Genomic DNA, 57,671 nt, shown 5'->3' on the forward strand with positions numbered 1-57,671 from the left:
CGGGACCGCGACCCGATGGCCTACCGGTCCCAGCGACGAATCACTTGGCCTTCTCGAGGATCTCCACCAGTCGCCAACGCTTGGTGGCGCTCAGCGGCCGGGTCTCCATGATCAGCACGAGGTCGCCGGGGTGGGCGTCGTTGTGCTCGTCGTGGACCTTGAACTTCTTCGAGCGGCGCAGAACCTTGCCGTACAGGGAGTGCTTGTAACGCTCCTCCACCTCGACGACGATGGTCTTCTGCATCTTGTCGGACACGACGTAGCCACGGCGCACCTTGCGGTGGTTGCGCTGGGGGGCGTCGGTGCCGGCCTGCTCGCCGGCGGTCACGTTGTCAGTGGTCTGTTCGCTCACTTGGCGTCCTCCTCCTGAGTGCTCGGAGCGGTGCGGATGCCGAGCTCGCGCTCGCGCACAATGGTGTAGATGCGGGCGATGTCGCGACGCACGGCCTTCATGCGGCCGTGGTCCTCCAGCTGCCCGGTCGCGGACGCGAACCGGAGGTTGAACAGCTCCGTCTTGGCCTTGGACAGCTCCTCGGCGAGGCGCTCGTCGTCCATGGCGTCGAGGTCTGCGGGGGTGAGCCCCTTGGAACCGATAGCCATCAGATGTCACCACCCTCACGGGTCACGAAACGGGTCTTCATCGGCAGCTTCGCCTGAGCACGACGCATGGCCTCGCGGGCCAGGTCGACGTCGACGCCGCCGAGCTCGAACATGATGCGTCCGGGCTTGACGTTGGCGATCCACCACTCAGGGGCGCCCTTACCGGAACCCATACGGGTCTCGGCGGGCTTCTTGGTCAGCGGGCGGTCCGGGAAGATGTTGATCCACACCTTGCCGCCGCGCTTGATATGGCGGGTCATGGCGATACGGGCCGCCTCGATCTGCCGGTTGGTGACGTAGGCGGGCTCGAGGGCCTGGATGCCGTAGTCGCCGAAGGCGATCTGGTTGCCGCCCTTGGACATGCCCGAACGGTGCGGGCGGTGCTGCTTGCGGTACTTGGTCCGGCGGGGGATGAGCACGGCTCAGGCCTCCGTTCCCTGATCGGGGGCAGCGTTCTCGGTGGCCGGCGCCTGCTCGGCCTGCTGCTCGTTCTGGCGCGGGGCGCGCTCACCGCGGCGGCCGCCGCGGCGCTCACCACGGCCGCGGCCGCGCGGGGCGGACTCGGCCTGCTGGCGGGCGAACTCGCGCTCGGTCATGTCGCCCTTGTAGATCCACACCTTCACGCCGATGCGGCCGAAGGTGGTCTTGGCCTCGTAGAAGCCGTAATCGATGTTGGCCCGCAGGGTGTGCAGCGGCACGCGCCCCTCGCGGTAGAACTCGCTGCGGCTCATCTCCGCGCCGCCGAGGCGGCCGGAACACTGCACGCGCACACCCTTGGCGCCGGCGCGCATGGCCGACTGCAGTCCGCGGCGCATGGCGCGGCGGAAGGAGACGCGGCTGGCGAGCTGCTCGGCGATGCCCTGGGCGACCAGCTGCGCGTCCAGGTCGGGGTTGCGGACCTCGAGGATGTTGAGCTGAACCTGCTTGCCGGTCAGCTTCTCCAGCTGGCCGCGCAGGCGCTCGGCCTCCACGCCGCGACGCCCGATGACGATGCCGGGGCGGGCGGTGTGCAGGTCGACGCGGACCCGGTCGCGGGTGCGCTCAATGTCGACCTTGGAGATACCGGCGCGCTCCATGCCGTTCTCCATGAGGCGCCGGATCTTGACGTCCTCGTCCACGAAGTCGCGGTAGCGCTGACCGGGCTTGGTGGAGTCGGCGAACCAGCGGGAGCGGTGGTCCGTGGTGATGCCCAGGCGGAAACCGGTCGGGTTGACCTTCTGCCCCATTACCGGGCTCCTTCCTGCTTGGCGGTGTCGGCGCGGTCGCCGACGACAACGGTGATGTGACTGGTGCGCTTGAGGATCCGGGCCGCGCGTCCCTGGGCGCGCGGGCGGAACCGCTTGAGGGTCGGGCCCTCGTCGGCGTACACCTCGGTGATGAACAGGTCGTTCTCGTCGAAGCGCTCGCCGTCGCGCTCGGCCTTGTACCGGGCGTTGGCGATAGCGGACTCGATGACCTTGCGGACGGGCACTGCAGCGGACTGCGGTGCGAAACGCAGCACGCCCACGGCGTCGACGGCGCGCTTGCCGCGGACCTGGTCCACGATCCGGCGTGCCTTCATCGGCGTGCAGCGCACGTACTTGGCCTGCGCCTTGGCTTCCATGATTCTTAGCCTCTCAAACTCTCCGGCGCCCGTCAGCGACGCGCCTTGCGGTCGTCCTTGACGTGCCCACGGAAGGTACGGGTGGGAGCGAACTCACCGAGCTTGTGGCCCACCATGGACTCGGTAACGAACACCGGGACGTGCTTGCGGCCGTCGTGGACGGCGAAGGTGTGCCCGATGAAGTCCGGCGTGATCATCGAACGCCGGGACCAGGTCTTGATGACGTTCTTGGTGCCCTGCTCGTTCTGGGCGTCCACCTTCTTCTGCAGGTGGTCGTCGACGAAGGGGCCCTTCTTAAGGCTTCGCGACATGACTGGCTCCTATCAGCGCTTCTTGCCGGTCCGGCGACGGCGCACGATGAGCCGGTCACTGGACTTGTTGGGACGACGGGTACGGCCCTCAGGCTTGCCCCAGGGCGAGACGGGGTGGCGGCCACCGGAGGTGCGGCCCTCACCACCACCGTGGGGGTGGTCCACCGGGTTCATGACCACACCGCGCACGGTCGGGCGGACGCCCTTCCAGCGCATGCGGCCGGCCTTGCCCCAGTTGATGTTGGACTGCTCGGCGTTGCCGACCTCGCCGATGGTCGCCCGGCAGGCGGCCTCGACGTTGCGGATCTCGCCGGAGGGCATGCGCAGCTGCGCGTACTTGCCCTCCTTGGCGACCAGCTGCACCGAGGTGCCGGCGCTGCGGGCGATCTTGGCGCCACCGCCGGGGCGCAGCTCGACGGCGTGCACCACGGTACCGGTGGGGATGTTGCGCAGCGGCAGGCAGTTGCCCGGCTTGATGTCGGCCTCGGGGCCGGCCTCGATCCGGTCGCCCTGGCGCAGGCCGTTGGGGGCCAGGATGTAGCGCTTCTCGCCGTCGGCGTAGTGCAGCAGGGCGATGCGGGCGGTGCGGTTCGGGTCGTACTCGATGTGCGCGACCTTGGCGGGCACGCCGTCCTTGTCGTGCCGGCGGAAGTCGATCAGCCGGTAGGCGCGCTTGTGACCGCCACCCTTGTGACGGGTGGTGATGCGCCCGGAGGAGTTGCGGCCGCCGGTCTTGCTCAGCGGCCGGACCAGCGACTTCTCGGGGCGGTTGCGGGTCAGCTCGCTGAAGTCGGCGACCGACGAGCCGCGGCGACCGGGGGTCGTCGGCTTGTACTTACGGATTGCCATCTCGATCTTCTACCTTCCGTGTCAGTCCGTCACGTCGCCGAAGATGTCGATGGTGCCCTCGCGCAGAGTCACGATCGCGCGCTTGGTGTCCTTCGACTTGCCGATGCCCGTGCGGGTGCGGCGGGTCTTGCCGCGGCGGTTGAGCGTGTTCACCGAGGCGACCTTGACATCGAAGATGGACTCGATGGCGATCTTGATCTCGGTCTTGTTGGCGTCGGGGGCCACGACGAAGGTGTACTGCCCGCGATCCATGCAGGTGTACGACTTCTCGGAGACGACCGGCGCAATAATCACGTCGCGGGGGTTCTTGCTCTTTACGAAGCTCACTTGGACTCCTCCTCACCCTTGCCGAGGAAGTCGTCCAGGGCGGCGGCGGTGAAGACGACGTCGTCGGAGTTGAGGACGTCGTAGGTGTTCAGCTGGTCGGCCTTGAGCACGTGCGCCTCGGGGGCGTTGCGCAGGCTGAGTCGGGTGAGTTCGTCGGTGCCGGTGGCGACCACCAGGGACTTGGGGCGGTCCGTGAGGTTGCGCAGGGCGGCGAGGGCCGACTTGGTGGACGGCTTCTCGGAAGTGACGAACTCGGTGATGACGTGGATGCGGCCGTTACGGGCCCGGTCGGACAGGGCCGAGCGCAGGGCGGCGGCCTTCATCTTCTTCGGGGTGCGCTGGGAGTAGTCGCGCGGCTGCGGGCCGTGCACGGTGCCGCCGCCGGTGAACTGGGGGGCGCGGATGGAGCCCTGGCGGGCGCGGCCGGTGCCCTTCTGTCGGTAGGGCTTGCGGCCACCGCCGCGGACCATGCCGCGGGTCTTGGTGGCGTGGGTGCCCTGGCGGGCCGCGGCCAGCTGGGCCACGACGACCTGGTGCATCAGCGGGATGTTGAGCTCGACGTCGAAGATCTCGCCGGGCAGCTCCACGGTGCCGGTCTTGGCTCCGGTGGAGTCGACGACGTCGACGGTGATGGTGTCTGCCATGGTGTCAGGCTCCCTTCACGGCGGTGCGGATGACGACCACGGAGCCCTTGGGGCCGGGGATGGCGCCGCCCATGAGCAGCACGCCCTTTTCGGTGTCGACGCCGCGGACCTTGAGGTTCTGGACGGTCGTGGTCGCGTGGCCCATGCGGCCGGCCATGCGCAGGCCCTTGAAGATGCGGCCCGGGGTGGCGCAGGCGCCGACGGAGCCGGGCTTGCGGTGGTTGCGGTGGGCACCGTGGGAAGCGCCGACGCCGGAGAAGCCGTGGCGCTTCATGGTGCCGGCGAAGCCCTTACCCTTCGAGGTGCCGGTGACGTCGACCAGCTGGCCGACTTCGAAGGTGTCGGCCGCGAGCTCCTGGCCGGGCGCGAACTCGCCGGCGAGCGAGGTGCGCACCTCGGCGACGTGGCGGCGGGGGGTGACGCCGGCCTTGGCGAAGTGGCCGGCGAGCGGCTTGGTTACCTTGCGCTCATCGATCTCGCCGAAGGCGAGCTGGACGGCCTCGTAGCCGTCGTTCTCGACGGTGCGGATCTGGGTGACGACGTTGGGGTCCACGCGCACGACCGTGACCGGACGCAGGGCGCCGTTCTCGTCCCAGACCTGAGTCATGCCGAGCTTGGTGCCGAGCAGCGCCTTGATGGGCGCGGCGGACCGCTGGTTGGTAGTCATGGCTTCAGTCCTCAGAGCTTGATCTCAATGTTGACGTCGGCCGGCAGGTCGAGACGCATGAGCGAGTCGACGGCCTTCGGCGTCGGGTCGACGATGTCGATCAGCCGCTTGTGCGTACGCATCTCGAAGTGCTCGCGGCTGTCCTTGTACTTGTGGGGCGACCGGATGACGCAGAACACGTTCTTCTCGGTCGGCAGCGGCACTGGGCCCACGACCGTCGCGCCCGCGCGGGTCACGACGTCGACGATCTTGCGCGCCGAGGAGTCGATGACCTCGTGGTCGTAGGACTTGAGCCGGATGCGGATCTTCTGTCCCGCCATGGCGCCTAACCTCTCTTGCTTTCGGTGACCGGTCCACGCGCTCGGGCGTGTCGCAGTGCGACGCGCACCTCGGCCCGGTCAAGGGCTGGTGAGCCGGTCTGGACACACGGAATCCCGATGGCGATCGGGTCCGTCAGACTGGATTCCGGGGTGGGCCCCGGTGCGGCCGGAGCGGGCGTTGGCCCGCCGGCTGGCCTACGTTATCAGCGCCGCGCCCGCATGCGAAAGCCGAGCGGGCCCGCAGGGCCTGTGAGACCGCGCACGGGTCCACGCGCTCGGGCGTGTCGCAGTCCGCGGCGCTCACCCGCAACGACGGGAGGCCCGCCACCCGGTGTGGGTGGCGGGCCTCCCGCGAAGCCTCACCGCGAGCCAGTGCCCGCAGCTGCGTCAGCGCATGGAGCGCCGTGGCTCGTCACTTGATGATCTTGGTGACGCGGCCGGAGCCGACGGTGCGGCCACCCTCACGGATGGCGAAGCCGAGGCCCTCCTCCATGGCGATGGGCTGGATCAGCTCGACGGACATCTCGGTGGTGTCGCCGGGCATGACCATCTCGGTGCCCTCGGGCAGCGTGATGACGCCGGTGACGTCCGTGGTGCGGAAGTAGAACTGCGGACGGTAGTTCGAGTAGAAGGGGTTGTGGCGGCCGCCCTCATCCTTGGTCAGGATGTAGACGTGGCCCTCGAACTGGGTGTGCGGGGTGATGGAGCCGGGCTTGCAGACGACCTGACCGCGCTCGACGTCCTCACGACGGGTGCCGCGCAGCAGCAGACCGCAGTTCTCACCGGCCCACGCCTCGTCCATGGACTTGTGGAACATCTCGATGCCGGTGACGGTGGTCTTCTGCGCCTCGCGGATACCGAGGATCTCGACCTCGGAGTTGATCGGCAGCTTGCCGCGCTCGACGCGACCGGTGACGACGGTGCCGCGACCGGTGATGGTGAAGACGTCCTCGATGGGCATGAGGAACGGCTTGTCCATGTCACGCTCGGGGGTCGGGATGTACTCGTCGACCGCGTCCATGAGCTCCTTGATCTTGGCGGTCCACTCGGGGTCGCCCTCGAGGGCCTTGAGCGCGGACACGCGGATCACGGGGGCGTTGTCGCCGTCGTAGTCCTGGGAGGACAGCAGCTCGCGGACCTCCATCTCGACCAGCTCGAGGAGCTCCTCGTCGTCGACCATGTCGGCCTTGTTCAGGGCGACCAGCAGGGCGGGGACGCCGACCTGACGGGCGAGCAGAACGTGCTCGCGGGTCTGGGCCATGGGGCCGTCGGTGGCGGCGACCACCAGGATGGCGCCGTCCATCTGCGCGGCACCGGTGATCATGTTCTTGATGTAGTCGGCGTGACCGGGGGCGTCGACGTGAGCGTAGTGACGCTTGGCGGTCTCGTACTCGACGTGCGCGATGTTGATGGTGATACCGCGCTGGCGCTCCTCGGGAGCCTTGTCGATCTCGTCGAAGGGAGTGAAGGGGTTCAGGTCCGGGTACTCGTCGTGCAGGACCTTGGAGATCGCTGCGGTCAGCGTCGTCTTGCCGTGGTCGACGTGACCGATCGTTCCGATGTTGACGTGCGGCTTGGTCCGCTCGAACTTGGCCTTGGCCACTGGTGTCCTCCTGGGACTCGGGTAGTTCTCTTCGTCGGGGATCGACTAGCACATGGTAGCCGTACCGACTGCGAGAGTGTCTACTGATGAATTGTTGGAAATCTTACTTGGATGAGTTGCCCCGGAGGCAATTCCGGGGCCGGGTGGGGCCGGGGCGGACGGCTCGCGCCGCCGCGCCCCGGCACCGGTGCGGTCTGGGTCACTCGCCCTTGGCCTTGGCGATGACCTCGTCCGCGACGTTCTTGGGAACCTCGGCGTAGGAGTCGAACTCCATGGAGTACACGGCGCGCCCCTGGGTCTTGGAACGCAGGTCGCCCACGTACCCGAACATCTCCGACAGCGGGACGTTGGCCTTGATGACCTTCACGCCCTGCGCGTCCTCCATCGACTGGACCATGCCGCGCCGGGAGTTCAGGTCGCCGATGACGTCGCCCATGTACTCCTCGGGGGTGCGCACCTCGACGGCCATGACCGGCTCCAGCAGAACCGGCTTGGCGCGCTTGGCGCCCTCCTTGAAGGCCATGGAGCCGGCGATCTTGAAGGCCATCTCGGAGGAGTCGACCTCGTGGTAGCCGCCGTCGACCAGAGTCGCCTTGACGTCCACCATCGGGTAACCGGCCAGCACACCCGTGGTCATGGCCTCCTGCACGCCGGCGTCGACGCTGGGGATGAACTCACGGGGCACGCGGCCACCGGTGACGGCGTTGACGAACTCGTAGTGCTTGTTCTCGCCCTCCTCGTCCGCGTCGTCGTGAGTCAGCGGCTCGAAGGACATGAGCACCTTCGCGAACTGGCCGGAGCCACCGGTCTGCTTCTTGTGCGTGTACTCGACCTTGTCGACCTTCTTGCGGATGGTCTCGCGGTAGGCGACCATCGGGTTACCGACGTTCGCCTCCACCTTGAACTCGCGCCGCATGCGGTCCACGAAGACGTCCAGGTGCAGCTCGCCCATACCGCCGATGACGGTCTGGCCGGTCTCCTCGTCGAGCTCGACCGTGAAGGTCGGGTCCTCCTCGGAGAGCTTCTGAATGGCGACGCCGAGCTTCTCCTGGTCGCCCTTGGTCTTGGGCTCGATGGCCACGTGGATCACCGGGTCCGGGAAGGTCATCGACTCCAGGATGATCGGGTCGCCCTGGGCGGACAGGGTGTCACCGGTGGTGACGTCCTTCAGCCCGATGAACGCGTAGATGTGGCCGGCGTGGGCCTGCTCCACCGGGTTCTCCTTGTTGGAGTGCATCTGGAAGAGCTTGCCGACGCGCTCCTTGCGTCCCTTGGTGGCGTTCAGGATCGTGTCGCCCTGGGAGACCTTGCCGGAGTACACGCGCACGTACACGAGCTTGCCGTAGAACGGGTGCGTGGCGACCTTGAAGGCCAGCGCGGAGAAGGGCTCGTGCTCATCGGCCTTGCGGGTGATGACCTTGGACTCGTCTCCGGGGACGTGCCCCTCAACGTCGGGCACGTCCAGCGGGGAGGGCAGGTAGTCGAGCACGCCGTCGAGCACGGGCTGAATGCCCTTGTTCTTGAAGGCGGACCCGGCGAAGACCGGGAAGGCCTCGCCGGCGATGGTGAGCTTGCGGATGCCGCGCTTGAGCTCGGCGACCGACAGCTCCTCGCCCTCCAGGTACTTCTCCATCAGCTCGTCGTCGGCCTCGGCGACCGTCTCGATGAGCTCGTTGCGCAGCTCCTCGGCGCGGGAGACCAGCTCGGCCGGGATGTCCTCGTAAACGACGACGCTGCCGCGGGTGTCCTTGCCGTCGGCGTCCTTCTCGGGGAAGCGGATGGCCCGCATCTCCAGCACGTCGACGACGCCGGAGAACTCGTTCTCGGCACCGATGGGGAAGTTGACGACAATCGGGGTGGCCTGAAGCCGGTCGCGAATCGTCTGTACGGAGAAGTCGAAGTTCGCACCCAGCTTGTCCATCTTGTTGATGTAGCAGATGCGGGGCACGTTGTACTTGTCCGCCTGGCGCCACACCGTCTCGGACTGGGGCTCGACGCCCTCCTTGCCGTCGAAGACGGCGACCGCGCCGTCGAGCACACGCAGGGAGCGCTCGACCTCGACCGTGAAGTCGACGTGGCCGGGGGTGTCGATGATGTTGATCTGGTTGTCCTTCCAGAAGCAGGTGGTGGCCGCGGAGGTAATGGTGATACCGCGCTCCTGCTCCTGTTCCATCCAGTCCATCGTCGAGGCGCCGTCGTGCGTCTCGCCGATCTTGTAGTTGATGCCCGTGTAGAACAGGATGCGCTCCGTCACGGTCGTCTTGCCGGCATCGATGTGAGCCATGATGCCGATGTTGCGGACCTTGGTGAGGTCAGTCAGCACGTCTAGTGCCACTAGTGATGTCCTTCGTTCTTGTGGTGCGGGAGTTGGGCGCCGCCCGGGCCCTGGAGCCCGGGGGCGTGCGGTTGATTACCAGCGGTAGTGAGCGAAGGCCTTGTTGGACTCGGCCATTCGGTGCATGTCCTCGCGCCGCTTGACGGCGGCGCCGAGACCGTTGGAGGCGTCCAGGATCTCGTTCATGAGCCGCTCGGTCATGGTGTTCTCGCGCCGCTGGCGGGAGAAGTCCACGAGCCAGCGCAGGGCGAGGGTGGTGGCGCGGTTGGGGCGAACCTCGACCGGGACCTGGTAGGTCGCACCACCGACGCGGCGGGAGCGGACCTCCAGGGACGGGCGAATGTTGTCCAGGGCGCGCTTGAGCACCGAGACCGGATCCTGGTCGGTCTTGGAACGCACGCCCTCGAGGGCGCCGTAGACGATGCGCTCGGCGGTCGCCTTCTTGCCGTCAAGCAGGACGCGGTTGACGAGCTGGGTGACGACGGGCGAGCCGTAGACCGGGTCGACGGCCAGCGGGCGCCGGGGTGCGGGACCCTTACGAGGCATTAGTTCTTCTCCTTCTTGGCGCCGTACTTGGAACGTGCCTGCTGGCGGCCCTTGACACCCTGGGTGTCGAGGGAGCCGCGCACGATGTGGTAGCGGACACCGGGAAGGTCCTTCACACGACCACCGCGGACGAGCACGATCGAGTGCTCCTGGAGGTTGTGCCCCTCACCGGGGATGTAGGCCGTAACCTCGATACCGGTGGAAAGGCGCACACGGGCGACCTTACGCAGGGCGGAGTTCGGCTTCTTCGGGGTTGTGGTGTACACACGGGTGCATACGCCACGGCGCTGCGGACTGGACTTGAGCGCCGGCGTCTTGGACGCCGCGCGCTTGGTCGAGCGGCCCTTGCGGACCAGCTGCTGAATCGTGGGCACTACTGATTCTCCATCTTGAAGTGCTTGCGGGCTGTCGCTGCCCACGTGCCGACCCGCTCCCCCGCGACGGCGCACTGCGCCACGGTGAGGGCCGGCCCGCTCGGCGTCGGCCCGGCCGACGGCGATGCGTCCGGAGCCCCGTGACGGGGCCCGTCGGTTCCCGCCGCGGCAGACCCGCGTCACCGACCGGAGCCTGAGCTCCGAGTGGCTGGGAACGGAATGGAGAACGGTGGCCCGCACGCGGGCACCAGTGGGGCACATTACCCGGGCATGACACTGCACGCCAGACGGCGTCGGGGTGTTCCTGGCCACGTGCTGCCCCACCGAGCCCGGTCACTATGACCGGCTCTTCAAGTATGGGGACGTGGCGGGCCGACAGGTGGCGGTTCGCCGGGTGAAGGGCGATGCGTGCGGGTTCCGGTGATGCGGCTCGTGCCTCGCCCGACGGTTCGCGCGCTGGCCTGACGGTTCGTACGCTCGGGTCGACGATTCGGCACATCCGACGACGGTTCGTGAGGTAGGTGTACGAACCGTCGTCGTTCATGCCGAACCGTCGCTGCTACCTGACGAACCGTCACCGGAACGCACGAACCGTCCGCACGCGCAACGGCGCCGACGACGTCCTGATCCGCCCGAACACGTCCTCGCTTACCCGAGAACGACCCCGCCAACCCGACGTCGTCCTCCCGCACCCAAACACGACCACCACACAACAACCCGCGGGCCCGAACCACCACCCCCACACACACAAAGAACCCGTTTACTACGCCAGTTCACCGTCTACAACGCACCTTAACGGTCTGCTGAACGCATCAAAAGCCTTCAGCAAACCCCTAAGGTGCGTACCCAACGCCGAAACGCAGTAGTGGACTCCCCCGACGTCGGCGCAGCCAGACACTTGCCGGAGCGCCGCCTGCCCCGCACACACATACCGGCCGGCTGGGTTATATGCCAGTTGGCCTGGCTATACCAGCGCAGCGATGGCGGCGTCGTAGTCGGGCTCCTGCCGGATCTCCGGTACCTGCTCGGTGTACAGGACGGTGCCGTCGGTGTCGAGCACCACGACGGCACGGAACATCAGCCCGGCCGTAGGGCCATCTACCAGCACGACCCCGTAGTCATCGCCGAAGCTGGAGCGGAAGGTGGAACCCGTCACGACCTGGTCCAGGCCCTCGGCGCCGCCGAAGCGTGCGGCCGCAAAGGGCAGGTCAGCCGAGACGCACACGACAGTGGTGTTCTCCAGGCCGGCGGCGAGCCGTTAATAATGACATCTTTTCATTTTGAGAGACAAGGCCTCACACAACCTATTTCCGCATCCGCGATCCCCGCCCAGCCTGAGCCGCTCCCGCTACTCTCCCTTGACGGAACGGAGGATGTCCAGCACCTCGTCCTTGCCGGGGATGTCCACTCCCAGGGACTCGACCCGATCGATGATGGCGTCGATCTGCTCGCTGTCGATCGCATCCACGTCGATCGAACCGGCGTATGCCACCGCCTGTGCCACGGTTCGCTCCTCGAGAGCGCTCGCCCCGTAATGCGCGGCGCCCACCGTCGCCGCGGTCGGCAGGACCAGGGAGGCCACCAGCAGCAGCGCCGCGGCCGTCTTCGGCCGCGCCCGGACCACGGCCACGATGGCGACGATGAAGGCGATGAAGGCCAGTACTCCCCCGATCGCGAAGGCCGCGGCGGCCGTGGTGTTGATCAGGCTGCCCGTGCCCTGAGCGACGGCGAATACGTCTATGGAAGTAAGCAGCGTGTACATGCCCCAGCCGAGCAGCGCGGAGGCAACGAGCACCAGGATCGTGCCCAGCGGGGTGGCAGCCGTATGGCGGCGGGCCGGGCGCGCGGGCAGTCGCGCGGGGGCGCCCGGTTGCGCATTGCCGGAGGCGGGCGCATACGTGCTCTGCGTTGGGGGCGTCGTATGGCCGATGCCGGTCGGCAGCGCCATGGTCGGGGTGGGGTCCGCGGCGGATGGTGAGTAGCCGACGTCCGCGTAATCGGCGGGTGCATACGACTCGGGTAGGGCGGTGGTGGCGGCGCCGTCGCCCAGACCGGTGGTGATGTCGACTGCCTGCGTGGGCTGGGCGTCCTGCCACTGAGCGTCGTCGGCGTCGCGATCCAGCTGTCCATCCCTGCCGTTGCGGCCGAACGCGCTTACGCGCCTGGTCGCGCTGTGTGATGAAGACGGATTGGGCGGGTACTCGGGTGCGGACGGCGTGGTCACGGGCGACTCTCCTTAGCGATGGCGCTGCGGATCAGGTACATCCAAAACGGTACCGATCCGCAGCGTCATCGCGCGCGTGCGCTTGGACACGGTCTCGAGCTAGCGGATGACGCTCGCGACGCCGTACGCCGGCCTCAGTACCCGTAGTACACGTACGAGTCGGTAACGGTGACGATCGGTTCGTCATCACCGTCCTCCGGCCATTCGATCGTGCCGGAGAAGGTGTAATTCCAGTCCTTGTCCTTGGGATTCTTGTTCCAGCTGGTCGGGATGTTGCGGGTGGTGAAGGTGATCGAACCGCTCTTGAAGGCAGTGCCGTTCACCGTCACTTCCGTGGCCTCGGCGGTCACTTCCAGGGAATCCAGTTCGGTGGACTGCAGCGCGTACGGGCATACCTCGTCCATGTTTCCGGGCGGAGTGACGCACTCCGTCGCCTGCGCGTTGACTGCGTCAAGCACGAGGTTCTCCAACGCCTCGGTCGCCTCACCCTCCACCTGGACGGTGGTGCTGGACGTGGAGTTGATGTTCAGCTCGGTGGTGTCGGCCGTGAGGTAGTCAGACACGTCTGCGTCAACGCCGACGTCGTAGATGCCGAAGTAGACGTACTGGGTGGCGGAGCCGCCGTCGTACTCACTGGTCTCCAACGGCACCTGCGTGCCGCCGACGGTGACGGCGCCGAGCGTATAGGAGGACAGCGTGACTTCCCGAACGAGCGGGGTGTCCACCTCCCAGGTGTTCAGCACCCCGTATTCCTTGTCGCCGGCCTTGACCACGATGGGCACGTCGAAGCGCTCGCCGTCCAGGGAGATCGTGGCGGTCACCGTGACCGAGTCCCGCGTTCCCGTGCTCGCGTAGGTATCCGTGTCCGAGGGCGCCTCCACATCCACCACCTCGATGCGCGAGGTGGCGGCACCCAGCGTCTCGTCAGTGAGCAGAAGTCGCTGATCGTTGGGGACGCCGGGATCGACCATGGCGGTGGCCTCCGCGGCGTGGCCGTCGGCGAGCAGCTCCAGGTAGGCCTCGACCGCCTGCTCCGGCCCCCGCCGCGCGTTGAGCACATGCACCGCGATGGCACCCGCACCGACAAGAACCAGGCAGGCAACCACCGCGCCGGCCACGCGCTTCAGCCGTCGCCTGGCCGCCGGGTCCATCGGTTGTGGCGCGGGCAGTGGCGGCACGGGGGCTCCCGCCGCATTGGCCGACATGGCCGCGGGCGCGGATGTGGCCGACGTCACCGGGGCGGATGGCACGTACACCGCAGGGGGCGGCGGCGCAGCAGGGGCCGTCGTCGGCGTCGAAGTCACGTTGGGCTGCGCGGCGTAGGGAGCAACGTATTCGTCCGGCGCCGGGGCGGGCGCCGGCGTAAACGCAGGCGCGGGCGGGACGGCGGTCGACGCCACGAATGACTGCTGCTGGGCCGGCTGAGCCTGGCCGGTCGCCCAGTATTCGACCGCCTGGGTGCCTGCGCACAGCCGCAGGAAGGAGTTGGCGTTGGCGTACAGCCAGGCCGGCAGCACCTCCGCCAGCACAGAAACGATCAGCGCGAAGAGCGCCAGTGTCAGGCTCGACCACCAGGCCGGACCGACACTGGCTGTGGCCTGCTGCCCCAGCAGCCGGCCCGAGAGGCGCACCGGCGCGAGCAAGTGCAGCACGATCAGTCCTGCCGCCAGCACGGCGACCGGCATCTGCCAGGTCCGGGCCGGGTCCGCCGCAGCCAGCCGCGGCCGGCGCACTCCGACGCGCGCCGCGCCCGCCACGGCCACCACCAGCACGGCGACATACAGCAGGATCGACCAGGCGCCCATGATGTCCCAGGCAGAGGCGCTGCCCGACGGGTAGGGGACGTCACTGACGCCGAATTCCTGCAGGAAAGGAGCAGAGAAGGAGCCGGCGATGCCGCCCAGGGTGCCGAGGGTGAGGGCGTAGACGATCAGGTTGCCGACCAGAACGGGCAGCAGGGGAATGGCACCGCCGGCGTCGTTCTTGAACGCCGCAAACACAGCGACGACGATGCTGACCATGCCGAGCACCACGCCGATAATCGTTGCCAGCGCGCCGAGTTCGCGCAATACCTGGCGCAACCGGGCCGGGACCCGGGAGGTGAGCTGTACCCCCGCACGTGCGAGTATCAGCGCGGCAAAGACGATCACCCAAGTCATCAGTAGGGATGAAGCGGCCGACGCACGCACAACCGCTTCGCCCGTTCCCGCCGGGTCGTAGGATCCCAGGGCGGTGAGCAGGTATGCCAAGAGTGCGGCCACGGCCGCCTCGACGGCGGCGCGTAACGTCATCGCTCCGAGGGGCGCCGCGGACTCGTCTACGGGCGCGCGCCGCCTGGCCAGCAAATACACGCCGACGGCGATTGCCAGCAGCGTTCCCAGCGGCAGTGCCGTGAGCCCCACGTTGGCAGACACATATGCATCGCTCCCCAGCAAGTGCGGGGAGATCGTCGCCTGCAGGCCTCCCCCGAGGCTGAAGCCCATGGCGACCACGAACACCCCGAAGGGAGTCGGCACGTCGTGCTGCCCGAGCAGCTCCAGCGAGGTCATGAGCAGGATCGCCGAGCCCAACGCAACTCCGAATACCACTGCGAGGGTGAGGCCTACCGTCGTGAGCGCGGGCTTGCGGGTGAGCGTGTGCATGGCGGCTGCCACCGGACTGGGAGCAGCGGTATTGGGCACGGCCGGCGGCTGCATCCCCGTACCGGGCCACACGGTGGACGTCGGCTGCACCGGCGTGGCCGGCTGCCCGGGTACCGGCTGGGGCGGGGCCGGCGCCGCCTGAGATGGCGCGGGCACATCCTGGGCGGCTACCGGGGGCGCCGGGAACGGCGTCGTCGCGTCCGGCTGCGGGCCGACTTCAAGGACAGTCGGGCTGGGCGCAACCGGCGGCGAGGCGCCCGCAGGTGAGCTGGAGGGTTTCGCAGCAGGCGCTACCCCACCGGGGCCGCTCTCAGGATGTGGGCCGGGACTCGGTAGATTGTGTTGGTCACTCATAGCATCCCTTTGGGAATAGGGAGGGCTGGACGCCGCACACCTTGCCACGACGTGATGCGCATCTCAATTGACCCGCGAAGAGCAAGACGGCTATTGCGGAAGCTTGCGGAGATCGCGCCGAAGAAGGCGTCGCCGCGGCCGCCGCAGCAGGAGCGGCAGCGACCCGCGGTCGCACCCCCTCTCAGGCCTGCGGTGTCTGCGGAGTGGGAGGCTGCTCCTGAGGCCACGAGCCCGCCTGCCCCTCGGCGGACTGATTGGGTTGCTGCGGTCCGTACGACTGTGCCTGGTACTGCTGCGTGGTTGCCGGCTGGGCGGTGGGGTTCCCTGCGGCGGGGGCCTGCGCCTCATACGGCTGCTGAGGCATCGGCTGGGCGGCGGGGTTCCCCGCGGCAGGGGCCTGCGCCTCATACGGCTGCTGAGGCACCGGCTGGCCGAACTGCTGCGGTGCCGACTGGGCGTCATACGCAGCCTGCTGCGGAGCGGCGGCAAGATACTGCTGTGGCGCCTGAGCAGCCTGCTGCTGCGCCAACTGCTGCTGCATCTGCTGCTGTTGCATCTGCTGCATCTGGGCCACCTGCATTTGCTGCATGGCCAATGACTGCATCCGCAGGTCCTGTGCTTGTCCGTGCTGAAGCGCCGCGGTGTCAGCAAAGACCCGATTCTGCAGCTCGGCGCGGAAGGCCTCGAGCTTGGCCTTGTCCAGCACCGAAACCTCTGGGCCAAAACTTCCTCCGGCGTGGTTGGTAGCCACCAGCGCAAGGGAAATCGAGGTCAGTGCGAACATGACCGCCAGTAGGAGACACAGCAGACCACCCAGCGGCGAGTCACCGATCATCGCGAAGCCGAGAATCGCCAGGACGAGAGCGAGCAGAGCGCGGCCGACCTTAAAACGTGACGAGGTCGAGACGGCGGCGATGGCCGACAGCGGAATTGTGTTCTCAGTGTTTCCGATCGGAATGATGCCGAGCAACGTATTGGGCACCTTGTAGACGAAGCGAGTCGTCGAGCACATGAGCTGCCCCTTTAGATACGGGGCGAGGATCGAGACGAGGAAGCTTTCGCCGTACACCCCGGTCTCGCCCGGTGCGAGCGCGAAGTCGGTCACGTTGTGTCCGCCGACGTGGGAGTTCGGAGCAGCTGGATTCTGATATGCGGCCATCACAATGTTCCTTGGAAAGGAGATGGGGGACGGTCAACTTTGGGAACGACCGTTATGTCCCGGATAGTTTCGCACATGCGCCCCACAGTCAAGACAGACTCACATCGTGGAACACCGCTCGACCGGTGGCGCGTACGTGACGGCGGCCCGCATCCTCCGGAGTGGAGGGTGCGGGCCGCCGTCGTGGTCGGTCAGCGCTGCGCGGCCGGAAGGCGACCGCCACGCGTCAGAACTGGATGTCCTCCGAGGAGGTGTTGAATCCGGTGCGGAAGTCGTCGGAGAAGTCCGCGCGGAAGTCACCGCCGAAGGAGAAATCGTCCAGCGCCACCGAGTCGCCCGCGGAGAAGCCGTCGCCGCCGGCGTAGCCGGCCCGGGAGAAGACCTCCGCCTTGACCTCCTCGGTCGGCTCCACCTCGATGTCCGAGTAGCGGGCCAGACCGGTGCCGGCGGGGATCAGCTTGCCCAGGATGACGTTCTCCTTCAGGCCCAGCAGCGGGTCCGACTTGCCACTCATGGCGGCCTCGGTGAGCACACGCGTGGTCTCCTGGAAGGAGGCGGCGCTAAGCCAGGAGTCGGTGGCCAGCGACGCCTTGGTGATACCCATCAGCTCGGTGCGCGCGGAGGCGGTCTTGCCGCCCTCCGCCATGACCCGGCGGTTCTCCTCGCGGTAGCGCGAGACGTCCACCAGGTCGCCCTGCAGCAGGTTGGTGTCACCGGCGTCCAGCACGGTCACGCGACGCAGCATCTGCCGCACGATGACCTCGATGTGCTTGGAGTGGATGTCCACGCCCTGGGAGCGGTAGACCTCCTGCACCTCGTCCACCAGGTGACGCTGGGTGGCGCCGACGCTGCGCAGGCGCAGCAGCTTCTTGGGGTCGATCGGCCCCTCGGTGAGGGCGTCGCCCGGCTCCACGTGGTCGCCGTCGGTAACCAGCAGCCGCTGGCGGCGGGAGACGGGGACCACCAGGTCCTCCTCACCGTCGTCGCGGGTGATGACCAGCCGCTTGCCGTCGGCGTCGTCCTCAATCTTGAGGGTGCCGGCGGCCTCGGCCACCGCGGCCTCACCCTTGGGGGTGCGGGCCTCGAACAGCTCCTGCACACGGGGCAGACCCTGGGTGATGTCGGCGGCGCCGGCCGCACCACCGGTGTGGAAGGTACGCATGGTCAGCTGCGTTCCGGGCTCACCGATGGACTGGGCGGCGATGATGCCGACCGCCTCACCGATGTCGACGCGCTTGCCGGTGGCCAGGGAGCGACCGTAGCAGGCGGCACAGGTGCCGACGGCGGAGTCGCAGGTCAGCACGGAGCGGCACACGACCTGCTCGATGCCGGCGTCGATGGCCGCGCGGATGTTGGCGTCGCCCAGGTCGGTGCCGGCCTCGATCACGACGTTGCCGTCGGCGTCCACGGCGTCGCGGGCGAGCGTGGTGCCGAACACGGTGGTCTCCAGGATGTCGGAGACCTCCTTGACGCGCTCGCCGTCGACCTCCTTCCAGGTGAACAGCCGCTTGGTCAGACCCTTGCGGGTGCCGCAGTCGTCCTCGCGGACGATCACGTCCTGGGAGACGTCGACCAGACGCCGGGTCAGGTAGCCGGAGTCGGCGGTGCGCAGAGCCGTGTCGGCCAGACCCTTGCGGGCGCCGTGGGTGGCGATGAAGTACTCCAGGACGGACAGACCCTCCCGGTAGTTGGACTCAATCGGCCGCTCGATGAGGCGCTGCTTGGGGTCGGCCACCAGGCCGCGCATGCCGGCCAGCTGGCGAATCTGGTCCCAGTTGCCGCGGCCACCGGACGCCACCATCTGGTAGACGGTGTTGCGCTCGGGGAAGTTGGCGCGCATGGCCTCGGCGACCTCGTCGGTGGCCTTGGTCCAGATGTCGATCAACGACTTGTAGCGGTCGTCCTCGGTGAGGGCACCGAGCTCGAACTGCTCCTCGATCTCGGCGGCCTCGGCCTCGTAGCGGGCGAGGATCTCCGGCTTGGAGGGCGGGGAGACCACGTCGGCGAAGGCCACGGTGATGCCGGACCAGGTGGACCAGTGGAAGCCGTTGGCCTTCAACTCGTCCAGGCAGGCGGCCACCTCCACGCGCGGGTAGGACTCCGCCAGCGTGTTGATGATGTTGCCCAGCTTCTTCTTGTCAACGGTGTAGTTGACGTAGGGGAAGGACTCGGGCAGGGCGGTGTTGAACAGCGCGCGGCCGAAGGAGGTGCGCAGGGTGATCGGGTCGCCCTCGCTCCAGTTCTCGGGCGGCTGCCAGCCCTCGGGCGCGGTGATGCCCTCCTCGAAGCGGATGTCGCAGGTGGCGTTCACATCCAGCTTGCCGAAGTCGTAGGCCATGACCGCCTCCGCGTAGGAGGAGAAGGCCGGGACGATCGGCTCGCCGTGCTCGTCGGTCTCCACCGCCACGGCCGGGTCCGGCTCCTGGGTGAGGTAGTAGGTGCCGATGATCATGTCCTGGGAGGGCATGGTCACGGGGCGACCGTCGGAGGGCTTGAGGATGTTGTTGCTCGAGAGCATCAGGATGCGGGCCTCGGCCTGCGCCTCGGCGCCCAGCGGCAGGTGCACGGCCATCTGGTCGCCGTCAAAGTCGGCGTTGAAGGCACCGCACACCAGCGGGTGCAGCTGGATGGCCTTGCCCTCGATCAGCTGCGGCTCGAAGGCCTGGATGCCCAGGCGGTGCAGCGTGGGGGCGCGGTTGAGCAGGACCGGGTGCTCGCGGATGACCTCGGCCAGCACGTCCCAGACCTTCGGGTTGGCGCGCTCGACCATCCGCTTGGCGGCCTTGACGTTCTGCGCCTCCTTGAGCTCCACCAGCCGCTTCATGACGAAGGGCTTGAACAGCTCCAGGGCCATCTGGCTGGGAAGACCGCACTGGTGCAGCTTCAGCTGCGGGCCGACGACGATGACGGAGCGGCCCGAGTAGTCCACACGCTTGCCCAGCAGGTTCTGACGGAAGCGCCCCTGCTTGCCCTTGAGCATGTCGGACAGGGACTTCAGCGGGCGGTTGCCCACACCGGTGACGGGGCGGCCGCGGCGGCCGTTGTCGAACAGGGCGTCGACGGCGTCCTGCAGCATGCGCTTCTCGTTGTTGACGATGATCGTCGGGGCGCCCAGGTCCATCAGCCGCTTGAGGCGGTTGTTGCGGTTGATGACGCGGCGGTACAGGTCATTGAGGTCGGAGGTCGCGAAGCGGCCACCGTCCAGCTGCACCATGGGGCGCAGGTCCGGGGGAATCACCGGGATGTTGTCCAGCACCATGGCCTCGGGGGCGGTGCCGGTCATGCGGAAGGCGTTAATGACCTTCAGCCGCTTGATGGCGCGGGTCTTACGCTGGCCGGTGCCGCTGTCGACAATCTCGTTCAGGGCGGCGGCCTCCGCCTCCAGGTCGAAGTTGCGCAGGCGGTCCTGGATGGCCTCTGCGCCCATGGCGCCCTTGAAGTAGATGCCGTAGTCGGCGGCCATGTCCCGGTACAGGACCTCGTCGCCCTCGAGGTCGCCGACCTTGAGGGACACGAAGCGGTCCCACACCTTGTCCATGTGCTCCAGGGTGCGGGTGTTCTTGCGGCGCAGGGAGGCCATCTCGCGCTCGGCGGTCTTGCGGGCCTTGTCCCGCTGCGCCTGCTCGGCGCCCTCCGCCTCGAGCTGGGCGAGGTCCTCCTCCAGACGCCGCTGACGGGCCTCGATGTCGGCCTGGCCGGCCTCCTCCACGTGCTGCTTCTTGACCTCGAACTCGTTGCGCAGCGAGGGCAGGTCGTCGTGGCGGGCCTCCTCATCCACCTCGGTGACCATGTGGGCAGCGAAGTAGATGACCTTCTCCAGGTCCTTGGGGGCCAGGTTGAGCAGGTACCCCAGGCGCGAAGGGACGCCCTTGAAGTACCAGATGTGGGTGACGGGCGCAGCCAGCTTGATGTGGGCCATGCGCTCGCGGCGCACCTTGGAGCGAGTCACCTCGACTCCGCAGCGCTCGCAGACGATGCCCTTGTAGCGCACGCGCTTGTACTTGCCGCACGCGCACTCCCAGTCACGGGTGGGGCCGAAGATCTTCTCGCAGAAGAGTCCGTCCTTCTCCGGCTTGAGGGTGCGGTAGTTGATGGTCTCGGGCTTCTTGACCTCGCCATGCGACCAGGACTTGATGTCCTCGGCGGTGGCAAGGCCGAGCTGGATCCTGTCGAACACGTTGGCGTCGAGCACAGTTCCTACTTCCGATTCAGAGTGGTCAGCTCAAAAGTCTTAAGGGTTTCCGGTGCCGCGTTTCCACGGCGGCACCGGGCCCGTTGGCCCGGGAGGGCCGGCGCGCTGGGCGCCCGACCTCCCGGACGTTGGGGTTAGATCTCGTCCACCGCCATGGCGCTTCCGCCAGGACGGCGACCCAGGTCGAAGCCGAGCTCCTCGGAGGCGCGCCGGCCGTCGTCGTCGGTGTCATCCAGGCCGATGACATTGCCGGCGGCGTCCAGGGCCTCAACGTTCAGGCACAGCGACTGCATCTCCTTCATGAGCACCTTGAAGGACTCGGGGATGCCGGGCTCGGGGATGTCCTCGCCCTTGACGATGGCCTCGTAGACCTTCACGCGCCCGTTGACGTCGTCGGACTTGACGGTCAGCAGCTCCTGGAGGGCGTGGGCGGCGCCGTACGCCTCCATGGCCCACACCTCCATCTCGCCGAAGCGCTGGCCACCGAACTGCGCCTTACCGCCCAGCGGCTGCTGGGTGATCATCGAGTACGGGCCGGTGGAGCGGGCGTGAATCTTGTCGTCCACCAGGTGGTGCAGCTTGAGGATGTACATGTAGCCGACCGACACCGGGTACGGGAAGGGCTCTCCGGAGCGGCCGTCGAACAGCCGCGCCTTGCCGTCGGGCTGAACCAGCTGGAGGCCGTCCCGGTTGGGCAGGGTGGAGTCGAGCAGGCCCATGATCTCGTCGTCGCGCACACCGTCGAACACCGGGGTGGCCACGGGCGTACCGGGCTCGGCGGACACGCCGTTCTCGGGCAGGCGCTCGGCCCAGGCCTCGCCGGCCTCGCGGGCGGCGGAGGCGTCCCAGCCGCGGGAGGCGACCCAGCCCAGGTGCAGCTCGAGGACCTGACCGACGTTCATACGGCTGGGCACGCCCAGCGGGTTGAGGATGACGTCCACCGGGGTGCCGTCGGCGAGGAAGGGCATGTCCTCCACGGGCAGGATCTTCGAGATGACGCCCTTGTTGCCGTGGCGGCCCGAGAGCTTGTCACCGACGGTGATCTTGCGGCGCTGAGCGATGTACACGCGCACCATCCGGTTCACGCCGGCGGGCAGTTCGGCGTCCTCGGAGGAGGCGTCGAACTCGCGCACGCCGGTGACGATGCCGTACTCGCCGTGGGGCACGCGCAGGGAGGTGTCGCGCACCTCGCGGGCCTTCTCACCGAAGATGGCGCGCAGCAGCCGCTCCTCACTGGTCAGCTCGGTCTCGCCCTTCGGGGTGACCTTGCCGACCAGGATGTCGCCGCTGCGGACCTCGGCACCGATGCGGATAATGCCGCGCTCGTCCAGGTTGGCCAGCGCCTCCTCGGAGACGTTGGGGATGTCGCGGGTGATCTCCTCGGCGCCCAGCTTGGTGTCGCGCGCGTCGACCTCGTGCTCCTCGATGTGGATCGAGGTGAGCAGGTCCTCGGCGACCACGCGCTGGGAGACGATGATGGCGTCCTCGTAGTTCAGGCCCTCCCAGGTCATGAAGGCGACCAGGAGGTTCTGGCCCAGGGCCAGGTCGCCGTCGTCGGTGGCGGGGCCGTCCGCGAGCACGCTGCCGACCTCCACGCGCTCGCCCTCGGAGGCGACCACGCGCTGGTTGTAGCAGTTGCCCTGGTTGGAGCGGCGGAACTTGGCGACCTTGTAGACGGTCTCGGTGCCGTCGTCGTTGGCCACGCGCACGAAGTCGGCGCACACCTCGGTGACCACGCCGCCCTTGGAGGCGACCAGTACGTCACCGGCGTCGACGGCGGTGCGCCGCTCCATGCCGGTGCCCACCAGCGGGGCGTCGGGGCGGATCAGCGGCACGGCCTGGCGCTGCATGTTGGCACCCATGAGGGCGCGGTTGGCGTCGTCGTGCTCGAGGAACGGGATCAGCGAAGTACCCACGGAGACCATCTGCCGCGGGGACACGTCCATGAGGTCCACCTGGGAGGCCGGCACCAGGGCCGGCTCGCCACCGGTCACGCGGCACAGCACGTGGTCCTCGGCGAAGTGCTCGTCGGCGGTGAGTTCCACGTTCGCCTGGGCGATGACGTGGCGGTCCTCGTCGTCGGCGGTCAGATAGTGGATCTCATCGGTGACCTGACCGTCGCGCACCACCCGGTAGGGGGTCTCGATGAAGCCGAAGGGGTTGATGCGCCCGAAGGTGGCCAGCGAGCCGATCAGACCGATGTTCGGGCCCTCGGGGGACTCGATGGGGCACATGCGCCCGTAGTGGGAGGTGTGCACGTCGCGCACCTCCATGGAGGCGCGCTCCCGGGACAGACCGCCGGGGCCGAGCGCGGACAGACGCCGCTTGTGGGTCAGGCCGGCCAGCGGGTTGTTCTGGTCCATGAACTGGGACAGCTGGCTGGTGCCGAAGAACTCCTTGATCGCGGCCGTGACGGGCCGGATGTTGATCAGGGTATTCGGGGTGATGGCCTCGACGTCCTGAGTGGTCATGCGCTCGCGCACCTGCCGCTCCATGCGGCTCATGCCGGTGCGCACCTGCGACTGGATGAGCTCGCCGACGGCGCGGATGCGGCGGTTGCCGAGGTGGTCGATGTCGTCGTACTCGACGGCGATGTCCACGATCTCCCCGTCGCGCACGCCCTCGACGGTCTCGGCGCCGGCATGCAGCGCGAGCAGGTACTTGATGGCGGCGACGATGTCCTCGATGCGCAGCACGGACTCGTTCAGGTCCGCGGCCAGGCCGAGCTTCTTGTTGATCTTGTAGCGGCCGACCTTGGCAAGGTCGTAGCGCTTGGCGTTGAAGTAGAAGTTCTCCAGCAGGGTGCGGCCGGCCTCGACGCTGGGCGGCTCACCGGGACGGATCTTCTTGTAGATGTCCAGCAGGGCCTCGTCCTGGGTGGTGACCTTGCGGTCCTCATCCAGGGCGGTGGTCAGCGCCGGGTAGTCCTTGAACTCCTCGCGGATCTCGGCCTCGTCCAGGCCCAGTGCCAGCAGGAAGACGGCGATGTCCTGCTTGCGCTTGCGGTCGATGCGCACGGCCACGCGGTCGTTCTTGTCCACCTCGAACTCCAGCCAGGCGCCGCGCGAGGGGATGAACTTGACGTTGTAGACGTACTTGTCCGAAGCCTTCTCGGTGGTGCGCTCGAAGTACACGCCCGGGGAGCGGACCAGCTGGGAGACGACGACGCGCTCCGAGCCGTTGACGATGAAGGTGCCCTTGTCGGTCATGAGCGGGAAGTCGCCCATGAAGACCGTCTGGGACTTGATCTCACCGGTGGTGAAGTTCTCGAAGTCCGCCACCACGTACAGCGGGGCGGAGTAGGTCAGGTCCTTCTCCTGGCACTCCTCGGCCGTGTACTTCGGCTCTTCGAAGCGGTGGTCGTGGAAGGACAGGGCCATGGTCTCGCCGAAGTCCTCAATCGGCGAGATCTCGTCGAAGATCTCTTCCAGCCCGGAGGTTTCCGGCAGCGAGCCCGGCTGGGCGGCGTTGGCGGCGTCCACTCGGGCGCGCCACTTCTCGTTGCCCACGAGCCAGTCGAAGCTCTCGGTCTGCAGGCCCAGAAGATTCGGAGCCTGCATCGGCTCGGCAATCTTGGCGAAATTGATTCGACGCGACGCGGTACGCGCGGCGATGTCAGCGGCGGTTGGTGCAGAGGTGCGCGAGGCAGCCAAAGGGGATCCTTCCCTCATCTCGGGGATCACTCTGCGTACACCTGTGTGCGGGCCCGGCAGTTCCCCCACGCTCCCCTCTCGGGTCCGCCGACTGGTCGCGCCGGCTCGCGGGCAGTACCACTGAGGCCAGTACACACAAGGTACGCGAAGAGCTAGCCTACACGCTCACGCCGCACCGATCCACGCCGAGACGGTGTTCCTCCTTGCGATTCCCGCCACAATCCCGCATACTGCCCCACTCCCCCGGCGGCACAGCTCTCCCAGCACCGACCCTGCCTACGGCCCCGCAAACCAGCCGCAGCAGCTGCACTGCCGCAGGCCCGTCGTGGGCGTGATACGGCGTCGCCCCGACCACGCGTGGGTGGTCGGGGCGACGCCGGTGTTTATGCGGTCCCCCGGCGCCGGCGAGGTGCCGACGCCGTCGGGGACGAACTCACTTGAGGGTGACGGTGGCGCCGGCGTCCTCGAGCTGAGCCTTGGCCTTCTCGGCAGCGTCCTTGGCGGCGCCCTCGAGGACGGCCTTGGGGGCGGCCTCGACGAGGTCCTTGGCCTCCTTCAGGCCGAGGGAGGTCAGGGCGCGCACCTCCTTGATGACCTGGATCTTCTTGTCGCCAGCGGACTCGAGAATGACGTCGAACTCGGTCTTCTCCTCCTCGGCGGCACCGCCGGCAGCAGCACCGGGGGCGGCAGCGACGACGGCAGCGGCCGGGGCCGCGGCGGTAACGTCGAAGGTCTCCTCGAAGGCCTTAACGAAATCGGACAGCTCGATGAGGGAGAGCTCCTTGAAGGCCTCGATGAGCTCGTCGGTGGTCAGCTTCGCCATGATGGGCGTTCCTTCCTGGAAAAGGGGTCCTGCGCCGTGCCTGTGCGCAGGGCGATTTTGGGTTGGTGGTGGACGCGGCTCAGGCCGCGGATTCCTGCTTCTCGCGCAGGGCGTCGACGGTGCGGACCGCCTTGGAGGCGGGCGCAGCGAACAGGTACGCGGCCTTCGACAGGGACGCCTTGATAGCGCCCGCAGCCTTGGCCAGCAGGACCTCGCGGGACTCGAGCGAAGCGAGCCGGTCGATCTCGTCGGCGGTCAGGGCGTTGCCGTCCATGACGCCGGACTTGATGATGAGGTTCTTGTTGTCCTTGGCGAAGTCACGCAGGGCCTTAGCGGCCTCGACCGGCTCCCCGGTCACGAACGTCAGGGCGGTGGGGCCCTTCAGGTCGTCCACAATCGCTTCCAGTCCGACGCGACGGGCGGCGATGGATGCCAGCGTGTTCTTCGCCACGGTGTATTCGGCGTTGCCGGCGAGCGAGCGGCGCAACTCCTTGAGGTCGGCGACGCTCAGCCCACGGTACTCGGTGAGCAGAACGGCGTTGGCCTCACGGAACTTGTCCGCCAGCTGTGCAACAGCCGCGTCCTTCTCAGGCCTTGCCATGGGCCCTCCTTCCGTGGTCTGCCACAGGTTCCGGCACTGAAAAAGCCCCGCGCCGGTGGGCACGGGGCTCGTCACGGCACTCGGAGTGCACCGATAGCCGTTGGGCTCGTTCTCACCTGCGCCGGCTCCGCGTGGCGCGGACTTGGCCCCGCTTGCGCGGGAGACCTGCGGTCTTTGGCGAAGCTGACAATACACGCCGCCACCCCACGCGCCGCAAGCCCGACGACGATGGCCCACGGTGCTCTTGGTCACGCCGACGCCGAACGTGGCAGGCGCCGACCCGCTCAGGCGTCGACGACGGGAATGTCGGTCAGGCGGGCGGCGATCGGCTGACCGAGGGCGTTGGGCCCGCCCGGCAAGTCGAGCGTAACCGTGTCTCCACCCACATCCGGCCAGACCACGGGGATAGAGGTTGTCCAGTCTGACGGAACAAGCGCCCCAGATGCACCCCAGGTATTCGTCACCGGTGTGTTGAGGCCAATATGGTCCACATAGGCCACTGGCAGCCTTCGAGCGTCGCCCATCAGCAGGGTCAGGTTGCAGGCGTGGCCGATTCGGCCGTTCCAATATGCGCATTGACCCGAGTCCGGCAAGAGGAAGGCGCTGGCGGGCAGTGATTGTTCAGCGCTGAGGGAGACCGTACCCACGAGGAATTCTCCAACCCGCACCACCTCATCCAAGGCCAGGTGGGCACGCACGCCTTCGACCTCGATGTCTACGCCCTCGGCTCCGGACGCGACGGGCACACCTGTTCCCAGCCCGAGTTCGTCTTCGGCTACGTCTGCCGCGACGCGCTCGGCCGGATCTTCCGGCGTCGCCCTCGCTTCCACTCGGTAGTTGTAGTAGAAGAGCAGATCATTGTCGGGGTCGCCGTAGTCCACGTTCCGTTCTTGCGAATCCTCCACGCCGGACACCGCAACCTCCCACCGACTCAGGTCGGTAAGTTCAGCCAGCCGGTCCGCTATCGCCTGCGCCTCTGCCCGGGGCCCGCCCTCGTGCGTCGTGTAGTGGAAGTAGGGGGCCCGGAACGGCTGGTGCCCGGTGAGCTGCAGCTGACCACCAGAGGGATAGGACTCGAGTTGCCTCACGAGGGGTGCCATGACCTCGTCGGCATCACCAGACAACTCGACCGCCTTGGGGTCGTCGGGGTCTTCGTCGTTGAACAGTCGGTCGCCGAGCATGCTCACGACAACGGCCCCAGAAGGATCGCTGGAGACAGCGGTGTCTGCCGACCAGTCTCCTGCCACTGTGAGCGAAGTGATTGGGAATGGGCCGTCCCCGTTGTTTCGCAGCCACTCATTCTGCTCCGCTAGACTGACTGCCCTATCCACCTGCTCCGAGGTAAGAGCGGCCCCACCGAGATCCACCACGGGCACGTCTATGGCCGTGCCGACATTGGGGAGGAACACCTCGACCCTGTCGATGTCACTGTTCACCGCGGCGAAAACTGGATACAGCTCAGCCGCATCATCTGCAGAGATGTAATAGTCCCCGGCATATGAGCTGTGGCCCAGCTGGGGGAATGCAAGCCCTTTCGCCAGGGAGAGCATATGAATGCTCCACATATTGCCGAAGCTGCCGCCCCACCCTCCGAACAACTCGGTTACGTCAATCTCATCAGTGATGTCAGTACTGATCATCACTCTCACCACAGTGAACTCGTCCACCACCGCGGCGGGCCCCACCTGGACGGTCAAGGAGGCGCCCGCGTACTCAGTCTCAAGCACCACCGGGGCCGCGGTCGGCGTCGGCGATGCCCCGTCATCAGCCGTCGAATCCCCACCCACCGTGCAACCGCCAAGCACCCCACCCAGCACGGCCGCCGTCGCACCGAGCAGCACGCCGCGGCGGGATGGTCCATGGGGCGTGGAAGTGCGCCAGGCGGAAGCGGACCGCACCGCAGACTGAGCGTGGTTATATGAATTCCGCTGGGGCATTACTGGCTCCTTTGCTTCGGCGTGGGAACACACCGACCCTAACCGGCCGGCGGCGTGCGTCGCCATGGGGAGAGCTCTCCCGCAGACGCCCCGATCGGTGACCTCATCCCCTACGCCTCGACGACGGGTATGTCAGTAAGGCGAGCGGTGATCGCCTCACCCTCACAGTTCGCACCACCCGGCAGGTCGAGCGTGACCGTATCCCCACCCACGTCCGGCCAGATCACCGGAATCTGAACCAGATCGGCAGGAAGGACGTCGTCGCTCATGTAGTTAGTGAGCGGCACGTAGTCGTTACCACCACCAGTTTTCCAGTACTCCGCCGGCAGCTGCCTGACGCTGCCATTGAGCAATGTCAGGTTGCAGGCATAGTTCAGGCAGTCACCCCAGTGAGCCCCCTGGGCGGTGTCAGGGAGTAGGAAGGCGCCCTTGGGGTACACGTTTACCCCGAGGGCCTCCTCTACCCCCAGCATCACCGTACCGACCAGGAAACCGTCTACGCGAATGACCCGTTCCATGGACAGGGTCAGTTTCCCCCATTCGCCCACAGTGACGGTGACACCCTGAGCGCCGTTTGCGACCGGGCCGGTCGCCTGCGGCTCCGCATCGCCGACGGCGGCGTCCGAAGTATCGCCCTCGGTTGGATCGTTGGGGACCAGCACGACCTCGACTCGCCGGTTGATGTGCGCGAACTCCTCGTCATACAGCCAGGTCCCGAGGCTGCTGTGCCTATCGAGACGCGGCGTACGGTAATCGCCACCTTCAATCGACACCTCCCAGTGCTCCAGGTCGGCCAGATCAGCCAATCTATCCGCGACCGCCTGAGCCTCCGCCTCGCCCCCCTCAACATCGCCGTCGTAGTTGTGCTCTGTCTCATGCCCGCATACCGACACGGTGCCACCCGAGGGGAAGGACGCCAACTGCTTCACGACGGCGGCGAGCATGTCATCGGCTCGCTCGGAAAGTTCCGGTTCAGCGGTGCTGTCGTCGGAGAAGAGCAGGTCGCTCAGCAGGGTGACCGTGGTCTGGCCGTTGAGCACCGCCGTATCCGACGATCCGTCACCCGCGATGGCAAGGGATCCGATGGCGAAAGGGTCAGTTTGCAAGGGGTATTGGTTTGTGAGCCCCGCGTCGTCGATTATCTCGGTCACGGGGAAGTCGACCTCCTCCGAGGACACCACTGGTACTCCCAGGGCAACCCCGAGGTTAGGTAGGAAGACCTCCACCTCACGTACGTCAGGGTCCACCGCACCGAATACGGGGAACAGGTCCAGCGGCTTTCCCTGAGCCACCCCGTATCGCCCGACGGCGGACTTCAGAGTCAATTCCAGATAAGCCTGATCCCGAGCGAGCGACAACATGTAGATCTGGGTCATGGCGAGCGAGTCTTTGGGCGACGCGAAGACACCCGCGAGGTCCATCATCTTCTGAGAGTCGGTGGCGATTCGCAGGCGCACAACCGTATACCCGCCGTATGACGCTGCAGGGCCCACCTGCACAGTCAGGATTGCGCCCCTGTACTGCGCGTCCAAAGTGACGGCCTCGGCTGTGGCTGCCGCGGTAGTACTCCCCGTGTCTGGAGATCGATTTCCCGCCGCGCAACCGCTGAACAGCCCGCCCAGCGCAACCGCAGTCGCACCGAGCAGCACGCCGCGGCGGGTCATCCCGCAGGACGTGGAAGCGCGTGAGGCAACAGTACGCGGCGCTACAGATGGCATCACGGATTGGCCGTGGCTGCTCGAAGGTCGACTCAGCATCGGGGGCTCCTTCACTGCGGACGGGAACACACCGACGCTAACCGTCCGATGAAGCCCGCCACCATGGGGAGGACTGCCCCGCTTGCGGCCGCCAAGGGTCTCGCTCCCTGCGTCTACGCCTCCACGACCGGTATATCGGTCAGGCGAACCGCCAGATGCTGACCGAAAGCGTCATCCTCACCGATCATGTCCATGGTCACCGTATCCTCCCCCGTGTCCGGCCATACCACCGGGAGACTACGAACATCATTGGCCACCATTGTTCCCGAGATGTAGCCGGCCAGCACAATGCTATTTTCATCGGAGTTAATGAAGTCGACAACCAAATGCCGGGAGTTGCCCTTCAAAAGCGTGCAGCCTGAAGTCGCATAAGACGACCACATCCTAATGAAGAGCAAATCATCAGGGATCTGCATCAAGAACAATGGAACGCTCACCTCTTGCTCGGAGGAGATCTTGACCGTGCCGATCAGGTAGCCCGCATACCTAGTGACGCTGTCGAGGGAGATACGCGCGGGCACGCCGTCGATCTCGATGTCCACGCCGTCCGGGCCCCGGCCCACGGGGCCGACCGGTTCCGGCATGTCGCCAGACCCTGCAGCCGAGCCAGCACCTGTTGTCGCAGCACTGCCTTCATCGGAGTCGGCGGGGGTCAGCACGATCTCCACCCGCCGGTTCAACTGCCGGTTCTCATCCGAGTCGTTCGCCACTCGCGGCTCCGACTCGCCCTTGCCCGACACGGTCGTTTCCCATCCCGACAGGTCGGTCAGTTCCCCCAACCGATCCGCCACCACCTTGGCCCTCCGCTCCGACAAACCCTGATTATGCTCATCAGTATTCACATCATCCGTATGCCCCGTAACCGCCAGTTCGCCGCCCGAGGGATAGAGTTCTAGCTGCTCCACAACCAATGCCAGCACCCCGTCCGCTGCGTCACTCAGGTCCGCAGAATCCGTCGCGAACAACACGTCCCCAGACACGTTCACCGTCGTTGACGTATCAGCCTTCTCTGTGTCCGACGAACGATCCGCAGCCACCACCAACGAATTCAACTCGAACGGACCAGAATGAATACTTTCATCGATTTGCGCATTCGCGATCGCCGCCGTCACATCAAACCCCGCCACGGGCGCATCCACGACCGGCACGCCCAGAGCCACACCCGTAGTCGGCAATAGCAACTCGATCGAGTCCATATCATCCGGCACAGCACCAAACACCGGGAGCAACTCCGCCGGAGAGTCAGGTTCAATGTATCCGATTCCTTTGGGGGTCCGCCCGACCTCTCGATACACTACATTTTCCCGGAGTGAAATCAACTTGACGGCCGCCAACGTGTTGATGTTCAACCCGTCGCCAAACATCGACGAGCCGAGTAAGAATCGTTCGCCGGAGTCGACGGAAATTTCCATCTTCACCACCGTGTAGCCGCCCTGCACCACCGCCGGGCCCACACGCGTCGTCAGCGCCTCACCCTTCCACACCGACTTCAGCACCACCGGGGCTGAGTTCACAGGCACCGCCGAGGCGCCATCCGTGCCAGCCGGAGAGGCGGACGAAACCGCCCCACCACCGCCCGCCGAACAGGCGGCAAGCACCGCCGCCACCGCCAACGACGCAGAACCAGTCAACACCTCACGCCGACACAGCATCACAAACACCACTCCTACAAACCACAAGCCGAACCCTTCGGCGATCTAGAACCCGCCAACAATAACAAGACAATCACCCACACGCCTTGGGGACCCCAACCCAACAAACCGGGTATACCCGGGCACTGTCTGCCCACGACGCCTCTGACCTCAGTCACACGTTTGCCGCCAGAACATGACAACACCCCTCGGTTATGAGTGAATTGCGCCGCCACCACGCCCCCATACCGGAAGAGCCCATTTTCCAATCTGCGCGGGCCCGAGGTTCCCGAGCCCGCCGCACGAATCCGTACCCCGTTGATCGCAATCCTCTTCTTACCGCGCAGCGAGTGACCGCCGTTAACCGCCCACGCTTCCTTCTGAAGGCGTCTGAACGCAAGCTCACCCTTCGACGACCGGGATATCGGTCAAGCGAACTGCGAGCACGGGCCTATAACCATTTGTGCCACCCGGCATGTCCATCGTCACGGTGTCCTCCCCGGTGTCCGGCCAGACTACCGGGAACGACTTCTCCATACCCGCGACTAGATCATTCGACCAGAAGTTCGTCAGCGGCCGGTTCTCACCTTCACCGTCGGTGAAGTCGGCCAGAAGGTACCGTTGCCCGCCCTTCAGCAAACTGAACCCCGTCGACTGATACGTACCCCACTCGCGCAACGAATACATACTGGTCGGGATGCCCAGATAAACCACAGACACTGTGGCGTCCTGTTCGGCGACAATCTTCACGTTACCGATCAGGTAGTCGCCGACCCTGGTGACACTGTCCAAGGAGATGCGGGCCGGCACCCCATCAACCTCGATATCCACCCCGTCCGGCCCACGACCAACCGGACCACTCGCCTCCGGCATGTCACCCGAGCCGGTAGACGAACCACCAGCCACACCGGTCGCCTCGTCGGGGTCGGCGGGGGTCAGCAGCACCTCCACCCGCCGGTTCAACTGCCGATTCTCATCCGAGTCATTCGGCACCCGCGGCTCAGACTCACCCTTACCCGACACCGACACATCCCAACCAGACAAGTCCGCCAGCCCGCCCAGACGATCCGACACCGACTGCGCCCGCCGCTCCGACAGATCCTGATTGTGCTCATCGGTGTTCACATCATCCGTATGCCCCGTAACCGCCAGCGATCCGCCCGAGGGATAGAGCTCCAACTGCTCCACCACAGCCCCCAGCACCTCATCCGCCTGGTCGCTCAACTCCGCCGAATCCGTCGCGAACAACACGTCACCCGACACATTCACCGTCGTCGACACATCATCACTGGCCGTATCCGACGAACCATCCGCCGCCACAACCACCGAATTCAACCCAAACGGACCAGACTCAACCGCATCATCAAACTCCGCAGCCGCCAACACCCCACCCACATCAAACCCAGCCTCACCGGCATCCACCACCGGCACCCCAAGCGCCACACCCACATTCGGCAAAAACACATCCACCGAACTCAAACCATCCGGCACAGCCCCAAACACCGGAAACACCTCAGCCGGCACACCCGGCTCCACACTCTCATTACCACCATTAGTCGTCACCTCACGAAACGCAACCCCACCCACAAGCGACAACAAATACGCACCCGTCAAAGTCCAAGCGGCGGTATGACGCCCCAACATGCCATACAACCAAAACGAGTCCTGTACGTCACCGGACACCTCAACCCGCACCACCGTGTAACCATCCTGCACCACCGCCGGGCCCACACGCGCCGTCAACGCCTCACCCCTCCACTCAAAATCCAACACCACCGGCCCTGAGTTCACGGGCACCGCCGACGTGCCTCCCGTGCCAGCCGGAGAGGCGGACGAAACCGCCCCACCACCACCCGCCGAACAGGCGGCGAGCACCGCCGCCACCGCCAACGACGCAGAACCAGTCAACACCTCACGCCGACACAGCATCACAAACACCACTCCTACAAACCACAAGCCGAACCCTTCGGCGATCTAGAACCCGTCAACAATAACAAGACGATCACCCACACGCCTTGGGGACCCCAACCCAACAAACCGGGTATACCCGGGCACCAACCCCTAATACGCCCACACAGCCACCAACACCCCTGCCCCATCAACATCACCCGAGACGAATTCGGCAAGCACCGCCTCCGCCATCCCAGTCAGCATCAACGACGTGCCTTCAGGCACGTCCTGGGATACCACAGACGTCGGTACGCCACCCGCTTCCTGCGCGAACGACTCACCGACCGAACAACTCCCCCCGACGGCGTCGACGAGGAGGACTACAACCAGACCCTGTCCGAGCAGCGTGCCCAAGCGGTCAGCGACCGGGTCGGCGAACTCATGGGTCTGTCCAATTTGGACACCACCGTCACCGGCGAGGCTAGGTCGTGTTGTGTAAGTCGTTTGTGCTGGCGGGGCGGTGCTGGCGATGTGGATGGTGGTCTGATAGCGGATGGCGAGTTCGTCGTATCTGGCGGCTACGGGGCCCCAGCTTGAGTGGGCTTGGTGTGCGCCCGTCGAAGGGGGCGAGTGGGTCTTGCACCGCCCCGGTTGGACCGCCCACGCCCCGTTGGACCGCCCACGCCCCGTTGGACCGCTGTAACCGGCGGCTACGGCGGTCCAACCGGGGAACAGGGGTCCAACCGGGGAACAGCGGTCCAACTGACCGGCTCAAAAACCACACACCGCCACCCAACCGCGCACCGCCACCCAAGCACTTACACAACAGGACCTAGACCGCCCCGCGCGGCGAAGGCCTCCGACGACGCAGGCGCCGCCAGCCGCAGAGTCGAGGGGGTGATGACGCCGAAGAACCAGGCAGAGGCCACGGCCCCATCGCGGCGGCTACTCCCTCGCCGGACCATGCCTCCACGGCGGCTTCCGGGCAGATGCCCCGTTCCGTGGGCCCGGTGGCACAGGCCTGGCCGGCGGCGCCCAGTCTCGGCTTACTTGCCCACGACGGCGTGAATGACCAGGTCGTCTCCCTCGGCCACCAGCATGCGCGGGGCCCCGGCGGCCTTGCCGGCGGCATTGTCCGACGGCGGGAGCACACCCACCAGGGTGCCGGCCGCCTGCCAGAGCTGCTCGCCGTCGTCGAGGTCGTAGGCGATCACGTTGTCTCCGGTGGCGTCCGTGCGCGAGGAGGGCTGCCCCATTGTGAATAGCACACCTTCGTCTTTGCCGATGAGTCCCTCCGGGGTGATGACGCAGGCCTCCCCGTCGGTGCGCTCCGGAACGTCATAGCTCGCTCCGTCGGGGCCGGTGACGGTACAGCCGATCGTATTGAGCGTGAGCCCGGCCTCGGCGCTTCGGCCGCGCACGTGCACCGAGCTGTCAGCGGCAGCGCTGCGCAGCAGCTCCACCAGCTGCTCGGCACTCACGGCGTCGGAAAGCACCCAATCCGAACGGGTACCGGCCCCGTCCACGGTGCCGACCTCGGTGCCGGTGGCGTCGTAGACGGTCACCGCCTCGCCATCGACCTTGTAGAAGGCCTGCGTGCCAGCGTCGATGCCGATGCCGCCGGGCAGGGAGGAGTCGAAGTCGGGGGCGTTCTCGGCCGCCTCGGACAGGAGTACCTCCCCGGTTTCCGCGGAGAGCACGAGCAGCCGCTCGGAGCCGGTCTCGTAGGTGACGATGAAGCCCGCACCGATGCGCGCCTCGCGGAAGCCGCCGTCGCGGCGCCACACCTGCTCGCCGTCGGCGTCCATGGCCACGAGCGAGCCGGAGTAGCTGCCGTCGAGCACAATGGCGGCGCTTCCCGTGGTTCCCAGCTGCTTGCGCTCGTCGAACGCGAGGACACCGCCGGCCTCGGTGCCGTCCAGGCCGATCAGCTGCCCGGTGTCGTCCTGGACGCACAGGAAGGTCTCGCCGGTCCAGAAGCCCGCCGAGTCACAGTCGCCGGACCAGACCGGGGCCTGGCCCGCGGCGTCCAGGTCGTACAGCGACCAGTGCTTGTAGCTGGTCTCCGCCGCCAGGGCACCGTGGTCGGGCGCAAGGCGGTACTCATCCACATCGGTGATTCGCTGCAGCTCGATCGTGTCGGCCTGTGCGGGCAGTGCGGCTACGGCGGTGGGACCGGGCGCACCCGCGGTCCGGTGCCGCCAGACGATCACCCCGCCGACGGCGACGGCGAGCACGACGACCGCGCCGATTACACCGAAAAGCGCGCGCCTGGGGCGGCGGCTGCGTGGCACTGGTCGGGACACGGCTCCAACATTCGGGGGCGCCCAGTCGGCCGGCGGGGCGGGCGGCTGCGGGGCGCCGGCGAACCGGGCCTGCGCAGCGGCCTCACCTGCGGCGGGTGCAGCGGATGCGGCGGACACGCCCGCGGCGACCGCCGTCGGCGGCAGCGCCAGCGGGGCGGTGGGAGGAGTCCCGGCCTCGGGCCCGGCCGGGCCCGCCTCAGTCGGAGCCATCGCCGAACCGGGCAGCGCGTCGTCGGCCCACAGGTAGGGCGCGGCCGCAGGAGCGGACGGCGGGGGCACGGTCAGGCGGCGAGCGGGGGCGCAGCCCGCCAGCGCGGGAGCGGCCATTCGCAGTGCGGCGGCGACCTCGCGGGCACTGGGACGGGCGGCCGGCTGCTTGGCGAGCATGCGCTCCAGCACACTCCACAGGGCGTCGGGAACGCCGTCTGGGCGGCCGGGAGCACGGCGGGCGTGCTGCGCGAGCACCTGGGAGGGGGCACCGACGAACGGGGTGATGCCGCAGGCGGCCTCGTACAACAGCACACCGAGGGAGTAGACGTCGGCGGCCGGCGTGGGGGCGGCGGGATCGAGGATCTCGGGGGCCATGTACAACGGGGTGCCAATGGCGCCGGTGGCGTGGGAGGAGGCGACCGTGTCACAGATGCGGGCGACCCCGAAGTCGGCGAGTCGGGGCGTCCAGGCGCCCTGACCGACCACGGTGTCATCACCGTCGGCCGGATCGGCACTCCCGCCCGGTGGGGAGATCAGCACGTTGGCGGGCTTGATGTCGCGGTGGACGATGCCGGCATCGTGAACGACGGCCAGTCCGCTCGCGAGCATGGCCCCGACCCGAGCCACCTCGGCGGGTGACAGCACCCCTTGCTCATTGAGCAGCCCCCGCAGGGTGCCGCCGCCCACATAGTCCATGACGATGGCGAAGCGGCTGCCCTCAATCACCATGTCCTGCACGCCCACGACGTAGGGGGAGGACACCCGCATCAAGGTGGCGCGCTCTCGGATGAAACGCTCGACGACGTCGGCGTCCTCCAGCAGGTCGGCGCGCAGCAACTTGACCGCCAACGGAATGCCGGGGGCGTCGTTGCGGTGGGCGAGCCACACATCCCCTTGCGCGCCCCCGCCGATGCGTGCGTCCAACACATAGGCGCTGCCCAGGCGTTGGGCGGCGGCGTCGATCGGGGGCATGGGTGTCTCCTCGGGGTAGGGGCAGGCCGGGCACGTGGGCGCACTGGCCCGGCCTGCCCGGTGCGGCCATCCTAAGAGGAAAGTCTGATTGTGATGACGGACGGGCCGGTCCCGTCTGGGAACCGGCCCGTCGATTCAGCTGTCTGTCAGCCGAAACGTCTCAGAGCTTGGCGACATCCATGGGGATGCCGGGACCCATCGTCGTGGCCATGGTGGCCTTGAGGATGTAGCGGCCCTTGGATGCGGACGGCTTCAGGCGCTGCACCTCGTCCAGGGCGGCCTGGAAGTTCTCGGCCAGCTGCTCCTCGGTGAAGGAGGACTTGCCGATCACGAAGTTGAGGTTGCCGGCGCGGTCCACCCGGAACTCGATGCGGCCGCCCTTGATGTCGGCGACGGCCTTGGCCACATCCATGGTGACGGTGCCGGTCCGGGGGTTGGGCATGAGGCCACGGGGACCGAGGACGCGGCCGAGGCGACCGACCTTGCCCATCAGGTCGGGGGTGGCGACGGCGGCGTCGAAATCGGTGTAGCCGCCGGCGACCTTCGCGATGAGCTCGTCGCCGCCGACCTCGTCGGCGCCGGCGGCAAGGGCCTGCTCGGCCCGCTCACCCTGCGCGAAGACGACCACGCGGGCGGTCTTGCCGGTACCGTGCGGCAGGGACACGGTGCCACGCACCATCTGGTCGGCCTTGCGGGGGTCAACGCCCAGCCGGAGAACGACATCCACGGTGGAGTCGAACTTCGTGACGGACGTCTCCTTGGCCAGCTTCACAGCCTCCGCCGGCGTGTAGAGGATCCCGGACTGGATCTTCTCCGCGGCGGCGCGGTAAGCCTTACTGCGCTTAGTCATCTGCTTCTCCTTAGCAGTCGTGGTGAACGGGCCGCGCAGGCCCTTCCACGCTTATTGGTTTGGGGAGGTTGGCCTGGAATCAGGCCTCGACGCTGATGCCCATGGAGCGGGCGGTGCCGGCGATGATCTTCGCGGCGGAGTCGACGTCGTTGGCGTTCAGGTCACGCATCTTGGTCTCGGCGATCTCGCGCACCTGGGCCTGGGTCAGTGAGCCGACCTTGTCCGTGTGCGGGGTGGCGGAGCCCTTGGAGACGCCTGCGGCCTTCTTGATCAGTTCCGCGGCCGGCGGGGTCTTGGTCACGAAGGTGAAGGAGCGATCCTCGTAAACCGTGATCTCCACCGGGACGACGTTGCCGCGCTGCGACTCGGTGGCAGCGTTGTAGGCCTTGCAGAACTCCATGATGTTCACGCCGTGCTGACCGAGCGCGGGGCCGATCGGCGGGGCCGGGTTGGCCTGGCCGGCCTGGATCTGGAGCTTGATCAGCCCGGCGACCTTCTTCTTAGGAGCCATGGGTAATTCGATCTTTCTTGTCCGGAATGCTGCACACCTGCCGTGCAGCGGGTTCATGCGTTGGTACGTGGGCACGTACCTCGCACGCGAGCGCCCATCTTAGACCCGCGTGCACGCCCATGACCCCGCCGGTGGGCGGTCTCACAGGCGCTGCGCCCTCGCCCGCGGGTCCTTAGGACCCGCGGGCCGGGCGGTCAGATCTTGGCGACCTGGTTGAAGGCCAGCTCGGCCGGGGTGTCGCGGCCGAACAGGGAGATGAGCACCTGCAGCTTCTGCGTCTCGGGGTGGATCTCCGAGATCGTGGCGGGCAGCGACTCGAAGGGGCCATCGGTGACGATGACGGACTCCCCCACGGAGAAGGCCACCTCGTAGACCTGGCCGTCGGCGGCAACCTGGGTGGCGGCGCCCTCCTCGGGGGCGGCGGTGGCTGCGGCAGCCCGCTTGGAGGCGACCTCCTCGGGGGTGGGGCCGAGCTGGGAGACGGCCTCTTCGAAGGTCAAGGGCACCGGGTCGTAGCGGTCGCCGACGAAGCCGGTGACGGCGGGCGTGTCCTTGATGGTGCGCCACACCTGCTCGGAGGTCTCCGGGTCATCCAGGTCCATGCGCACGAACACGTAGCCGGGGATGCGGACCCGCGAGACCTCCTTCTTCTTGTTGCCGTTCTTGATCTCGATGACCGTCTCCATGGGGGCGACGGCGTCGAAGACGTAGTCCTCCAGCTCGAAGTTCTCCGCGCGCGCCATGATGTCCGCGGCGACGCGGCGCTCATAACCGGAGTAGGTGTGCAGCACGTACCACTCGCCGGGCAGCGAGGACAGCTGCTTGCGGAACTCCTCGACCGGGTCGACGTCGGCCGGCTGCTGCGGCTCGACGGCCGACTCGGCGGCGGGGGCGGCCTCGTCGACGACGGTGGGCTCCTCGGGGATGTTCTCCTCGGACACGGTGTTTCTCTTTCCTCGGACTGAATCTGACGGCGACGGCGACTGGTGGAAACGGGGACGGATCGGGACGGTCAGGCGAAGGCCCACATGACGAGCCGGTCGAAGATCGCGTCGAGCACCCCGGTGAACAGCATGATCGCCAGGATGAATACGACCACCACTGCGAAGTAGGTCCACAGCTCGTTCCGGGTGGGCCAGACCACCTTGCGGAGCTCGTCGATCACCTGCCGGAAGTACAGGGCGATGCGGGAGATCGGGCCGCGCCTCTTCTCCTGCGTGCCCTTGGCGACGCGCGTATCGCTCATGTTCTCTCGTGATCCTCGGGTCGACGGTTCGGTCACGCCCTGGCGGGCGAGAAGACGGAACCGACGGGATCTCCCGACAGATCCGCCGTTCTCAGCAGGGCAGGCGGGACTCGAACCCACAACCGCCGGTTTTGGAGACCGGTGCGCTACCAATTGCGCCACTGCCCTTCAGCGGCAACCCATCTTGCCACACGGACCGCCGATTGCGGAACTTCAGCCGCGTGGGCTGCGCCACGTCCGCGGCTCCGTGCCCGGCCTTGCGGGCGTGAGAGCCTTGCCACCTCGCGCCGCATAGCGGGACAGCGGCACCGCCCTACCGCGGTGTCATGAGAATATCGGCGCGTGAGCACTGCACCTAGAAGCCGAGTCTCAGCCCGTCTGGCCGCCATCGCCCCTTCGGCGACCCTCGCCGTCGACGCCAAGGCCAAGGCCCTGCGCGCAGCCGGCCGGCCGGTCATCGGGTTCGGCGCGGGCGAACCGGACTTCGCCACCCCGGACTACATCGTCGATGCCGCCGTCGCCGCGGCCCAGGACCCGGTCAACCACAAGTACTCCCCCACCAAGGGGCTGCCGGAACTGCGCGAGGTCATCTCCGCCAAGACACTGCGCGACTCCGGCTACCTGGTCTCCCCGGAGGACATCCTGGTCACCAACGGCGGCAAGCAGGCCGTATTCCAGGCGTTCGCCGCACTGCTCGACCCGGGCGACGAGGTACTCATGCCCACCCCGATCTGGACCACCTACCCGGAGGTTGTGGCCCTGGCCGGAGGCAGCACCGTGGAGGTGTTCGCCGGAGCGGACCAGGAGTACAAGGTGACGGTGGAGCAGCTGGAGGCCGCCCGCACCGAGCACACCAAGGTGCTGCTGTTGTGTTCACCGTCGAACCCGACCGGGGCCGTCTACACCCCCGCCGAGCTGACGCACATCGGCCAGTGGGCGCTCGAGCACGGCATCTGGGTCGTCACCGATGAGATTTATGAGCACCTGCTGTACGACGACGCTCAGCCGGCCCACATTGTGGCGCTTGTGCCCGAACTGGCCGACCAGACGGTGGTGCTCAACGGCGTCGCCAAGACCTATGCGATGACCGGCTGGCGCGTGGGCTGGATGATGGGCCCGTCGGACGTGATTCGGGCGGCCACCAACTTCCAGTCGCACCTGTCCAGTAACGTCGCCAACGTCTCCCAGCGGGCGGCCATTGCGGCCGTGGGTGGGGACCTGTCGGCGGTCGCCCACATGCGCACCGCCTTCGACCGGCGACGGCAGCTGATCGTGTCCATGCTCTCCGAGATCGACGGCGTGCAGGTCCCCACACCCAAGGGCGCCTTCTACGCCTACCCGAGCGTGGAGGGACTCATCGGACGTTCGCTGCGCGGGCATGTGATCGACTCCTCGGCCACGCTGGCCGACCTGCTGCTGGAGTATGCCGAGGTGGCCGTAGTGCCCGGGGAGGCCTTCGGTCCGTCCGGCTTCCTGCGCATGTCCTACGCCATGAGCGACGACGCCATCACCGAGGGCGTCACCCGCATGCAGCAGCTGCTGGCCGAGGTCAACTGAGTGCGACACAAACGGCTACTGGCTGCGGCGATCAGCGCGCTGGCGCTCATCGCCGTAGCAGTGGCGTACATGTTCTGGTGGCCTCTCCCGCAGGGCACCCCGGAGCTCGCGCCCGAGGTCGAGGCGCTGCGCAGCCAGGCCACGAGCTACGTAGAGAACCAACCCGGCAGAGGAAATGACTGGTCTCTAGTTCTCGGAACCGCGAATGCCGATGCCGTGTGGGTCCACTTCACCAGGGGCGGTGAAGCAGTTCCAGATACCCGGATAGATGTCGGTTCATCGGCCGAGGTACTCGGTTGCACCATCACCGTCTTGGAGTCACACCCCGAAAGGCCGCGAGGCCGGGGCGCAGGGTCCGCATCCAGTTGGGCACTCATCGCCGTCCAGTGCCCCGACGAGACCGCCACACCGCCTGCATCGGCGCCGACCAGGTGATGACTGCCGGCGGGAACTGACGGTGTTCAGGGGCAGGACTATGACCGCGCTCAATACAGGCCTCGGCCTCCCCGACCACAGGGCGCCCTCATTGGACTCCGCACATTGACACGCCTACCGAAAGAACACCCGATGGCTACGCGAAGAAGCAAACGGCTCGCGATTACACTCGCAGCGTTGATATTGGCATTAGGCGCAGGCGTGTACGTCGTCTTCTGGTGGCCGCTGCCCCAAGGCACCCCGGAGCTCGCGCCCGAGGTCGAGGCGCTGCGCAGCCAAGCTCTGATCTACACGGAGAGCCGTCCCCGGCAGATTGATGACGCGTCGTTGATACTCGCCGCGGCGAACTCAGAGTACGTCTGGGTGAATTTTGCACGCGGCACCGAACGCGTCCCCAGTACGAAGATCCCGGTCGGATCGTCCACAGAGGTACTTGGCTGCACCATCACCGTCTTGGAGTCACACCCCGAAAGGCCGCGAGGCCGGGGCGCAGGGTCCGCATCCAGTTGGGCACTCATCGCCGTCCAGTGCCCCGAGAGCGCTACCCCCACCGCCACCGACCCCACCGCCCAGGACGAGCCGACCGGCGCCCCAACGCCCTGACACACCCGCAGAGCGCTTCCCTCGGCGTCGCACCACCCCGGGTCGATTGCCGTCCTTCAGACACTGAACGTAGGTAAAGTTGGTAACGTGACCGCAACGAGACGTTTCCGCACCAACCGATACCTCGCAGTCGTAATCGCGGTTCTCCTGATAGCGGGTGTCGCCATGTACGCGAACGCCCATTGGCGCCCATTGCCGCAAGGGACGCCCAAACTTTCGCCCGAGGTTGAGGCGCTGCGAGACCAGGCTAGGAGCTACGTTATGCAGCAGCCGGGACGCCACGGCACGGGAGATGCCGTGGAATGGGTGCTCGTCGTCACTTTTGTCAGCGAGAAGAATGTCGGCGTCAATTTCTCTCGCTCCGAGTCGGGCGACCTCGCGGACTCATACGAGAACGAGCCATATACGCTGATTCCGGTCGGCTCCTCTGCCGAGGTACTCGGCTGCACCATCACCGTCCTGGAATCGCATCCCAAACGTCCATCCGGACACGGCGACGGCTCGGCCAACAGTTCGGCGCTTATCGCCGTCCAGTGCTCCGAGGGAGGCGCGCCCACCGCCACCCCCGACCCCACGGCTCAGGATGAGGCTTCCGTGACGGCCACTTCAGCCGAGTCGCCCTCGGGCTCCGACGTCACCGCCACGGCCAACTCGCCTTCGCTACCGGACGACTCCGCCACGCCCTGACTCGCCGACTCCTGCCTCAGGCATGCAGGCCGCGCAGCACGGAGTAGAACTCCGCCTTGCCCTCCAGCCCAATGCCCGGCAGTTCACCCGGAGCCACACGGGAGTCCACCACCTGGGCGTCGTCGGTGAAACCGCCGGTGGGCTGGAACTCGCCCGGGTAGGACTCGTTGCCGCCCAGGTGCAGTCCGGCGGCGATGTGGAGTGAGAACTGGTGCCCGCCGTGCGGGATGCAGCGGCGCGAGGACCAGCCGTGGCGGTCGAGCACGTCCAGGACACGGCGGTACTCGGTCAGCCCGTAGGACAGCGCCGGGTCTACCTGGATGTAGTCGCGGTCCGGACGCATGCCGCCATAACGCAGCAGGTTGCGGGCGTCCTGCATGGAGAACAGGTTCTCGCCGGTGGCGATGGGGCGCCGGTAGTTCTCGGCGACGACGGCGTTCAGGGCGTAGTCGAGCGGGTCGCCGATCTCCTCGTACCAGAACAGGCCCAAGGGCTCCAGCGCGCGGGCGTACTCCAACGCGGTGTCCAGGTCGAAGCGCCCGTTGACGTCGACCGCCAGACGGGAGCCGTCGCCGTCGAGGACGCCGTCGATGACCGCCTCGATGCGGCGCAGGTCCTCATCCAGCGGGGCGCCGCCGATCTTCATCTTGACCACCCGGTATCCGGCGTCCAGGAAGCGATGCATCTCGTCCTGCAAGTCGGTCAGGGTCTTGCCGGGCGCGTAGTAGCCGCCGGCGGCGTAGACGAAGACATCGGCGTCTGGCTTGCCGTCGCCGTAGTGGTCGGAGATCCAGCGGTACAGGGGCACGCCGGCGAGCTTCGCGGCCAGGTCATGCAGGGCCATGTCGGCCACACCCACGGCGACGGAACGCTCCCCGTGGCCGCCGGGCTTCTCATTGCGCAGCATGACCCGCCAGGCGCGTTCGGGGGCGAGTGCGCCGTCGTCGTCGAGCAGCTCGGCCTCGGGGGCGGCCAACAGGCGGGGCAGCAGCCGCTGCTCGAGGATGGCGGAGGCGTTGTAGCGGCCATTGGAGTTGAAGCCGTAGCCGACCACCGGCCGGCCGTCGACGATCACGTCGCTGACCAGGGCCAGGATCGAGCAGTCCATCGAGCTGAAGTCGATGTAGGCGTTGCGGATGGGGGAACTGATCGGGATGGTGCCGACGTGAGCGGAGACGATCTTCATTGAGCTTCCTTTGCATGACGCGGACTCGCGCACCATCGTAGCCGCGGCCGCTCAGGCCTCCACCTCGGCTTCCTCCGGGACGGAGGTGAACTCGTCGCCGGGGCGCCGCAAGTACGGGTCCTGCTCCAGGTATGCCTTGGTCTCGCGGGCGATCAGGCCGGACAGCAGCACCAGACCGATCAGGTTCGGGATGGCCATGAGGCCGTTGGCGATGTCCGCGAAGGTCCACACGTCGTCCAGGCTGGTGACGGTGCCCAGGAAGATCAGGACGGTGAAGAACAGGCGGAAGGGCAGCACCCCGTGAACGCCCACCAGCCGCACGATGCAGCGCTCTCCGTAGTAGGCCCAGCCCAGGATCGTGGAGCAGCCCAGGAAGATGAGCGCCACCGAGACGATGTAGTGGCCCCACTGTCCGGGCAGGCCGGTGGTGAAGGCGGTGGCGGTCATGGTGGCCGGGTCGTCACCCGTCCAGGCGCCGGTGGACAGCACCACCAGACCGGTGCAGGTGACCACCACGAAGGTGTCGATGAAGGTCTGGGTCATGGAGACCAGTCCCTGCCGGACGGGGTGGTTGGTCTTGGCCGCGGCGGCGGCGATCGCGGCGGAGCCCATGCCGGACTCGTTGGAGAAGATGCCGCGGGCCATCCCGAACTTGATTGCCATGAGCATGGTGGAGCCGGCGAAGCCGCCCACGGCGCCATGCCCGGTGAAGGCATCCGCGAGCACCAGCGCCAGGGCGGCGGGGATCGCCGTGATGTTGACGGCGAGGATGTACAGGCAGCCGCCCACGTAGAAGACGATCATCATCGGCACGAAGGCGGCCGTGACGCGCCCAATGGATTCGATCCCGCCCAGCAGCACGCCACCGATCGCCACCGCCATGATGATGCCGACCAGCGCCGGGTCCGCGCCGAAGGAGTGCTCCAGCTGGGCGGCGACCGAGTTGGACTGGGTCATGGAGCCGATGCCGAAGCAGGCCAACAGTGTGGAGATGGCGAAGAACACCGACAGGATTGTGCCCACACGTCCCTTGATCGCGTGCTGCAGGTAGTACTGGGGGCCGCCGGACTTCTGCCCGTTGGCGTCGGTGGTGCGGAAGCGGACGGCGAGGAAGGCCTCGGAGTACTTCGACGCCATGCCGAAGAACGCGGTCACCCACATCCAGAACAGGGCGCCGGGACCGCCCAGGTGGATGGCGGTGGCCACTCCGATGATGTTGCCCACCCCCACGGTGGCCGCCAGCGCCGTCGTCAGCGCCTGGTAGTGGGAGATGTCGCCCTCGGCGGTGTCCGCCTCACCGTCGCTGCGGTCCACGAAGGCGAAGCGCAGCGCCGGGAAGAGCTTGCGCAGCTGGACGGCGCGCAGGCGGATGGTCAGCCAGATGCCGGTGCCCAGCAGCAGCGGAATCAGGAGCCAGGGGCCCCAGAGGAAATCGTCGGCGGCGGTCAGGGCCTCACTGAAGCCGGCCGGTCGGGCCGAGGTCGATGCCGTACCTAGGGCGGTGAGTGCGGAGATTGCGGGAATAGCGGAGGACGTGGGGAACACGGTTTCTGCCTTTCAGCCGGCGGGCACCGGCGCGGCCGCAGGTTACGCACTCCGGCGGTTTCGAGTGTGTAACTGTCCAAAACGTGGCTGCGTTCCCCTTCCGGTCTCGAGGACCGACGACGACGCGCGGCTTGGTTCCCACCCACCGCGTCGAGCTCCGGCCGCCTCGCTCAGTGGGCACCGCGACGCGCCTGTAGCTCACGCGCCTGCGCGAGCCAGGACTCGGCGCGGGCCAGGCGCCCCTCGGCGTCGGCGCGCCACGGTCCGCCGTCCTCCCGGCGTGCCCCGGCCACCAGCGACAACACCACGCCGGCACAGCGGGCGCGCAGCGCCACCGGGTCAACCTGCTGCTCGGACAGGGCCGTCCATGTCTCCAGCACGGGACGCAGGTGCGGATAGGAAGCGGGTGCCAGGTGGTCCAGGACACTGACGTGTCCGAGCAGGCAGGCCAGGTCGTCCACACGCCGCCCGGGTCCGAGAGAGTCGACGTCGAGCAGGCTGGCGACTCGCTCCCCCTCCATGAGCACGTTCGCCTCATAGAAGTCGCCGTGTACGGGCACCACCGGTCCCGGGTCGGAGGCGGCCATCAACTGCTCGACGCCCTCGGCTACGGCGCGGGCGCGGGCCAGGTGCTCGGGCAGGACGGTGGCGGCGGCGTGCGCGTAGTGGCGGGCACGATCGGACCAGGCGGGGTGGGCCGCCAACTGCAGGGCGGCGGCGGGCAGGGAATCCAGCAGACCGGTCAGCCCCTGGAACACGCGGGCCGCCTGGGCCTCGTCCATGCCTCGCGACAGCAGCCCGGACAGTGGCACACCCCGGCCGGTGGACAGCAGTACCAGGCCGTCCGCATCGTCGCGCAGCACGTCCGGCGCGGGAACACCGGCGGCACGCAGCATACGGTGCCGCTCGGCGAAGGCCGCCGTCTGGCTGGGACGCAGCACCTTGGCGTAGGCGGTGGAGGTGTCGGGGTAGGTAACCCGCACGACGGCACGGCGGGTGGGCCGGTAGGCGACCATGGTGGCCTTCACCGGGGACCCCAGCCGCTGGGAGAGCAGGGAGGGGGTGCAGGCGACCGCGAGCGCGGGCAGCTCCGGGTCGGCCGGGTGCCGCCATACGTGCACGATCGGCCCGTCCCCGCCCGTGGGGGCCACACGGGTCAGGCCGGCGGCCTGTGGGTTGGACAGGCGCGCCGTGGTGGCGCACAGGTACTCGGTGGCGCGGCTGCCGTCCGGGCGGGCAACGACGGCGGTGTAGCCGACGGAGACGCCGGCTCCGGGCCGGTGGTGCACCGAGTGGACCTCCCAGCTCATCAGCTGCTGCCCGGCGGGGGCGAGCGCCGCGGCCAGCACGGAGGCGGCGCGCGCGCCGGTGAGCAGGGCAACCTCCTCGGGCTCGTGTCCGGCCATGACGGTGCTCATGAGCACAGTCTGCCTCACGGCGCCGCCGACTGCTGCGTCTGTGAGGCGACGGTTGGCCGACAGGGGCGCCGGGGGTGGCACAATCCCGCCATGCGCGACCTCGCCGCCCTGCCCAAGGCGCACCTGCATCTGCACTTCACGGGCTCCATGCGCCTGGAGACGCTCGTGGAGCTGGCCTCCTCCGCCCACGCCCGGCTGCCTTCGTCATTCCTGGAGGGGGATCCGCTGCACGTGCCCGCCGATCACCGCGGCTGGTTCCGCTTCCAGCGGGCCTACGACACGGCCCGCCACCTGGTGGTCACCGAGGAGATCATGCGCCGCATCGTGCTGGAGGCGGCGCTCGACGACGCCGCCGAGGGGTCGCGGCGCCTGGAGATCCAGGTGGACCCGACCTCCTACGCCCCCTTCGTCGGGGGCATCACCCCCGCCCTGGAGATCATCCTCGACGCCGCCAAGCAGGCCACCATCCTGTCCGGCGTCGAGGTGGCCGTGATCGTGGCCGCCTCCCGCATACGTCACCCGCTGGAGGCGCGCACACTGGCACGCCTGGCCGCGCACTACGCGGGGGACGAGCCGGGCACCGTCGTCGGCTTCGGGCTGTCCAACGACGAGCGGGCGGGTGAGACCACCTCCTGGGGGCCGGCCTTCGCGATCGCGCGCCGCGCCGGCTTGGCCTCACTCCCCCACGGCGGGGAGCTGTTGGGCCCCGAGCACGTGCGCAACGTCGTCTCCGCGCTGGGGCCGACCCGGCTGGGGCACGGCATCCGCACCAGTGAGGACCCGGACCTGCTGGACGCCGTGGCGGCGGCGGGCATCAGCCTGGAGGTGTGCCCGGCGTCGAATGTGTGCCTGGGCGTGTACCGGGAGCCGGGCGACGTGCCGCTTCCGGCGCTCCTGGAGCACGGCGCTCAGGTGGCGTTGGGCGCGGACGACCCGCTGTTGTTCCAATCCCGCCTGGTGGACCAGTACCAGATCGCCCGGGACCAGGGGCTCGACGACGCCGCACTGGCGGAGTTGGCGCGCGGTTCCATCCGGGCCTCGCTGGCGTCGCCGTCGTCCAAGCGGGAGTGGCTGGCGCAGGTGGACGCCTGGTTGGCGGCGGACGACTGACCCCCGGGCCGCCTGCCCGTGCCGGCGGGCCGGGCAGTGCGCAGGCGGTCGGGGCCCGGGAGCCGCCCGGGTCTAGAAGCCTACGTGCACCGGCTCGGGCACTAGCGTGACGCCGAAGCGCTCACGCACCCCGGTGACGACGGCGTCGCGCAGCCCGGCCAGGTCGGCGGCGCGGGCATGGCCCCGGTTGGTCAGGGCCAGCACGTGCTTGGTGGACAGGCTGGCGGTCGGCTCGGCTCCGGCCGCCGGCAGGGCGAAGCCCTTGCCGAAGCCGGCGTGGTCGATCAGCCAGGCGGCGGAGGTCTTCACCAGTCCCTCGACGACGGGCGCCTGCCGGGTGCCCGCCACCGCCCGGGAGTGGTCGGTGACCGGGAAGCGGGGGGCGTCGTCGGGGAGGGCATCGGCCTGAGCGCGGGTGAGGATCGGGTTGGTGAAGAAGGAGCCGGCGGACCAGGTGTCATGGTCGGCGTCGTCCAGGACCATGCCCTTGGAGCGGCGCAGTTCCAGCACGGCGTCGCGCACCGCCCGGGCATCCACGCGGTCGCCCACCTCGGCCCCCAAGGTGCGCGCCAGCTGGGCGTAGGCGATGGGGGCGGACAGGGAGGCGGTGCGCACGGAGAAGGTCACCGACAGCACCACCCAGCGCCCGGTGGGCCCCCAGGTGCGGCCGCCGCCGATGGTGGCGTCGGTCAGGGAGCGCTTGAGGTCAGAGTCGCGGTAGCTCAGGCGCAGGCGGGCCAGCGGCAGGTGGGCGGGGCGGCCGGCGGCCCGATCCCAGGCGCGCACGGATGCGAGCAGTTCGGCTACCTCCGCGCCGTAGGCGCCGATGTTCTGCACCGGGGCGGCGCCGACGGTCCCGGGGATCCCGGACAGGGGCGCGAAGCCTCCCCACTGGTTGGCGATGGCCTCGCGCACCAGGTCGTCCCAGGTGGTGCCGGCGGTGGCGGTGAACTCCACGCCTCCGCAGCGGTCATCCGCGGACAGGCTGACCTCCTGGCGGGCGTCGCGCACTACCACGCCGGCGAATCCCGCATCGGCGGCCAGGATGTTGGAACCGCCGCCGATCACCAGCAGGGGGGTTCCGGCGGCGTCGGCCTGGCGGACCGCGTCGATCAGTTCAGCCTCGGTGCGGGCCTCGACGTAGCTGTCGACCGGGCCACCCACCCGCAGGGTGGTCAGCTCGGCCAGGCACGGGGTCGAACCGGCGGCGGATCCCAGTGGGCGGGCGAGGGCGGGGACGGGTGCGGGCCAGTCGGCGGGGTCGGAATGCATGGACATGGGCGTGGTGCACGCCTCGGTGCCGGACAACGGATCGGGCGCGCTCAGGCCGAAGCGGCCGGCGTCTGGGGGTAGTGACATGGAGGCTCCGCTCGGGTCGTGTTTGCAGGAGCAGGATGAGCAGCCGGCTTTACGGCCTATAACAACTGCGCCCGGGGAACAGGCCCCGGGCACAGGTCACTTCACTTCTTGTTGCGACGCTGGTGACGCGTCTTACGCAGCAGCTTGCGGTGCTTCTTCTTGGCCATGCGCTTGCGGCGCTTCTTGATAACAGATCCCATTGAGGCTCCTTGTTGTTGTTCGTGCCGGCCTGCACACGCGGGCTTGCCCGCCGGCAGCTGGCGACCGGACGTCGGACAGGCGAACCGGGTCCGACCACACTGTGACTAAGGGATTGTAGCGGCTATCAGGAGCCGGTTGAGGCGGAGTCCTCGTGTCCCCAGTCACCCAGCCCGGCGGCGAGGTACTCCTGGACCGCGCGCTCGGGAACACGGAAGGAGCGTCCGACCTGCATGGCGGGCAGGTCACCGGAGTGGACCATGCGGTAGACGGTCATCTTCGACACGCGCAGCATGGCCGCCACCTCCGCCACGGTAAGGAAGCTGGGGGCGCCCGAGGCGCTGGGTGGTGTCGAGGTGCCCGATGCCATGGCTATTGGTGTCCTGTCGTCAGGTCGGAGTGGACGCGCGAGGGTGTCGAGGCGGTGCACGACGTCGGCGCGCTGAAACAACACCAATATAACCTGTGTCTCAACTGTCGCACAGGATGTTTCCTCCCTCATTTGTCACGGGCGCCGCATCTCACACATTTGTCCCACCGACGGCGGGTGCGACCGCCCGACCTCTCGGGTGCGACCGCACGGCTTCTGTCCGGGACGGGCCGCCATGGCCCACAATGGCCCCGTGTCCTCTTCCGCAAGTCCCGACTCCGGAGCCAGCCACTCGCCGTCGTCGTCCGCGCAGGGCCGGGAAGCCCGGGCCGGACGCGTCGGCGTCGCGCGCGATGCGGACCGCCTGGGCGGCTGGCACACGCAGACGGCGGATGCAGGGTTGATGGGGACGACCGAGCCCCTGGATCCCAGCCGGCCGGCCGCCCCGGATGAGCTCGCCCGGCAGCTGACCGCCCAGGAGGACGCCGGCGGTATCCGCGGCCTGCTGGCGCGCCTGGGACTGCGCAGCCGCTTCGACCGCATCGCCCGTTTCTCCCCGGCACGCTTGGCGGTCACCGTCTTCGCCGTCATTGTCGCCGGGATCGCCGCCCTGCTCAGCCTGCCGATCGCCACCGCGAGCGGCACGCGCGCCCCCTTCGTGGACGCCCTGTTCACCGCGACGTCGGCCGTGTGCGTCACGGGCTTGACCACCGTGGATACGGCCTCCTACTGGTCGCCCTTCGGCCAGCTCGTCATCATCGTCGGCGCCGCCATCGGCGGCCTGGGCATCATGACGCTGGCCTCGTTGCTGTCCTTCGCCGTGTCCCGCCACCTGGGGCTGACGCAGCGCATGCTCGCCGCCTCGGAGAACATGGCCGGCCTGGGCGACGTCATGTCGCTGCTGCGCGCCGTCGCCTACACGGCCTTCGGCGTCGAGGCCGTTCTCATGGCGGTGCTACTGCCCCGCTTCCTCACCCTGGGACTCGACCTCGGCCACGCCGCCTGGTACGCGTTCTTCATGGCGCTGTCAATCTTCAACAACGCCGGGTTCGTGGTCATGCCGGAGGGCCTCGCCCCCTACGCCAGCGACTGGTGGGTGGGGCTGCCGATCGTGCTGGGCACCTTCCTGGGGGCCATCGGATTCCCGGTGATCCGCGACGTCGTGCGCCATCGCCGTCGTCCCCGGCAGCTGACCCTGCACAGCAAACTGACCCTGACCACCTACACCGGCCTCAGCATGTTCTCCGCCGTGGCCATCGGCGCCTTCGAGTGGAACAACCCCAATACCTACGGAGCACTGTCCACGGGCGGGAAGATTCTGACTGCGCTGATCAACTCCGTCAACGCCCGTTCCTCCGGGCTGTCGACGATCGCGCCGGAGCACATGCACGAGTCCACCTGGCTGCTTCAGGACGCGCTCATGTTCGTGGGCGGCGGCTCGGCGTCGACGGCCGGCGGCATCAAGGTGTCCACCTTCGCGGTACTGGTGCTGGCGATTCTGGCCGAGGCGCGCGGAGACCAGGACATCGAGGCCTTCGGACGACGCATCACCCTGTCCACGGTGAGACTGAGCGTGGCCGTGGCATTCATCGGGGCGAGCATCGTCGGCGTGGCGTCCCTGCTGCTGCTTCAGCTAACCGACCTGACCCTGGACCGCATTCTGTTCGAGGTGATCAGCGCCTTCGCCACCGTGGGCCTGTCCACCGGCATCACCCCCATCCTGCCGCACGGCGCCAAGTACGTGATCATCGTGCTGATGTTCATCGGCCGCGTGGGCACCATGACCGCGGCCTCCGCCCTGGCGTTGCGCGAGCGCCGCCGGGTGATCCGCATGCCCGCCGAGCGGCCTCTCATCGGCTGAGGCGCGCCGCCCGCTCAGCCCCCAGCATGCCGGCCAGTGCGCGCGCGGTGGCGACGACGTCGTCGTGCCAGCCGGGCTCGCCGACGACGATTCTCCGCACCAGCAGGCCCATGGCGGCATGGTGCACGACGGCGGCCGCCGCCTCCGGATCGAGGTGCCCGGCAACGTCACCTCGGGCCTGCCAGCGCCCGAGGATGCGGGCGGTCTCGGAACGCACCCGGGCGTAGCTCTCGGCATTGGCGGCGCGCAGATCCGGTTGGCGCGCCAGCTCCGCCCAGATGGCCGCCTGAAGGTCGGCGGGGGCCACCGTGCGCCCGGCACCCTCCGCCCCGGCGTCGGCGCGGACGCCTCCCTCCGAGTCGGCGCCGACCGAGGCTTTGTAACTCCAGGCCTGCTCAACGGCGTCGATAAAGGCGGACTCGAACGGCGGGAGCTCCCCACCCGCAGACAGCCTCGCCATCCACTCCACCACGGGGTCGGTCGCCTGCCCGAGGACCGCCCGGATCAGGGACTCCTTGCCCTGCGGAAAGTAGCGGTAGACGGTGGCGGAGGACATGCCGGCCTCGGCGATGATCTCGTCCATGGAGGCGCCGTCGAAGCCGCGGCGGGCGAAGCAGACCTCCGCCGCCGCCACGATTCGGGCGGTCTGGCGATCCCGGTAGGACTGAGTGACGCGAGGCATGGGGACAGGATATGGCGCGCCGATATGCGCCCCGCCCTCACGCTCAACCTCACCACATACAACAACGATCGTTTTGACTTGGATTCCGACGACTACTAGCATCCCGCGTCAAACAACAACGTACGGTTTCATTAGGAGAGCTGTTGAACACTTCGCACGCATTCGACCTTGACGCCCCGCCCCTGGGTGCGCATGCACTCCCGTCCGAGACCGACCAGGCCTTCCAGGCGCTGCGCTGGGCGGAATTGATCGGCCCCCACGCGATCGACGAGATCAGCGCACTGTCGCCGCTGCCGCGTACCAATGCCGGCTGGGTCGGGGCGTACCTGCATCTGGCGCGCGGCGCCCGGACCGCGGGCAGGGACTTCGACGCCGTCGTCTATGAGCGCGCCGCCCAGTTCTTCATGAGCGGCGGCGACCCGCGTCGATTCCCCATCCGGGAGCGCTTTGTGGACTTCATGCGTCAACGCTTCAGCCTTGATCCCGTCGACATCCCCTGCGACGGCGCCGTTCTGCCCGCATACGACCTGCCCGCCCTCAGGCTAGGTCCGAGCGAGGAGCCCCGCAGCACTTGGGTGGTGTGCGGCGGCTTCGACTCCTATATCGAGGAGTGGTTCCCACTGCTGGACGCCGTGGCCCGGCGGGGGCACCGTGTGATCGCCTTCGACGGGCCCGGCCAGGGCGGCGTGCTGGAGGAACAAGGGGTGCCACTCGTGGCGGGGTGGGAGCGGCCGGTGTCAGCGGTTCTGGATCACTTCGGGCTGAATAACGTGACCCTGGTCGGTCTCTCCCTGGGCGGAGAGCTCGTGATCCGGGCCGCAGCCTTTGAAACACGGGTCAAGCGGGTCGTGGCTTGGGATGTGATGGATGACTTCCTCGACGTCCTCATGCGGCAGGTGGCCCCTGTACCGCCGCACATGGGCCGGGCGTTCTCCAGACTGCCGAGCGTTTTGGTGGACCGGCTGCTCGCATTGGCAAGCAGGCGCTCCGTCATCCAGTGGGGCCTGGAACAGGGGATGCGGGTCACCGGTACTCGGTCCCCGGCACAGTTCCTGCGCTTCGCCGGGCGGCTGCATACCCGTGAAGCGTCCCCAGGGGTGCGCGCAGACGTGCTACTGCTCGCCGGAGCAGAGGACCACTACGTGCCGCTGTCCCAGCTGACCCGGCAGGCGGACAGTCTCACGGGTGCCCGCTCAGTCACCACGCGTGTATTCACCGAGGCCGAGGGATGTGCCTCCCATTGCCAGGTTGGCAACCTGGGGCTGGCGGTGCGCACCATCCTGGCCTGGGAGGAGCCGTTGCTGCACCGGGACTAACGGCTCACGTTAGGAGGCGAAGAACCAGGGACTCACGCGCACCCACAGTTCCAGTGAGGTCATGTGCTCCAGGAACAGCTCCTCGGGCAGGTTCGAGGTCGCCTTCTGGGCGACCACTTCGGGCGGAGCACCAGCCTCCAGGGCTTCAGCGACCGATTTGGGTACCAGTTCGTACAGGCATTCGGGTACGGACAGGGTCGTCATGGAGCCAACGACTTCCCAACCTCCGTCTCGAGGCACGCTCGTTGAGATGAGCGAAAGCGTCCACTGCCCACTGGCGAACCCGTCCGTGAGCGGCGTGGGCCCGCCGAGTTGCCCCGGCTCCCCGCCACGATCCAACTGACGCGCCAGACGGGCGAGTTCCTCTGTTAGGGCATCCAGGTCTCCAGAATCGATGAAGCTGTATACCGACGGCGGGAGAATCCGCGGCCCCAGGTCGATGTTGTGACGCGGCCGCACGTCGAGCAGTTGTGCGAAGGCGGAGGGAACCTCGCATTCGTCGAGGCCGTACACGTGATAACCGTCCGGCTCATGCTTGACGATGGTCGCCCGCTGTGGGCCTATCCACGCCTCGGCGCGCTGCCCTGGGCGCGTTGGTTCGAAGCGGTAGACGTCGAGGTGTCGGGTGGCCCCGGCGACGCCGTGCAGTGCGGGGGCCGCCGACGGCATGATGCCCTGGTCATCCAGAATGCCGCTGCGCTGCAGCCGCCTGGCGACGCGGCCCTTCGGGATGCGTCCACCCATCGCGACGGCGCGCAGAGACAACCACTCCGCGTCACCGATGATCAGGACCGGGGTGTATCCGCTCGTGTCCAGGCGCGCCATCAGATCTCCTCCAGTGTGACGATCATGGCCAGGAATCGCTCCACCGCCGTGCTGCAGTCGCGAGTGGCACAGGAGAAGGTCGCGGTCAGCCCACGCCGCGAGGTCTCGCTCACCCAGGTCCATTGCAGGGCGGTGACCGAGACCGTGTCCTGGATGTAGACGCCTGAGCGCAGCAGGCCGGGTCCGACCGCCTCCCACTCGGTGATGTCGATCAATTGGAAGCCCGGCACGGAACCGACGAGCTGCGTTGTCGAGTCCCGATACCAGTCCTCCGCAGAGGTAGCCTCGGGCAGTTCTGCGACGGTGATCACGCAGTTCTCGGCGAAGCGGGGACTGTCCGGCCGCTCGGCGCAGATTAGGTCCACGCGTCCCGCGTCGTCGGGGGCCATCTCAGGGTCCGGGATGCCGGGGATACTTGCGGGGTTCACCTGGGCCCAGCCGGCTGGCGCGGAGATCCTGACGACGTCGCCCGTGAACTCCTGGGGCAGGTCCGGGTTCGATCGCGAGGTCATGCGTCATCTCCTGAAGAGTCGGGGGACGGATGCGTAGCCTCCGAACTGGAGCGGTTATTGGTGCGCCCGACTTCCGGGCGGGAGGGCTCACCGGGCTCCAGCCGTGAGGTGTCACGCCAGGAGTTCTCCCCGGCCAGCCGCTCGCGCCGCCGACGACGCCGCCACTCCACATGCCACTCCGGATACATCCACGCCGGCAAAGAAATCGGCAAGAAACTCACCAATCCGACCAGCACGAAGAAAAAGCCAGCGAAACCCAGCACCGTCCCGAACGCTGAATCTGCTATCACGGGCACCCCCAGCGGACAAGCACACAAAAACGCCAACCCAGTCGCTGGGATTGTGAGCGATAGATTGTTCTTGACCCCCATCTGCGCACTGATCTCCCGCGCAAACTCACCCGGCCCAGTGTCGGTAAACATCGCCAACACCCAATAGCCAATCAGCATCAAAGTGAACGCGAAACCACCAATCACAGCCCACACGCACAACACCTCACATCACTCAACGCATCCAACAATCTAACTCCACGCCGCGTTGACCTTATCGCCGAGCCATTTACCAAAGCCTGAGCCCGCAATTCCTCCGATCGCTCCGCCAACAATACCGCCCACAGCAACCCCAACTGGTCCACCAACAGCACCTATAGTCATTCCTATTTCAGCACCACCCCAAGCACCAAGGTATCCCAGGCCACCCTGCGTAACTGCCTGCGTTCCGGCACGCACGAGTTTCTTGCCCTCGCCCATTGAGGGGTTGGCCGAGTCCTTCTGGTACTGCTCGTACCCACCAACAACGCCAGAGAATATGGCTGCACCAACACCTATGCCCTTGGTGACACGAGCCGCTTTTCCGGCATACTGCTGTACCTTCCACGCGGTGGTCCCGCGGGTGTAGGGCTTGTTGATCCAGTTACTGGTCTTGGCCTTGGCCCACAGGGTTCGCAGCAGCCCCATCTCGGAGCGGTCCGCCGCCGACATGAATCGGCCCGCACCCGGATGCCAGCTCGGGTAGCGGGGCCGGAACACGGAAATCGCTCTGATCGCAGCCCATTGAGCACCAACCGCAACACCGTCGGCAATGTCTGCCGCCTTGGATACGCCGCTCGCATCCCAGGTGGGGATGAACTGATCCCGGAGCCACTCCCCCGCACTCTTGAGGGAGTCACAGGCCGAGATGAGCGGTCGTGCGCCGTCGACTCGTCGGCACGAATCAGGGACAGCGTGGAGGAGAGCGTGTCGTAGGCGGCCTTCTTGGTGGCGTAGTCCGCGTCGGAGTCGTCCTCCTCGGGCTCCTGAATGGTGCTGCCGGAGACCGTCAGTCCGGCGGCCGTCGCGTCGGCGATCACCTCCGCGAGCCGGGTCTTGACCGAGTCCATGGAGTAGCCGAAGTTGTCGAGCGCCTTGGACAGGGACGCGGCATCGGTGGAGGCGTCGTCGAGGTCCGCGCTCTGGATACTCAGCCTCGACAGCGCCGCATTCGTCGACTCACTGAAGCAGTCGGAGGCAATGGTCCTGCGTGTAGCGGCGACGTCGTCGGAGGCGTCCGAGACCGTCGTCGATATCGTGCTCAAGCTCCGTGCAGCATTCCACGCCTCCGAGGGCTCGGTGATCACCCGCGCGTCAAGAGACATCAGTTATCACCGGCCGAGGGAGTAGCCGAGGCGGCGTCCTGGTCCGTGTTGCGAAAGTCCGAGGCGGTCGTCCTCAGGCCGCTGGCCGTGCTGCGCAGTGAGGAGGCCGCACCCGAGGTCTTGGAGGACAGCCGACTCAGCGCCGTTGACACCGCGGACGACGAGCGGCCCACATCGGGGTCGGCTGGAAAGGAGGCATCCTCAAGGTCACCGGCAACATCATCAAGCGTTCCAGCCGCATGATCGAGGGTCTCGGGGTTTATGTTCAGACTTCCGGTGCTCACGCAGTCATCTCCTAGAGGTCCAACGGACCAATCACGCGCAACACCGTGATGCTACCGCGACCCAACGTCATTCTGAGCGGTTCCTGAGCAATCTTGATCACGTTGCCTGTACCAGCAACCGGGCTCAGCGGAGGGGACTACCGTTGGGGGCAGTACCCGCTCGGTGACGTTCTCCGGGCAACGCTCGCTATCATTCGCTGAGTATCCACACATCGCCATTGAGGACTCATGCCTGACCGCTCCGCCTACAACGACTCGACCCTGGTGATCGGGCTCGGCCGCTTCGGCTCGGCCATGGCCGCCACGCTGGACCGCCTGGGCAGGGAGGTCCTCGCCGTCGAACGGGACCCCGTCATCGTGCGCCAGTGGACCGGACGCATCCCGCTCGTGGAGGCGGACGCCACCGACATGGAGGCCCTGGAGCAGCTGGGCGCCACCGAGTTCGGCACCGCGGTGGTGGGCGTGGCCACCTCCCTGGAGGCCAGTGTGCTGATCACCGGCAACCTGGTGGACCTGGAGACCCCGCAGATCTGGGCGAAGGCCGTCTCCCGCGCGCACGGCCGCATCCTGCGCCGCATCGGCGCCCACCACGTGGTCTACCCGGAGTTCGACGCCGGGCAGCGCGCCGCCCACCTCGTATCCGGCCGCATGCTGGACTACATCGAGATGGAGAAGGGCGGCTTCACCATCGTCAAGATGCGCCCGCCCGCCGAACTGCACGGCTTCACCATCGGCGAGTCCAAGATCCGCTCCCGCTACGGGGTGACCGTCTTCGGTCTGATGAGCCCGGGTGAGGCCTTCGAGTACGCGACCCCCGCCACCCTGGTCTCCCCCGACGACGTGCTCGTGGTCGGCGGGGACGCCATGCTCCTGGAGCGCTTCGCCAACCGCGGCTGAGTCGCTCGCTTACCCGTCGTCGTGCGGATCGGTCTCTACCTTCCTATCCGCACGAC

Annotated in this window: 51 protein-coding genes, 1 tRNA gene and 1 pseudogene; 8 read left to right on the forward strand and 45 right to left on the reverse strand. The window is 67.6% G+C overall.

The features are described from left to right. Positions 1-40 precede the first annotated feature (40 nt). The 18 genes and pseudogenes from rpsQ to ACGLYG10_RS02545 all read right to left on the reverse strand — a co-directional run bounded on the left by rpsQ (position 41) and on the right by ACGLYG10_RS02545 (position 15,045). Positions 41-328, reverse strand: coding sequence for a 30S ribosomal protein S17 (gene rpsQ, locus ACGLYG10_RS02460; protein ID WP_234416191.1), 288 nt, complete (start codon positions 326-328; stop codon positions 41-43). A gap of 20 nt (positions 329-348) precedes the next feature. Further along, positions 349-600 carry a 50S ribosomal protein L29 gene (rpmC, locus tag ACGLYG10_RS02465; RefSeq protein WP_073327542.1) on the reverse strand — a complete coding sequence of 84 codons (252 nt, stop codon included), beginning with the start codon at positions 598-600 and terminating at the stop codon, positions 349-351. After that, positions 600-1,019: a 50S ribosomal protein L16 gene (gene rplP / locus ACGLYG10_RS02470; protein WP_073327544.1), complete on the reverse strand. Its 420-nt coding sequence runs from the start codon at positions 1,017-1,019 to the stop codon at positions 600-602. The genes rpmC and rplP overlap by 1 nt, the downstream gene beginning before the upstream one ends. Positions 1,020-1,022: 3 nt before the next feature. Beyond that, complete coding sequence (rpsC, locus tag ACGLYG10_RS02475; protein WP_073327546.1) at positions 1,023-1,826, reverse strand: 30S ribosomal protein S3; 804 nt, start codon at positions 1,824-1,826, stop codon at positions 1,023-1,025. After that, positions 1,826-2,203: a 50S ribosomal protein L22 gene (rplV, locus tag ACGLYG10_RS02480; RefSeq protein ID WP_073327547.1), complete on the reverse strand. Its 378-nt coding sequence runs from the start codon at positions 2,201-2,203 to the stop codon at positions 1,826-1,828. Before rplV ends, rpsC begins: the two co-directional genes overlap by 1 nt. Positions 2,204-2,235: 32 nt before the next feature. Then, positions 2,236-2,514, reverse strand: a complete 279-nt coding sequence (gene rpsS / locus ACGLYG10_RS02485) for a 30S ribosomal protein S19 (protein WP_073327549.1) — start codon at positions 2,512-2,514, stop codon at positions 2,236-2,238. 12 nt (positions 2,515-2,526) lie between these two features. Further along, entirely contained in the window at positions 2,527-3,363 is an 837-nt protein-coding gene (gene rplB / locus ACGLYG10_RS02490; RefSeq protein ID WP_073327550.1) for a 50S ribosomal protein L2, read from the reverse strand. Positions 3,364-3,384: 21 nt separating this feature from the next. Next, positions 3,385-3,690 carry a 50S ribosomal protein L23 gene (gene rplW / locus ACGLYG10_RS02495; RefSeq protein ID WP_073327552.1) on the reverse strand — a complete coding sequence of 102 codons (306 nt, stop codon included), beginning with the start codon at positions 3,688-3,690 and terminating at the stop codon, positions 3,385-3,387. Then, positions 3,687-4,334 (reverse strand): 50S ribosomal protein L4, encoded by a 648-nt coding sequence (gene rplD, locus ACGLYG10_RS02500; protein WP_073327554.1) that lies wholly within the window; start codon positions 4,332-4,334, stop codon positions 3,687-3,689. The genes rplW and rplD overlap by 4 nt, the downstream gene beginning before the upstream one ends. Positions 4,335-4,338: 4 nt before the next feature. After that, the gene (gene rplC / locus ACGLYG10_RS02505) at positions 4,339-5,001 is read right to left on the reverse strand and encodes a 50S ribosomal protein L3 (protein ID WP_073327555.1); all 663 of its coding nucleotides are present in this window, start codon (positions 4,999-5,001) and stop codon (positions 4,339-4,341) included. A gap of 11 nt (positions 5,002-5,012) precedes the next feature. After that, a complete protein-coding gene (gene rpsJ / locus ACGLYG10_RS02510; RefSeq protein WP_003786051.1) occupies positions 5,013-5,321 on the reverse strand; it encodes a 30S ribosomal protein S10 in 309 nt (102 codons plus the stop codon). Positions 5,322-5,733: 412 nt separating this feature from the next. Beyond that, entirely contained in the window at positions 5,734-6,924 is a 1,191-nt protein-coding gene (gene tuf / locus ACGLYG10_RS02515) for an elongation factor Tu (protein WP_073327557.1), read from the reverse strand. 199 nt (positions 6,925-7,123) lie between these two features. Then, entirely contained in the window at positions 7,124-9,259 is a 2,136-nt protein-coding gene (gene fusA / locus ACGLYG10_RS02520; protein WP_073327558.1) for an elongation factor G, read from the reverse strand. Positions 9,260-9,334: 75 nt separating this feature from the next. Next, the gene (gene rpsG, locus ACGLYG10_RS02525) at positions 9,335-9,805 is read right to left on the reverse strand and encodes a 30S ribosomal protein S7 (RefSeq protein WP_073327560.1); all 471 of its coding nucleotides are present in this window, start codon (positions 9,803-9,805) and stop codon (positions 9,335-9,337) included. Beyond that, positions 9,805-10,179, reverse strand: a complete 375-nt coding sequence (gene rpsL, locus ACGLYG10_RS02530; protein ID WP_073327562.1) for a 30S ribosomal protein S12 — start codon at positions 10,177-10,179, stop codon at positions 9,805-9,807. Before rpsL ends, rpsG begins: the two co-directional genes overlap by 1 nt. Positions 10,180-11,143: 964 nt before the next feature. Further along, positions 11,144-11,437, reverse strand: a pseudogene (gene tpx / locus ACGLYG10_RS02535) (thiol peroxidase); the annotation flags it as partial. Positions 11,438-11,527: 90 nt separating this feature from the next. Further along, entirely contained in the window at positions 11,528-12,403 is an 876-nt protein-coding gene (locus tag ACGLYG10_RS02540; RefSeq protein ID WP_083565329.1) for a hypothetical protein, read from the reverse strand. 134 nt (positions 12,404-12,537) lie between these two features. Further along, the gene (locus ACGLYG10_RS02545; protein ID WP_073327563.1) at positions 12,538-15,045 is read right to left on the reverse strand and encodes a hypothetical protein; all 2,508 of its coding nucleotides are present in this window, start codon (positions 15,043-15,045) and stop codon (positions 12,538-12,540) included. On the opposite strand from ACGLYG10_RS02545, the gene ACGLYG10_RS16145 reads away from it, so the two are divergent. After that, a complete protein-coding gene (locus ACGLYG10_RS16145; RefSeq protein WP_170866432.1) occupies positions 15,044-15,187 on the forward strand; it encodes a hypothetical protein in 144 nt (47 codons plus the stop codon). The two genes, ACGLYG10_RS02545 and ACGLYG10_RS16145, sit on opposite strands and share 2 nt — an antisense overlap. Before the next feature lie 393 nt (positions 15,188-15,580). Here the strand turns inward: ACGLYG10_RS16145 and ACGLYG10_RS02550 are convergent, their stop codons facing one another. The 15 genes from ACGLYG10_RS02550 to ACGLYG10_RS02625 all read right to left on the reverse strand — a co-directional run bounded on the left by ACGLYG10_RS02550 (position 15,581) and on the right by ACGLYG10_RS02625 (position 39,305). Further along, complete coding sequence (locus ACGLYG10_RS02550; protein WP_073327565.1) at positions 15,581-16,558, reverse strand: hypothetical protein; 978 nt, start codon at positions 16,556-16,558, stop codon at positions 15,581-15,583. A 226-nt stretch (positions 16,559-16,784) separates the two neighbouring features. After that, positions 16,785-20,750, reverse strand: a complete 3,966-nt coding sequence (locus ACGLYG10_RS02555; protein WP_073327566.1) for a DNA-directed RNA polymerase subunit beta' — start codon at positions 20,748-20,750, stop codon at positions 16,785-16,787. Positions 20,751-20,884: 134 nt separating this feature from the next. Beyond that, on the reverse strand, positions 20,885-24,403 hold the full coding sequence (gene rpoB / locus ACGLYG10_RS02560; protein WP_073327568.1) for a DNA-directed RNA polymerase subunit beta: 3,519 nt from the start codon (positions 24,401-24,403) through the stop codon (positions 20,885-20,887). A gap of 433 nt (positions 24,404-24,836) precedes the next feature. After that, complete coding sequence (rplL, locus tag ACGLYG10_RS02565; protein WP_073327570.1) at positions 24,837-25,226, reverse strand: 50S ribosomal protein L7/L12; 390 nt, start codon at positions 25,224-25,226, stop codon at positions 24,837-24,839. A 79-nt stretch (positions 25,227-25,305) separates the two neighbouring features. Continuing rightward, entirely contained in the window at positions 25,306-25,827 is a 522-nt protein-coding gene (rplJ, locus tag ACGLYG10_RS02570) for a 50S ribosomal protein L10 (RefSeq protein WP_073327571.1), read from the reverse strand. 284 nt (positions 25,828-26,111) lie between these two features. Continuing rightward, a complete protein-coding gene (locus ACGLYG10_RS02575) occupies positions 26,112-27,668 on the reverse strand; it encodes a hypothetical protein (protein ID WP_073327573.1) in 1,557 nt (518 codons plus the stop codon). Positions 27,669-27,874: 206 nt separating this feature from the next. After that, a complete protein-coding gene (locus ACGLYG10_RS02580) occupies positions 27,875-29,188 on the reverse strand; it encodes a hypothetical protein (protein ID WP_139240721.1) in 1,314 nt (437 codons plus the stop codon). A gap of 446 nt (positions 29,189-29,634) precedes the next feature. Beyond that, complete coding sequence (locus ACGLYG10_RS16485; RefSeq protein WP_244542550.1) at positions 29,635-31,173, reverse strand: OmpA family protein; 1,539 nt, start codon at positions 31,171-31,173, stop codon at positions 29,635-29,637. A gap of 381 nt (positions 31,174-31,554) precedes the next feature. Further along, positions 31,555-33,081, reverse strand: a complete 1,527-nt coding sequence (locus ACGLYG10_RS02590) for an OmpA family protein (RefSeq protein WP_244542551.1) — start codon at positions 33,079-33,081, stop codon at positions 31,555-31,557. Positions 33,082-34,088: 1,007 nt separating this feature from the next. Then, complete coding sequence (locus ACGLYG10_RS02600) at positions 34,089-36,530, reverse strand: serine/threonine-protein kinase (RefSeq protein ID WP_073327581.1); 2,442 nt, start codon at positions 36,528-36,530, stop codon at positions 34,089-34,091. 160 nt (positions 36,531-36,690) lie between these two features. Beyond that, positions 36,691-37,380: a 50S ribosomal protein L1 gene (gene rplA, locus ACGLYG10_RS02605; protein ID WP_073327583.1), complete on the reverse strand. Its 690-nt coding sequence runs from the start codon at positions 37,378-37,380 to the stop codon at positions 36,691-36,693. Positions 37,381-37,459: 79 nt separating this feature from the next. Further along, complete coding sequence (rplK, locus tag ACGLYG10_RS02610; protein WP_073327584.1) at positions 37,460-37,891, reverse strand: 50S ribosomal protein L11; 432 nt, start codon at positions 37,889-37,891, stop codon at positions 37,460-37,462. Between the two features lie 194 nt (positions 37,892-38,085). Beyond that, positions 38,086-38,832: a transcription termination/antitermination protein NusG gene (gene nusG / locus ACGLYG10_RS02615; protein ID WP_073327586.1), complete on the reverse strand. Its 747-nt coding sequence runs from the start codon at positions 38,830-38,832 to the stop codon at positions 38,086-38,088. Positions 38,833-38,903: 71 nt separating this feature from the next. Continuing rightward, on the reverse strand, positions 38,904-39,137 hold the full coding sequence (gene secE / locus ACGLYG10_RS02620) for a preprotein translocase subunit SecE (RefSeq protein ID WP_083565331.1): 234 nt from the start codon (positions 39,135-39,137) through the stop codon (positions 38,904-38,906). Between the two features lie 95 nt (positions 39,138-39,232). Continuing rightward, positions 39,233-39,305, reverse strand: a tRNA-Trp gene (locus ACGLYG10_RS02625). Between the two features lie 174 nt (positions 39,306-39,479). Between ACGLYG10_RS02625 and ACGLYG10_RS02630 the strand changes: the two genes are divergently transcribed. From ACGLYG10_RS02630 to ACGLYG10_RS02640, 3 genes are all read left to right on the forward strand, one after another. Then, positions 39,480-40,694, forward strand: a complete 1,215-nt coding sequence (locus ACGLYG10_RS02630; protein ID WP_073327589.1) for a pyridoxal phosphate-dependent aminotransferase — start codon at positions 39,480-39,482, stop codon at positions 40,692-40,694. 612 nt (positions 40,695-41,306) lie between these two features. Then, on the forward strand, positions 41,307-41,732 hold the full coding sequence (locus ACGLYG10_RS02635; RefSeq protein ID WP_139240723.1) for a hypothetical protein: 426 nt from the start codon (positions 41,307-41,309) through the stop codon (positions 41,730-41,732). Between the two features lie 261 nt (positions 41,733-41,993). Continuing rightward, the gene (locus ACGLYG10_RS02640) at positions 41,994-42,419 is read left to right on the forward strand and encodes a hypothetical protein (protein WP_073327592.1); all 426 of its coding nucleotides are present in this window, start codon (positions 41,994-41,996) and stop codon (positions 42,417-42,419) included. 16 nt (positions 42,420-42,435) lie between these two features. Here the strand turns inward: ACGLYG10_RS02640 and ACGLYG10_RS02645 are convergent, their stop codons facing one another. The 3 genes from ACGLYG10_RS02645 to ACGLYG10_RS02655 all read right to left on the reverse strand — a co-directional run bounded on the left by ACGLYG10_RS02645 (position 42,436) and on the right by ACGLYG10_RS02655 (position 46,568). Beyond that, on the reverse strand, positions 42,436-43,605 hold the full coding sequence (locus ACGLYG10_RS02645) for a mandelate racemase/muconate lactonizing enzyme family protein (RefSeq protein ID WP_073327594.1): 1,170 nt from the start codon (positions 43,603-43,605) through the stop codon (positions 42,436-42,438). Positions 43,606-43,656: 51 nt separating this feature from the next. Beyond that, the gene (locus ACGLYG10_RS02650) at positions 43,657-45,120 is read right to left on the reverse strand and encodes an alanine/glycine:cation symporter family protein (RefSeq protein WP_083565420.1); all 1,464 of its coding nucleotides are present in this window, start codon (positions 45,118-45,120) and stop codon (positions 43,657-43,659) included. A 200-nt stretch (positions 45,121-45,320) separates the two neighbouring features. Further along, positions 45,321-46,568: an aminoglycoside phosphotransferase/kinase family protein gene (locus ACGLYG10_RS02655; RefSeq protein WP_073327598.1), complete on the reverse strand. Its 1,248-nt coding sequence runs from the start codon at positions 46,566-46,568 to the stop codon at positions 45,321-45,323. A 90-nt stretch (positions 46,569-46,658) separates the two neighbouring features. Here ACGLYG10_RS02655 and ACGLYG10_RS02660 point away from each other — a divergent pair, with 90 nt between their 5' ends. Further along, the gene (locus ACGLYG10_RS02660; protein WP_073327600.1) at positions 46,659-47,678 is read left to right on the forward strand and encodes an adenosine deaminase; all 1,020 of its coding nucleotides are present in this window, start codon (positions 46,659-46,661) and stop codon (positions 47,676-47,678) included. 72 nt (positions 47,679-47,750) lie between these two features. Here ACGLYG10_RS02660 and ACGLYG10_RS02665 read toward each other — a convergent pair whose 3' ends face one another. The 3 genes from ACGLYG10_RS02665 to ACGLYG10_RS02675 all read right to left on the reverse strand — a co-directional run bounded on the left by ACGLYG10_RS02665 (position 47,751) and on the right by ACGLYG10_RS02675 (position 49,605). Then, complete coding sequence (locus tag ACGLYG10_RS02665) at positions 47,751-49,037, reverse strand: UDP-N-acetylmuramate dehydrogenase (RefSeq protein WP_073327601.1); 1,287 nt, start codon at positions 49,035-49,037, stop codon at positions 47,751-47,753. Between the two features lie 101 nt (positions 49,038-49,138). Continuing rightward, complete coding sequence (locus ACGLYG10_RS02670; protein WP_003792170.1) at positions 49,139-49,237, reverse strand: 30S ribosomal protein bS22; 99 nt, start codon at positions 49,235-49,237, stop codon at positions 49,139-49,141. A 125-nt stretch (positions 49,238-49,362) separates the two neighbouring features. Then, positions 49,363-49,605, reverse strand: a complete 243-nt coding sequence (locus tag ACGLYG10_RS02675; protein WP_073327603.1) for a helix-turn-helix domain-containing protein — start codon at positions 49,603-49,605, stop codon at positions 49,363-49,365. A gap of 253 nt (positions 49,606-49,858) precedes the next feature. On the opposite strand from ACGLYG10_RS02675, the gene ACGLYG10_RS02680 reads away from it, so the two are divergent. After that, on the forward strand, positions 49,859-51,466 hold the full coding sequence (locus ACGLYG10_RS02680; RefSeq protein ID WP_073327849.1) for a TrkH family potassium uptake protein: 1,608 nt from the start codon (positions 49,859-49,861) through the stop codon (positions 51,464-51,466). Here the strand turns inward: ACGLYG10_RS02680 and ACGLYG10_RS02685 are convergent. Beyond that, positions 51,456-52,148, reverse strand: coding sequence for a TetR/AcrR family transcriptional regulator (locus ACGLYG10_RS02685; RefSeq protein ID WP_073327604.1), 693 nt, complete (start codon positions 52,146-52,148; stop codon positions 51,456-51,458). The genes ACGLYG10_RS02680 and ACGLYG10_RS02685 overlap by 11 nt on opposite strands. Positions 52,149-52,291: 143 nt before the next feature. Here ACGLYG10_RS02685 and ACGLYG10_RS02690 point away from each other — a divergent pair, with 143 nt between their 5' ends. Then, entirely contained in the window at positions 52,292-53,464 is a 1,173-nt protein-coding gene (locus ACGLYG10_RS02690) for an alpha/beta fold hydrolase (RefSeq protein WP_073327606.1), read from the forward strand. A 9-nt stretch (positions 53,465-53,473) separates the two neighbouring features. Here ACGLYG10_RS02690 and ACGLYG10_RS02695 read toward each other — a convergent pair whose 3' ends face one another. From ACGLYG10_RS02695 to ACGLYG10_RS02715, 5 genes are all read right to left on the reverse strand, one after another. After that, on the reverse strand, positions 53,474-54,289 hold the full coding sequence (locus ACGLYG10_RS02695; RefSeq protein ID WP_073327608.1) for a hypothetical protein: 816 nt from the start codon (positions 54,287-54,289) through the stop codon (positions 53,474-53,476). Then, the gene (locus ACGLYG10_RS02700; RefSeq protein ID WP_073327609.1) at positions 54,289-54,801 is read right to left on the reverse strand and encodes a hypothetical protein; all 513 of its coding nucleotides are present in this window, start codon (positions 54,799-54,801) and stop codon (positions 54,289-54,291) included. The genes ACGLYG10_RS02695 and ACGLYG10_RS02700 overlap by 1 nt, the downstream gene beginning before the upstream one ends. Further along, complete coding sequence (locus ACGLYG10_RS02705) at positions 54,798-55,286, reverse strand: hypothetical protein (RefSeq protein ID WP_244542535.1); 489 nt, start codon at positions 55,284-55,286, stop codon at positions 54,798-54,800. The genes ACGLYG10_RS02700 and ACGLYG10_RS02705 overlap by 4 nt, the downstream gene beginning before the upstream one ends. 36 nt (positions 55,287-55,322) lie before the next feature. Continuing rightward, positions 55,323-55,757: a hypothetical protein gene (locus ACGLYG10_RS16490; RefSeq protein ID WP_244542536.1), complete on the reverse strand. Its 435-nt coding sequence runs from the start codon at positions 55,755-55,757 to the stop codon at positions 55,323-55,325. 676 nt (positions 55,758-56,433) lie between these two features. Continuing rightward, positions 56,434-56,718, reverse strand: coding sequence for a hypothetical protein (locus tag ACGLYG10_RS02715; protein ID WP_073327611.1), 285 nt, complete (start codon positions 56,716-56,718; stop codon positions 56,434-56,436). Between the two features lie 228 nt (positions 56,719-56,946). Here ACGLYG10_RS02715 and ACGLYG10_RS02720 point away from each other — a divergent pair, with 228 nt between their 5' ends. Continuing rightward, entirely contained in the window at positions 56,947-57,615 is a 669-nt protein-coding gene (locus ACGLYG10_RS02720) for a potassium channel family protein (protein WP_073327613.1), read from the forward strand. The last annotated feature ends 56 nt before the right edge of the window (positions 57,616-57,671 follow it).

This window comes from Actinomyces glycerinitolerans (assembly GCF_900098745.1).
Classification (GTDB): Bacteria; Actinomycetota; Actinomycetes; order Actinomycetales; family Actinomycetaceae; genus Actinomyces; species Actinomyces glycerinitolerans.

What these genes read in the sequence shown, in the direction of transcription:
- rpmC (WP_073327542.1), bottom strand. Translation starts at nt 600, where the DNA reads ATGGCTATCGGTTCCAAGGGGCTCACCCCCGCAGACCTCGACGCCATG.
- rpsC (WP_073327546.1), bottom strand. Translation starts at nt 1,826, where the DNA reads ATGGGGCAGAAGGTCAACCCGACCGGTTTCCGCCTGGGCATCACCACG.
- rplV (WP_073327547.1), bottom strand. Translation starts at nt 2,203, where the DNA reads ATGGAAGCCAAGGCGCAGGCCAAGTACGTGCGCTGCACGCCGATGAAG.
- rpsS (WP_073327549.1), bottom strand. Translation starts at nt 2,514, where the DNA reads ATGTCGCGAAGCCTTAAGAAGGGCCCCTTCGTCGACGACCACCTGCAG.
- rplB (WP_073327550.1), bottom strand. Translation starts at nt 3,363, where the DNA reads ATGGCAATCCGTAAGTACAAGCCGACGACCCCCGGTCGCCGCGGCTCG.
- rplD (WP_073327554.1), bottom strand. Translation starts at nt 4,334, where the DNA reads ATGGCAGACACCATCACCGTCGACGTCGTCGACTCCACCGGAGCCAAG.
- rplC (WP_073327555.1), bottom strand. Translation starts at nt 5,001, where the DNA reads ATGACTACCAACCAGCGGTCCGCCGCGCCCATCAAGGCGCTGCTCGGC.
- rpsJ (WP_003786051.1), bottom strand. Translation starts at nt 5,321, where the DNA reads ATGGCGGGACAGAAGATCCGCATCCGGCTCAAGTCCTACGACCACGAG.
- rpsG (WP_073327560.1), bottom strand. Translation starts at nt 9,805, where the DNA reads ATGCCTCGTAAGGGTCCCGCACCCCGGCGCCCGCTGGCCGTCGACCCG.
- ACGLYG10_RS16145 (WP_170866432.1), top strand. Translation starts at nt 15,044, where the DNA reads ATGGCGGCTGCCACCGGACTGGGAGCAGCGGTATTGGGCACGGCCGGC.
- ACGLYG10_RS02545 (WP_073327563.1), bottom strand. Translation starts at nt 15,045, where the DNA reads ATGCACACGCTCACCCGCAAGCCCGCGCTCACGACGGTAGGCCTCACC.
- ACGLYG10_RS02550 (WP_073327565.1), bottom strand. Translation starts at nt 16,558, where the DNA reads ATGGCCGCATATCAGAATCCAGCTGCTCCGAACTCCCACGTCGGCGGA.
- rplL (WP_073327570.1), bottom strand. Translation starts at nt 25,226, where the DNA reads ATGGCGAAGCTGACCACCGACGAGCTCATCGAGGCCTTCAAGGAGCTC.
- rplJ (WP_073327571.1), bottom strand. Translation starts at nt 25,827, where the DNA reads ATGGCAAGGCCTGAGAAGGACGCGGCTGTTGCACAGCTGGCGGACAAG.
- ACGLYG10_RS02580 (WP_139240721.1), bottom strand. Translation starts at nt 29,188, where the DNA reads ATGATGGACCTCGCGGGTGTCTTCGCGTCGCCCAAAGACTCGCTCGCC.
- ACGLYG10_RS16485 (WP_244542550.1), bottom strand. Translation starts at nt 31,173, where the DNA reads ATGCTGTGTCGGCGTGAGGTGTTGACTGGTTCTGCGTCGTTGGCGGTG.
- ACGLYG10_RS02590 (WP_244542551.1), bottom strand. Translation starts at nt 33,081, where the DNA reads ATGCTGTGTCGGCGTGAGGTGTTGACTGGTTCTGCGTCGTTGGCGGTG.
- ACGLYG10_RS02600 (WP_073327581.1), bottom strand. Translation starts at nt 36,530, where the DNA reads ATGCCCCCGATCGACGCCGCCGCCCAACGCCTGGGCAGCGCCTATGTG.
- rplA (WP_073327583.1), bottom strand. Translation starts at nt 37,380, where the DNA reads ATGACTAAGCGCAGTAAGGCTTACCGCGCCGCCGCGGAGAAGATCCAG.
- rplK (WP_073327584.1), bottom strand. Translation starts at nt 37,891, where the DNA reads ATGGCTCCTAAGAAGAAGGTCGCCGGGCTGATCAAGCTCCAGATCCAG.
- secE (WP_083565331.1), bottom strand. Translation starts at nt 39,137, where the DNA reads ATGAGCGATACGCGCGTCGCCAAGGGCACGCAGGAGAAGAGGCGCGGC.
- ACGLYG10_RS02640 (WP_073327592.1), top strand. Translation starts at nt 41,994, where the DNA reads ATGCAGCAGCCGGGACGCCACGGCACGGGAGATGCCGTGGAATGGGTG.
- ACGLYG10_RS02645 (WP_073327594.1), bottom strand. Translation starts at nt 43,605, where the DNA reads ATGAAGATCGTCTCCGCTCACGTCGGCACCATCCCGATCAGTTCCCCC.
- ACGLYG10_RS02655 (WP_073327598.1), bottom strand. Translation starts at nt 46,568, where the DNA reads ATGAGCACCGTCATGGCCGGACACGAGCCCGAGGAGGTTGCCCTGCTC.
- ACGLYG10_RS02660 (WP_073327600.1), top strand. Translation starts at nt 46,659, where the DNA reads ATGCGCGACCTCGCCGCCCTGCCCAAGGCGCACCTGCATCTGCACTTC.
- ACGLYG10_RS02665 (WP_073327601.1), bottom strand. Translation starts at nt 49,037, where the DNA reads ATGTCACTACCCCCAGACGCCGGCCGCTTCGGCCTGAGCGCGCCCGAT.
- ACGLYG10_RS02670 (WP_003792170.1), bottom strand. Translation starts at nt 49,237, where the DNA reads ATGGGATCTGTTATCAAGAAGCGCCGCAAGCGCATGGCCAAGAAGAAG.
- ACGLYG10_RS02675 (WP_073327603.1), bottom strand. Translation starts at nt 49,605, where the DNA reads ATGGCATCGGGCACCTCGACACCACCCAGCGCCTCGGGCGCCCCCAGC.
- ACGLYG10_RS02685 (WP_073327604.1), bottom strand. Translation starts at nt 52,148, where the DNA reads ATGCCTCGCGTCACTCAGTCCTACCGGGATCGCCAGACCGCCCGAATC.
- ACGLYG10_RS02695 (WP_073327608.1), bottom strand. Translation starts at nt 54,289, where the DNA reads ATGGCGCGCCTGGACACGAGCGGATACACCCCGGTCCTGATCATCGGT.
- ACGLYG10_RS02700 (WP_073327609.1), bottom strand. Translation starts at nt 54,801, where the DNA reads ATGACCTCGCGATCGAACCCGGACCTGCCCCAGGAGTTCACGGGCGAC.
- ACGLYG10_RS16490 (WP_244542536.1), bottom strand. Translation starts at nt 55,757, where the DNA reads ATGGGGCTGCTGCGAACCCTGTGGGCCAAGGCCAAGACCAGTAACTGG.
- ACGLYG10_RS02720 (WP_073327613.1), top strand. Translation starts at nt 56,947, where the DNA reads ATGCCTGACCGCTCCGCCTACAACGACTCGACCCTGGTGATCGGGCTC.